Annotated in this window: 52 protein-coding genes and 3 other annotated features (2 of these 55 cut by a window edge); of the genes, 44 read left to right on the top strand and 8 right to left on the bottom strand. The window is 37.7% G+C overall.

What is annotated here, in order from left to right:
• From accD to Q5760_RS19975, 5 genes are all read left to right on the top strand, one after another.
• Nucleotides 1–547, top strand: the 3' portion of a protein-coding gene (accD, locus tag Q5760_RS19995) for an acetyl-CoA carboxylase, carboxyltransferase subunit beta (RefSeq protein ID WP_428909364.1). The gene continues 320 nt to the left of window position 1, outside the view; only the last 547 of its 867 coding nucleotides appear in the window; the start codon falls outside the window, past its left edge; it ends in the stop codon at nt 545–547.
• A complete protein-coding gene (gene accA / locus Q5760_RS19990; RefSeq protein ID WP_428909363.1) occupies nt 541–1518 on the top strand; it encodes an acetyl-CoA carboxylase carboxyl transferase subunit alpha in 978 nt (325 codons plus the stop codon). The genes accD and accA overlap by 7 nt, the downstream gene beginning before the upstream one ends.
• A 267-nt stretch (nt 1519–1785) precedes the next feature.
• Nucleotides 1786–2745 carry a 6-phosphofructokinase gene (pfkA, locus tag Q5760_RS19985; RefSeq protein WP_428909362.1) on the top strand — a complete coding sequence of 320 codons (960 nt, stop codon included), beginning with the start codon at nt 1786–1788 and terminating at the stop codon, nt 2743–2745.
• 22 nt (nt 2746–2767) lie between these two features.
• A complete protein-coding gene (gene pyk / locus Q5760_RS19980) occupies nt 2768–4528 on the top strand; it encodes a pyruvate kinase (RefSeq protein WP_428909361.1) in 1761 nt (586 codons plus the stop codon).
• A 184-nt stretch (nt 4529–4712) separates the two neighbouring features.
• Nucleotides 4713–5099 (top strand): FxsA family protein, encoded by a 387-nt coding sequence (locus Q5760_RS19975; RefSeq protein WP_428909360.1) that lies wholly within the window; start codon nt 4713–4715, stop codon nt 5097–5099.
• Nucleotides 5100–5129: 30 nt separating this feature from the next.
• Here Q5760_RS19975 and ytvI read toward each other — a convergent pair whose 3' ends face one another.
• A complete protein-coding gene (gene ytvI, locus Q5760_RS19970) occupies nt 5130–6251 on the bottom strand; it encodes a sporulation integral membrane protein YtvI (protein WP_428909359.1) in 1122 nt (373 codons plus the stop codon).
• A 168-nt stretch (nt 6252–6419) separates the two neighbouring features.
• Between ytvI and Q5760_RS19965 the strand changes: the two genes are divergently transcribed.
• The 22 genes from Q5760_RS19965 to Q5760_RS19860 all read left to right on the top strand — a co-directional run bounded on the left by Q5760_RS19965 (nt 6420) and on the right by Q5760_RS19860 (nt 29776).
• Entirely contained in the window at nt 6420–6878 is a 459-nt protein-coding gene (locus tag Q5760_RS19965) for a DUF441 domain-containing protein (protein ID WP_428909358.1), read from the top strand.
• A 452-nt stretch (nt 6879–7330) separates the two neighbouring features.
• Nucleotides 7331–8449, top strand: a complete 1119-nt coding sequence (gene citZ, locus Q5760_RS19960) for a citrate synthase (protein WP_428909357.1) — start codon at nt 7331–7333, stop codon at nt 8447–8449.
• A gap of 143 nt (nt 8450–8592) precedes the next feature.
• Nucleotides 8593–9858 (top strand): NADP-dependent isocitrate dehydrogenase, encoded by a 1266-nt coding sequence (gene icd / locus Q5760_RS19955; protein WP_428909356.1) that lies wholly within the window; start codon nt 8593–8595, stop codon nt 9856–9858.
• 182 nt (nt 9859–10040) lie between these two features.
• The gene (mdh, locus tag Q5760_RS19950; protein ID WP_428909355.1) at nt 10041–10979 is read left to right on the top strand and encodes a malate dehydrogenase; all 939 of its coding nucleotides are present in this window, start codon (nt 10041–10043) and stop codon (nt 10977–10979) included.
• Between the two features lie 170 nt (nt 10980–11149).
• Nucleotides 11150–11869 carry a winged helix-turn-helix domain-containing protein gene (locus Q5760_RS19945; protein WP_428909354.1) on the top strand — a complete coding sequence of 240 codons (720 nt, stop codon included), beginning with the start codon at nt 11150–11152 and terminating at the stop codon, nt 11867–11869.
• Nucleotides 11866–13632 (top strand): two-component system histidine kinase PnpS, encoded by a 1767-nt coding sequence (gene pnpS / locus Q5760_RS19940; protein WP_428909353.1) that lies wholly within the window; start codon nt 11866–11868, stop codon nt 13630–13632. The genes Q5760_RS19945 and pnpS overlap by 4 nt, the downstream gene beginning before the upstream one ends.
• 521 nt (nt 13633–14153) lie before the next feature.
• Complete coding sequence (gene polA / locus Q5760_RS19935; RefSeq protein ID WP_428909352.1) at nt 14154–16790, top strand: DNA polymerase I; 2637 nt, start codon at nt 14154–14156, stop codon at nt 16788–16790.
• A 25-nt stretch (nt 16791–16815) separates the two neighbouring features.
• Nucleotides 16816–17643, top strand: a complete 828-nt coding sequence (mutM, locus tag Q5760_RS19930) for a DNA-formamidopyrimidine glycosylase (RefSeq protein ID WP_428909351.1) — start codon at nt 16816–16818, stop codon at nt 17641–17643.
• Nucleotides 17644–17718: 75 nt separating this feature from the next.
• The gene (ytaF, locus tag Q5760_RS19925) at nt 17719–18354 is read left to right on the top strand and encodes a sporulation membrane protein YtaF (protein ID WP_428909350.1); all 636 of its coding nucleotides are present in this window, start codon (nt 17719–17721) and stop codon (nt 18352–18354) included.
• A gap of 191 nt (nt 18355–18545) precedes the next feature.
• On the top strand, nt 18546–19142 hold the full coding sequence (gene coaE, locus Q5760_RS19920) for a dephospho-CoA kinase (protein WP_428909349.1): 597 nt from the start codon (nt 18546–18548) through the stop codon (nt 19140–19142).
• A 195-nt stretch (nt 19143–19337) separates the two neighbouring features.
• On the top strand, nt 19338–20363 hold the full coding sequence (locus tag Q5760_RS19915) for a glyceraldehyde-3-phosphate dehydrogenase (protein WP_428909348.1): 1026 nt from the start codon (nt 19338–19340) through the stop codon (nt 20361–20363).
• 182 nt (nt 20364–20545) lie between these two features.
• A complete protein-coding gene (nrdR, locus tag Q5760_RS19910; RefSeq protein ID WP_428909347.1) occupies nt 20546–21007 on the top strand; it encodes a transcriptional regulator NrdR in 462 nt (153 codons plus the stop codon).
• A gap of 274 nt (nt 21008–21281) precedes the next feature.
• Nucleotides 21282–22682 carry a replication initiation and membrane attachment family protein gene (locus tag Q5760_RS19905; protein ID WP_428912642.1) on the top strand — a complete coding sequence of 467 codons (1401 nt, stop codon included), beginning with the start codon at nt 21282–21284 and terminating at the stop codon, nt 22680–22682.
• Nucleotides 22683–22697: 15 nt separating this feature from the next.
• Nucleotides 22698–23627, top strand: coding sequence for a primosomal protein DnaI (dnaI, locus tag Q5760_RS19900; protein ID WP_428909346.1), 930 nt, complete (start codon nt 22698–22700; stop codon nt 23625–23627).
• 154 nt (nt 23628–23781) lie between these two features.
• On the top strand, nt 23782–24672 hold the full coding sequence (gene ytxC, locus Q5760_RS19895) for a putative sporulation protein YtxC (RefSeq protein ID WP_428909345.1): 891 nt from the start codon (nt 23782–23784) through the stop codon (nt 24670–24672).
• A 236-nt stretch (nt 24673–24908) separates the two neighbouring features.
• Nucleotides 24909–25148: a binding site (T-box leader), on the top strand.
• A gap of 53 nt (nt 25149–25201) precedes the next feature.
• Nucleotides 25202–27133 (top strand): threonine--tRNA ligase, encoded by a 1932-nt coding sequence (thrS, locus tag Q5760_RS19890; RefSeq protein WP_428909344.1) that lies wholly within the window; start codon nt 25202–25204, stop codon nt 27131–27133.
• A 154-nt stretch (nt 27134–27287) separates the two neighbouring features.
• Nucleotides 27288–27417: a sequence feature (ribosomal protein L20 leader region), on the top strand.
• A 96-nt stretch (nt 27418–27513) separates the two neighbouring features.
• Nucleotides 27514–28017 (top strand): translation initiation factor IF-3, encoded by a 504-nt coding sequence (infC, locus tag Q5760_RS19885; RefSeq protein ID WP_428909343.1) that lies wholly within the window; start codon nt 27514–27516, stop codon nt 28015–28017.
• 15 nt (nt 28018–28032) lie between these two features.
• A complete protein-coding gene (gene rpmI / locus Q5760_RS19880) occupies nt 28033–28233 on the top strand; it encodes a 50S ribosomal protein L35 (RefSeq protein ID WP_428909342.1) in 201 nt (66 codons plus the stop codon).
• A gap of 67 nt (nt 28234–28300) precedes the next feature.
• Nucleotides 28301–28660 (top strand): 50S ribosomal protein L20, encoded by a 360-nt coding sequence (rplT, locus tag Q5760_RS19875; protein WP_428909341.1) that lies wholly within the window; start codon nt 28301–28303, stop codon nt 28658–28660.
• Nucleotides 28661–28704: 44 nt separating this feature from the next.
• Nucleotides 28705–28845 (top strand): hypothetical protein, encoded by a 141-nt coding sequence (locus Q5760_RS19870; protein ID WP_428909340.1) that lies wholly within the window; start codon nt 28705–28707, stop codon nt 28843–28845.
• A 14-nt stretch (nt 28846–28859) separates the two neighbouring features.
• Entirely contained in the window at nt 28860–29120 is a 261-nt protein-coding gene (locus Q5760_RS19865; RefSeq protein WP_428909339.1) for a DUF1294 domain-containing protein, read from the top strand.
• Nucleotides 29121–29191: 71 nt separating this feature from the next.
• Complete coding sequence (locus Q5760_RS19860) at nt 29192–29776, top strand: TVP38/TMEM64 family protein (RefSeq protein ID WP_428909338.1); 585 nt, start codon at nt 29192–29194, stop codon at nt 29774–29776.
• 21 nt (nt 29777–29797) lie between these two features.
• Here Q5760_RS19860 and Q5760_RS19855 read toward each other — a convergent pair whose 3' ends face one another.
• The gene (locus Q5760_RS19855; RefSeq protein ID WP_428909337.1) at nt 29798–30184 is read right to left on the bottom strand and encodes a sigma-w pathway protein ysdB; all 387 of its coding nucleotides are present in this window, start codon (nt 30182–30184) and stop codon (nt 29798–29800) included.
• Nucleotides 30185–30352: 168 nt separating this feature from the next.
• Between Q5760_RS19855 and Q5760_RS19850 the strand changes: the two genes are divergently transcribed.
• Nucleotides 30353–31438: a M42 family metallopeptidase gene (locus tag Q5760_RS19850; protein WP_428909336.1), complete on the top strand. Its 1086-nt coding sequence runs from the start codon at nt 30353–30355 to the stop codon at nt 31436–31438.
• Between the two features lie 292 nt (nt 31439–31730).
• Nucleotides 31731–31871, top strand: coding sequence for a hypothetical protein (locus tag Q5760_RS19845; RefSeq protein WP_428909335.1), 141 nt, complete (start codon nt 31731–31733; stop codon nt 31869–31871).
• Nucleotides 31872–31896: 25 nt separating this feature from the next.
• Here Q5760_RS19845 and Q5760_RS19840 read toward each other — a convergent pair whose 3' ends face one another.
• The 3 genes from Q5760_RS19840 to sspI all read right to left on the bottom strand — a co-directional run bounded on the left by Q5760_RS19840 (nt 31897) and on the right by sspI (nt 34063).
• Nucleotides 31897–32166, bottom strand: a complete 270-nt coding sequence (locus Q5760_RS19840) for a hypothetical protein (protein ID WP_428909334.1) — start codon at nt 32164–32166, stop codon at nt 31897–31899.
• Between the two features lie 200 nt (nt 32167–32366).
• On the bottom strand, nt 32367–33617 hold the full coding sequence (locus Q5760_RS19835; RefSeq protein WP_428909333.1) for an erythromycin esterase family protein: 1251 nt from the start codon (nt 33615–33617) through the stop codon (nt 32367–32369).
• A gap of 239 nt (nt 33618–33856) precedes the next feature.
• Nucleotides 33857–34063 carry a small acid-soluble spore protein SspI gene (sspI, locus tag Q5760_RS19830; protein WP_428909332.1) on the bottom strand — a complete coding sequence of 69 codons (207 nt, stop codon included), beginning with the start codon at nt 34061–34063 and terminating at the stop codon, nt 33857–33859.
• Nucleotides 34064–34184: 121 nt separating this feature from the next.
• Between sspI and Q5760_RS19825 the strand changes: the two genes are divergently transcribed.
• The 3 genes from Q5760_RS19825 (at nt 34185) to pheT (ending at nt 38976) form a co-directional block, all read left to right on the top strand.
• Entirely contained in the window at nt 34185–34928 is a 744-nt protein-coding gene (locus tag Q5760_RS19825) for a TrmH family RNA methyltransferase (protein ID WP_428909331.1), read from the top strand.
• Nucleotides 34929–35165: 237 nt separating this feature from the next.
• Nucleotides 35166–35408 (top strand) — a binding site (T-box leader).
• 57 nt (nt 35409–35465) lie between these two features.
• Nucleotides 35466–36503 (top strand): phenylalanine--tRNA ligase subunit alpha, encoded by a 1038-nt coding sequence (gene pheS / locus Q5760_RS19820; protein ID WP_428909330.1) that lies wholly within the window; start codon nt 35466–35468, stop codon nt 36501–36503.
• A gap of 58 nt (nt 36504–36561) precedes the next feature.
• Complete coding sequence (gene pheT / locus Q5760_RS19815) at nt 36562–38976, top strand: phenylalanine--tRNA ligase subunit beta (protein WP_428909329.1); 2415 nt, start codon at nt 36562–36564, stop codon at nt 38974–38976.
• 412 nt (nt 38977–39388) lie between these two features.
• Here pheT and rnhC read toward each other — a convergent pair whose 3' ends face one another.
• The gene (rnhC, locus tag Q5760_RS19810) at nt 39389–40312 is read right to left on the bottom strand and encodes a ribonuclease HIII (protein WP_428909328.1); all 924 of its coding nucleotides are present in this window, start codon (nt 40310–40312) and stop codon (nt 39389–39391) included.
• A 92-nt stretch (nt 40313–40404) separates the two neighbouring features.
• On the opposite strand from rnhC, the gene zapA reads away from it, so the two are divergent.
• From zapA to uvrC, 7 genes are all read left to right on the top strand, one after another.
• Entirely contained in the window at nt 40405–40656 is a 252-nt protein-coding gene (zapA, locus tag Q5760_RS19805; protein WP_428909327.1) for a cell division protein ZapA, read from the top strand.
• Between the two features lie 13 nt (nt 40657–40669).
• Nucleotides 40670–41200: a CvpA family protein gene (locus tag Q5760_RS19800; RefSeq protein ID WP_428909326.1), complete on the top strand. Its 531-nt coding sequence runs from the start codon at nt 40670–40672 to the stop codon at nt 41198–41200.
• Nucleotides 41201–41485: 285 nt separating this feature from the next.
• On the top strand, nt 41486–43195 hold the full coding sequence (polX, locus tag Q5760_RS19795; RefSeq protein ID WP_428909325.1) for a DNA polymerase/3'-5' exonuclease PolX: 1710 nt from the start codon (nt 41486–41488) through the stop codon (nt 43193–43195).
• 275 nt (nt 43196–43470) lie between these two features.
• A complete protein-coding gene (locus Q5760_RS19790; RefSeq protein ID WP_428909324.1) occupies nt 43471–45828 on the top strand; it encodes an endonuclease MutS2 in 2358 nt (785 codons plus the stop codon).
• Nucleotides 45829–46292: 464 nt separating this feature from the next.
• A complete protein-coding gene (locus Q5760_RS19785; RefSeq protein ID WP_428909323.1) occupies nt 46293–47990 on the top strand; it encodes an AMP-binding protein in 1698 nt (565 codons plus the stop codon).
• A 259-nt stretch (nt 47991–48249) separates the two neighbouring features.
• Entirely contained in the window at nt 48250–48564 is a 315-nt protein-coding gene (gene trxA, locus Q5760_RS19780) for a thioredoxin (RefSeq protein WP_428909322.1), read from the top strand.
• Between the two features lie 125 nt (nt 48565–48689).
• On the top strand, nt 48690–50462 hold the full coding sequence (gene uvrC, locus Q5760_RS19775) for an excinuclease ABC subunit UvrC (protein WP_428909321.1): 1773 nt from the start codon (nt 48690–48692) through the stop codon (nt 50460–50462).
• A gap of 119 nt (nt 50463–50581) precedes the next feature.
• Here the strand turns inward: uvrC and Q5760_RS19770 are convergent, their stop codons facing one another.
• Entirely contained in the window at nt 50582–51055 is a 474-nt protein-coding gene (locus Q5760_RS19770) for a YslB family protein (protein ID WP_428909320.1), read from the bottom strand.
• A gap of 361 nt (nt 51056–51416) precedes the next feature.
• Between Q5760_RS19770 and Q5760_RS19765 the strand changes: the two genes are divergently transcribed.
• The 3 genes from Q5760_RS19765 to sdhB all read left to right on the top strand — a co-directional run bounded on the left by Q5760_RS19765 (nt 51417) and on the right by sdhB (nt 54684).
• Nucleotides 51417–52025, top strand: coding sequence for a succinate dehydrogenase cytochrome b558 subunit (locus Q5760_RS19765; protein WP_428909319.1), 609 nt, complete (start codon nt 51417–51419; stop codon nt 52023–52025).
• A gap of 78 nt (nt 52026–52103) precedes the next feature.
• Complete coding sequence (gene sdhA / locus Q5760_RS19760; RefSeq protein WP_428909318.1) at nt 52104–53861, top strand: succinate dehydrogenase flavoprotein subunit; 1758 nt, start codon at nt 52104–52106, stop codon at nt 53859–53861.
• A gap of 64 nt (nt 53862–53925) precedes the next feature.
• On the top strand, nt 53926–54684 hold the full coding sequence (gene sdhB / locus Q5760_RS19755; RefSeq protein WP_428909317.1) for a succinate dehydrogenase iron-sulfur subunit: 759 nt from the start codon (nt 53926–53928) through the stop codon (nt 54682–54684).
• Between the two features lie 50 nt (nt 54685–54734).
• On the opposite strand, the gene recQ is transcribed toward sdhB, so the two are convergent.
• Complete coding sequence (gene recQ / locus Q5760_RS19750; RefSeq protein ID WP_428909316.1) at nt 54735–56879, bottom strand: DNA helicase RecQ; 2145 nt, start codon at nt 56877–56879, stop codon at nt 54735–54737.
• Between the two features lie 221 nt (nt 56880–57100).
• Between recQ and Q5760_RS19745 the strand changes: the two genes are divergently transcribed.
• Both Q5760_RS19745 and racE read left to right on the top strand, forming a co-directional pair.
• The gene (locus Q5760_RS19745) at nt 57101–57325 is read left to right on the top strand and encodes a helix-turn-helix domain-containing protein (protein WP_071395962.1); all 225 of its coding nucleotides are present in this window, start codon (nt 57101–57103) and stop codon (nt 57323–57325) included.
• A gap of 162 nt (nt 57326–57487) precedes the next feature.
• Nucleotides 57488–57671 carry the 5' end (the start) of a glutamate racemase gene (gene racE, locus Q5760_RS19740; protein WP_428909315.1) on the top strand. Its footprint extends 638 nt past the window's final position, so 184 of the gene's 822 nt are visible here — the first part of the coding sequence; its start codon is at nt 57488–57490; the stop codon falls past the right edge of the window.

Below are 57671 nucleotides of genomic sequence, written 5' to 3'. Positions count from 1 at the left end.
CAATGAGGCCATTGTAACGGGGATTGGAAACGTAAATGGAATGAAAGTCGTTGTGGCTGTCATGGATTCTCATTTTCGCATGGCGAGTATGGGGTCTGTTGTTGGTGAGAAAATTACTTTAGCCGTTGAAAAAGCGGACGAACTATCTGTACCGTTTATTATTTTTACCGCATCTGGCGGAGCAAGAATGCAAGAAGGAATCTTGAGTTTAATGCAAATGGCAAAAACAAGTGTTGCTCTGAAACGATTTAGTGATCATGGCGGCTTGTTTATCTCTTTTATGACACATCCTACAACAGGCGGTGTTTCAGCAAGCTTTGCTTCCCTAGGTGATTATAATTTCGCAGAACCAGGGGCATTAATCGGGTTTGCTGGAAAGAGAGTGATCGAGCAGACCATTCGTGAAGAGCTACCAGAAGACTTCCAGACTGCTGAATTTCAATTGAAACATGGTCAATTGGATGCAGTGATTCCAAGATTAGAATTAAAAGATCAAATGACCACGATATTGGATATTCACCAACAGAAGGAGGTGCCAGAGTGGTAGGAGAATTAGAATTTGAAAAGCCAATTATGGAGCTAAGGCAAAAAATTACCGATCTTAAGGAATTTACACAGAAATCCGATGTTGATTTAACTTCTGAAATCACACGGCTTGAAGAACGACTTGTAAGATTGGAAAAGGAAATTTATGAGAATATAAAACCGTGGGATCGTGTGCAGATCGCTCGTCATCCGAATCGCCCGACAACCCTAGATTATGTTTCCCTTATCTTTACTGATTTCTTTGAATGCCATGGGGATCGTTTATTTGGTGATGATGAAGCCATTGTTGGGGGAATTGCTAAATTCCATGGATTACCGGTAACGGTGATTGGGCAACAACGGGGTAAGGATACAAAAGAAAATATTCGTCGTAATTTTGGGATGCCCCATCCTGAAGGTTATCGTAAAGCCCTTCGTTTAATGAAACAGGCGGATAAATTTAAGCGTCCAATCATTTGTTTTATTGATACAAAAGGAGCATATCCTGGAAAAGCTGCTGAAGAGCGTGGCCAAAGTGAAGCGATTGCTCGTAACTTATTTGAAATGGGCGGTTTAACGGTTCCTGTCATTTGTGTGGTGATTGGTGAAGGAGGAAGCGGTGGAGCACTCGCTTTAGGTGTTGGTAATCATTTATTGATGCTAGAGAACTCAACTTATTCGGTTATTTCACCAGAGGGTGCAGCATCCATTTTATGGAAGGACTCATCTCTTGCTAAGCAAGCGGCAGAAACAATGAAAATTACAGCTCCTGACTTAAAAAAACTAGGCGTTGTCGATGAGGTTATTCCAGAAGTCAAAGGTGGAGCCCATAAAGATGTTAAATCCCAAGCGGCTACTATTGAAAATATGCTAAAGGGATCTTTAAAGGAATTATTAAAGATGGATTCTGAGCAATTAGTGGACCATCGTTATAATAAATTTAAACAAATTGGTGAAATATCATTATTAAAAGATATTATCGGGGTAAATTAAAAACGTACTGTTTAAAGTACGTTTTTTCTCTATTTTAGGAAACCTATTCTACCTATTTTCTCTTCGTAGTTATTTAGTTATTTCACCAAGTTCTTCAGTTTGAATTAGCGTAGGAAAACGATTGCATTTTAATGACAATTGCGTCTATTAGCGTCAAATGATAGAACCTGTTGAGATAAAAAATTCTTCATGATATTTTATAGATATTACTATATTTTTTGTGTTTTAGTACATAATGTTTGGCAAAATATTAATGGAGGAAATGCGATGAAAAAAATAGGAGTTTTAACTAGTGGTGGCGATGCCCCTGGAATGAATGCTGTGGTAAGGGCAGTTGTTCGTAAAGCAATCTATCATGATGTAGAGGTATATGGAATTTATGGGGGATATGCTGGTCTAGTTAGTGGGAATATTCAACAACTTAATTTAGGGTCTGTGGGCGATATTATTCATCGTGGCGGTACGATGCTGCTTTCAGCACGACTTCCGGAATTTAAAGAGGAAGAAGTTCAGTTACAAGCGGTTGAACAATTAAAAAAAGCAGGTATTGAAGGTTTAGTGGTTATCGGTGGAGATGGTTCTTACCGTGGAGCAAAAGCGTTAACCGCACATGGTATTCCTTGTATCGGCGTACCTGGAACCATTGATAATGATATTAGTGGAACTCAATTCACCATTGGTTTTGATACAGCTTTAAATACCGTGATTGATGCCATCGATAAAATCAGAGACACGGCTACATCTCATGAAAGAACTTTTATTATTGAGGTAATGGGTAGAGATGCTGGGGATCTCGCTTTATGGGCAGGACTTGCTGGAGGAGCCGAAACCATTATCATCCCAGAAGAAAATTATGACATCCATGAGATTTGCGACCGTTTAAAGAAAGGTCAAGAACGAGGTAAAAAACACAGTATTATTATTGTGGCAGAAGGTGTTGCAAGCGGTACTGAAATTGGTAAACAAATTAAAGAAATCGGTGGAATGGATACCCGGGTTTCCATTCTAGGTCATATCCAACGTGGTGGATCTCCATCGGCATATGACCGTGTACTAGCAAGCCGTCTAGGTGCTCGTGCCGTTGAATTGTTATTGGAAAATAGAGGTGGCAGAGCGGTAGGGATTCTTAACAATGTAGTGGTTGATAGTGATATTACAAAGGTATTAGCTGAATCACATATCATCGATTTAGATCTCTTACGATTATCAAAACAACTCTCTATTTAAATGGACAACAGGAGGAAAAGGAATGCGTAAAACGAAGATAGTTTGTACAATCGGACCTGCAAGTGAAAGTGTAGAAAAATTGGTTGCCCTAATGGAAGCCGGAATGAATGTGGCTCGTCTAAACTTTTCACATGGAGATCATGAGGAACATGGTCAAAGAATTAAAAATATCCGTGAAGCAGCGAAAAGAACGGGTAAAAATATTGCGATTCTTCTAGACACAAAAGGACCTGAGATTCGTACAAATAATATGTTGAATGGTTCCATTGAATTAACAGCAGGAGATTCTACAATCATCTCAATGTCTGAAGTAGAAGGAACACCAGAAATGTTTTCAGTTACATATGAAGGGTTAATTGATGACATAACAATCGGTTCAAGAATTCTTTTAGATGACGGTCTCATCGGTCTTGAAGTTGAAAAAATCGATAAAGAGAAAGGTCATATCCATGTTAGAATTTTAAACAGTGGAACATTAAAAAATAAAAAAGGTGTTAACGTACCTGGTGTATCAGTAAAATTACCTGGGATTACAGAAAAGGATGCAAATGATATTCTATTTGGGATCGAACAAAAAGTAGATTTTATCGCTGCTTCATTTGTCCGCAGAGCTTCTGATGTACTTGAAATCAGACGTTTACTAGAAGAAAATAATGCAGAGTATATTAATATTATTCCTAAGATCGAAAACCAAGAAGGGGTAGACAATATTGATGAAATCCTTGAAGTATCTGAAGGATTAATGGTTGCACGTGGGGATCTAGGTGTTGAAATCCCTGCTGAAGAAGTACCTCTTGTACAAAAGAACTTAATTAAAAAATGTAATAAATTTGGTAAACCAGTTATTACAGCAACACAAATGCTTGATTCCATGCAGCGTAATCCTCGCCCTACTCGTGCAGAGGCAAGTGACGTAGCGAATGCGATTTTTGATGGAACAGACGCGATTATGCTTTCTGGAGAAACTGCTGCAGGAAGTTATCCAGTCGAAGCTGTTCAAACGATGCATAACATCGCTTCTCGTGCAGAATCCGCATTGGATCATAAAAAATTATTATCTTCTCATAGTAAAGATAATGAATGCACAATTACGGATGCAATTGGTCAATCGGTTGCTCATACTGCATTAAACTTAGATGCAAAGTCGATTATCACTGCAACAGAGAGCGGATTTACGGCTCGAATGATTTCTAAATACCGTCCAAAGTCACCGATTGTTGCCGTAACTGCGAATGATCATGTATTAAGAAGATTAGCTTTAGTATGGGGAGTCTATGCGATATTAGGACAAAAATCGGGCACTACAGATGAAATGCTTGATAATGCAGTAGATGAAAGTTTAAATAGCGGTTATGTGAACTATGGAGATTTAGTCGTGATTTCGGCTGGAGTCCCTGTTAGTGAATCAGGAACTACTAATTTAATGAAAATTCACGTTGTAGGAGATATTTTAGCAAAAGCTCAAGGAATTGGACGTAAATCTGCTTACGGAAAAGTAGTCATTGCTAAGAATGCAGAAGAAGCTCTTGCAAAGGTGACGGAAGGTTCTATCCTTGTTACAAAGGGAACACATAAGGATATGGTTCCGGCTATTGAAAAATGTGCAGCGATTATCACTGAAGAAGGCGGACTTACATGTCATGCTGCTGTCGTTGGATTGAATTTAGGAATCCCAGTATTAGTTGGGGTTGAAGATGCCGTAAACATCTTAAAAGACGGTCAAGAGATTACAGTAGATGCTCAAAGAGGAGTTATCTATAATGGTCATGCAAGTGTGATCTAAACCTGTATATGCTATAATCTAAAGGAGGCATTCTAGCCTCCTTTTATTTTTTGGGCTGTGTTAATGGGAAATGTTGATGGAAAGCACGAAGACTCCTGTGGCTACCAAATAAAGCCATAAAGCGAGTGCCTAAAACAGAGATCAACAACTAAGCGAAGCCTATTTTTCAAAATGGAGTGGTCTTATGAGAATCGCCATTTTATTATTTATTTTAATCCCTGCGTTGGAAATAACGGTGCTCCTATTGTCAGGAAAAACAATTGGAATCTGGCCTACTTTTTTATTAATTGTTTTGACAGGAGTGTTTGGTGCGTATTTAGCTAAAAAACAAGGGTTAAATACGATGAGAAACCTTCAAAGACAATTTCAAAATGGAATCTTTCCAAATGAAGAGATTGTAAATGGTGTCTGTATATTAATCGGTGGGATTATGCTACTGTCACCAGGTTTCATTACAGATTTAATAGGGTTAATTCTTTTAATTCCGTTTACACGAACCATTGTCAAACCATTTTTAATGAAAATGCTGCAAAAATGGGTAAATAGAAGATCCATAACGATTATTAGATAGGAGGGCTGTCCTTTGTGGACAGCCCTCCTATTATGCTTGAATATCCTCGCCCTTAATAAAAATCCACAAATCGCGAAATACATTGGCTTTATGTAAAGTGGTAAGGATAACAAGGATGACAGGACCAATAATCAATCCTAAGAACCCAATGAGTTTAAAGCCTACAAATAGGGAAATTAGAGTCGCAAGCGGGTCCATACCGATATTAGAGGATAGAATCTTTGGTTCCATCACTTGGCGTTGAACCAGAACAACAAGATATAAAACCCCAAGTCCAATCGCCATCATCGTATCCCCTGTAATGAATTCATAAATAATCCAAGGAACAAAGATTAATCCCGTCCCCAAATAAGGAAGAACATCGACTAAACCCGTAATGAGAGCAATGGTGATGGCGTAGTCTACGCGCAAGATGATTAACCCAATTAAAATAATGACCGTAGTAATTGAAATAAGTGTTAATTGCGCTTTTAAAAATCCGAATAGCGCTTTTTTTAGGTCAACAAAGACGGTTCTCCCACTTTTTTTCATTTGTTTGGGTACAAACTTTTTCCCTAATTGCGATAATCGGTCCCAATCCTTACTTATAAAAAAAGTAGCAAGTAACGAAAAAACTAACACTGTTGCTGCATTTGGAAACCATGAAAGCATGGTCGGAATCCATTCAAAAAACTTCTGAATGAAGCTTCCAATTGAACTTCCAATCGTGCCACCGACATTTTGAATGTTATTAACAAGGGTTTCCTGACTGCCGCTCCCTAAGTCATTTACTAAGCTTGCTAACTGATTATATAGGGGGAGAATCTGTGAAACAAATAAAAATTCTAAATGAGAGATAAGTGTTTCTAATTGATGAGGAACGACTTTTGCCAAATACTCTGCACCAGAAACGATCTCGGCGATTAATAAAGTAATCAAACCAGCAAAAAGAGCAAACACAATAATTAAAACGAGGATAACCGATAAGGCTCGCGGTATACGGCATGTTCTTTGGAAAAAATTCACAAGCGGATTAATAAAAAAAGCAATTGCCAATCCAATAATAAATGGATAGGTCACCTTCGTTAGGTAAAAAATACATATGATAGAAACGATTGTTATTCCAAGGATGAATAAGAATCTAAACATCCGATTGATATAAAGACGGTTCAAATGAAGTCACCTCTCTTTTCTTAATATAAATTTACTACTTTGACCATAATGCAAGTTACCCATATTGTAAATAAAGTTATCAGAAACTTATAAGTTTTATTCAAAACACTTTTATGAACATAAAAAGGTATGATAAAATAATAAAGACGTATGAAGGGAGGCACATTTGTGTTCTCACAAGCTACACTATTTTTGTTATTATTATTAGGAATTGGTTTGATTGCCAAAAACCAATCGCTCATTATTGCTGTTGCTATATTAATACTTATAAAATTATTTAATGTTGATTCGAAAGTTTTTTCAGTATTACAGTCCAAAGGTATTAATTGGGGAGTGACTGTCATCACCATTGCTGTCTTGGCTCCAATTGCAAGTGGAGATATCGGCTTTAAAGATTTGCTAGGAGCTTTTAAATCTTCTTTTGCTTGGATTGCCTTAATATCTGGAATAGCTGTTGCATTATTAGCAAAAGGTGGAGTGATCTTACTCGCAAAGGATCCACATATTACGACAGCCCTTGTTCTGGGAACGATTATTTCGGTGGCACTTTTTAAAGGCGTAGCGGTTGGTCCATTAATTGGCGCCGGAATCGCGTATTTAGCCATGAAAATCGTTCAATTAATATAAGATTTTATCATTTTTTATGACGAATTTAAATTTTAAAATTGTGTAAAGTCAGATAATTGTATATAATAAAAAATGTATATTCAACTTGTTTACCTTTTTTGAAAGCAGTTTCTTTATTGCGTTATATTGAACATCCGCTCAATATCCTATAGAAGAGCGGTGTTCAACAATCATCATCAACGAATAATAAGACTAATAGAATGCTTTCTGGTAATTATTTCTGATAATTCTTATTTAACTGAATAAAATGATAATGTAATTCGTGTAGGGGATTCTGTTTAAACGCTGTGCTTTTTAGGATCATGTTGATTTCAGACTATTGTTGATTGTAGTGGAAGGTGCGGTAGGCTCAAGCGTTTCCCGCTGTAAGCGAAGTGCTGAAAACGGATATCAACAACCGAGTTTCACAGAGTCTATTTAAGAGGAATTTTATTTAAAAGGAGAGGATTTATATGACAGTTACACGTGGCCTTGAAGGTGTTGTTGCGGCTACATCCTCAGTTAGTTCGATCATTAATGATACATTAACATATGTAGGCTATAATATTGACGATTTAACAGAGAATGCTAGTTTTGAAGAGGTAATCTATTTATTATGGCATCGAAAATTACCTACAAATGAACAATTAATCGAACTCAAACAACAACTTGCCAAAAGTGCTGAACTTCCTCAAGGTGTTCTTGATGGATTTAAGTCATATCCTATAGACCAAGTGCACCCGATGGCAGCCCTTAGAACTGCCGTTTCTCAATTAGCACTCTTTGATCCTGAAGCAGATCAAATGGACCCAGAGGCCAATTATCGAAAAGCGATTCGCTTACAAGCTAAAATGCCAACCATCGTTGCAGCATTTGCCCGTATCCGTAAAGGATTAGAGCCGGTTGAACCAAGAGAGGATTTAAGCTTTGCAGCTAATTTCTTATATATGTTGTCAGGGGAAAAGCCTGCTCCAATTGCTGAAGAAGCGATGAATAAGGCTTTAATTTTACATGCTGATCATGAGTTGAATGCTTCTACTTTTACAGCTAGGGTATGTGTAGCGACGTTATCCGATGTTTATTCTGGTATTACAGCTGCGATTGGTGCTTTAAAAGGTCCTTTACACGGCGGTGCAAACGAAGCGGTTATGAAAATGCTTACAGAAATAGGAACGCCTGATAATGTAGAATCATATATTCGTGAAAAACTAATCAGGAAAGAGAAAATTATGGGCTTTGGACATCGTGTATATAAATATGGAGATCCCCGTGCAAAACATTTGAGGCTAATGTCTCAAAAGTTGACTACTCTTACAGGTCAGCCTGAGTATTATGATATGTCAGTTAAAATTGAAAATATTGTAACTTCTGAAAAGAAATTGCCGCCAAATGTGGACTTTTACTCAGCATCTGTATATCATAGTTTAGGGATTGACCATGATTTATTTACACCAATCTTTGCTGTTAGTCGTGTTTCTGGCTGGTTGGCTCATATTTTAGAACAATATGAAAATAACCGATTAATACGTCCAAGAGCTGAGTACGTTGGACCTGGAATGCAAGAATACGTTCCTATTGAAAAACGGATCTAATTTTTTTTAAGATTAAGTAATCCTATGATTTACAATGATTACTTCTAATTTTATGGTTAAATTAGAGGCTGTATAGTTTCCACATCATATGCAGTCTCTAATTACTACATATTTTTTAGACAGACTTGGAGGAGAGATAAGACATGACTGGAGAAAAAATTACAGTAACTAACGGAGTATTAAATGTACCAAACAACCCAATCGTTCCATTTATCGAAGGGGATGGAACTGGTCCTGATATTTGGGCATCAGCTTCACGTGTATTAGATGCAGCAGTTGAAAAAGCATATAACGGTGAGCGCAAGATTCAATGGAAAGAAGTTTTAGCGGGGGAAAAAGCATTTAACCAAACAGGTGAATGGCTGCCTAAAGAAACATTGGATGTAATCAATGAGTATTTAATCGCGATTAAAGGTCCTTTAACAACACCAGTTGGCGGGGGAATTCGTTCTCTAAACGTTGCTCTTCGTCAAGAATTGGATCTATATGTATGTTTACGTCCAGTTCGTTGGTTTGAAGGAGTTCCTTCACCAGTAAAACGTCCTCAAGATACAAACATGGCTATTTTCCGTGAAAATACAGAAGATATCTATGCTGGTATTGAATACGAAATGGGTTCAGATGAAGCCAAAAAATTAATCAGCATTCTTCAGAATGAGTTCGGTGTAAATAAAATTCGTTTCCCTGAAACTTCAGGTATCGGTATTAAACCTGTATCTCAAGAAGGGACAAGCCGTTTAGTTCGTGCAGCGATTGATTATGCGATTAAAGAAGGCAGAAAATCTGTAACATTGGTTCATAAAGGTAATATTATGAAGTTTACAGAAGGTGGATTTAAAAAGTGGGGTTATGAAGTTGCAGAAAAAGAATACGCAGATAAAGTATTCACTTGGAACCAATATGACCGCATTAAAGAAGAGCAAGGTGTAGAAGCTGCAAACAAAGCACAAGCTGAAGCAGAAGCAGCAGGGAAAATTATTGTAAAAGATTCGATTGCGGATATCTTCCTACAACAAATTTTAACTCGCCCAAGTGAGTTTGAAGTGGTTGCAACAATGAACTTAAACGGTGACTATATCTCTGATGCACTTGCAGCACAGGTAGGCGGTATCGGAATAGCGCCAGGAGCAAACATTAACTATGTAACTGGACATGCTATTTTCGAAGCTACACATGGTACAGCACCTAAGTACGCTGGATTAGATAAGGTTAACCCATCTTCTGTTATCCTTTCAGGTGTGTTACTGTTACAACACCTTGGCTGGAATGAAGCGGCTGACTTAATCACAAAATCAATGGAAAAAACCATTGCTTCAAAAGTTGTAACTTATGACTTTGCCCGTCTAATGGAAGGTGCAACAGAAGTAAAATGCTCTGAATTTGGTACTGAATTAATTAAGAACATGTAATGATATTGTAGTATTTAAAAAGGATGGTCTAATATTGTCATTAGACCATTCTTATTATCGTAAAAAGACTTAATATTCAAATTGTTATTAAAATAATTTGAATTCGAACATCAATGAGTTTTTTTGTCAAAGGGACAAGGGGTTGCTTGAACGCATATTTTAAAAATAGGGGAGAGATGAACATGGCCATCAAACGTAAAAAGATTTCCATTATCGGTAGCGGATTTACAGGAGCAACAACTGCTCTTTTTATCGCACAAAAGGAATTAGGGGACGTTGTATTAGTAGATATTCCACAAATGGAAAACCCTACAAAAGGGAAAGCACTAGATATGTTAGAGGCAAGTCCTGTACAAGGGTTTGACGCCAATATCATTGGAACTTCAAACTACGAGGATACGCAAGACTCTGATATTGTCATCATTACAGCAGGAATTGCCCGTAAGCCTGGTATGAGCCGTGATGATTTGGTTCAAACCAACCAAAGTATTATGAAATCTGTTACAAAAGAAATCGTCAAATATTCTCCGAATAGCTATATCATAGTATTAACGAATCCGGTTGATGCCATGACGTATACTGTATTTAAAGAATCTGGATTTCCAAAGAATCGTGTAATTGGACAATCAGGAGTTTTGGATACAGCTCGCTTCCGTACATTTATCGCACAAGAATTAAATTTATCTGTTAAGGACATTACAGGCTTCGTTTTAGGTGGTCATGGAGATGACATGGTTCCACTTGTACGCTATTCCTATGCAGGAGGAATTCCATTGGAGACATTAATTCCTGAGGAACGACTAGAAGCAATTGTAGAACGTACACGTAAAGGCGGAGGAGAAATCGTTAATCTTCTTGGAAACGGCAGTGCCTATTATGCGCCTGCAGCTGCTTTAACGGAAATGGTTGAGGCGATTGTGAAAGATCAACGACGTGTATTGCCAACAATCGCTTATCTTGAAGGGGAATATGGGTATCAAGGGATTTATCTAGGAGTTCCAACAATTATTGGTGGAAATGGAATCGAAAAAGTCATTCAACTTCAGTTAACAGACGATGAAAAGGCAGCATTAGACCGTTCAGCTAATGCCGTGAAAAATGTCATGTCTGTGTTAGCATAACAAAAAATTCGAGGAGAACTTCCTCGGATTTTTTGTTTTCTACAAAGTTTTATGAATAAATTGTGAATTTTTGTCGTGTACAACCTTTAAAAATATGTGTATAGTATAAAATAAGGGACTTTGGATGTTTCGTACGGGGTGAATATTATCTTTTTCAAATGGAGGCTAATATGAGTAAAAAAGTACTTGTTGTTGATGATGAAAAATCAATTGTAACATTACTTCAGTATAATTTAAAACAGGCTGGATATGAGGTATTAACCGAAATGGATGGAGAAGATGGGAAAAATACAGCCCTAAGAGAGAACCCAGATTTGATTATTCTTGATTTAATGCTGCCTACCATGGATGGTTTAGAAGTTTGCAAACAACTGCGACAGCAGAAAAACTTCACTCCTATTTTAATGTTGACGGCGAAAGATGATGAGTTTGATAAGGTGCTTGGACTTGAGCTGGGTGCTGATGATTATATGACCAAGCCTTTCAGCCCTCGGGAAGTAGTTGCACGGGTAAAGGCGATTTTAAGAAGGTCTCAAATACAAGATGAGGCAACCGATCAAACAGGGCAAAATGATTCGGAAGTCTTGAAGATAAGCTCTTTAACGATATATCCAGATCAATATGAAGCTTACTATGATGAATCCATACTTGAATTAACTCCAAAGGAGTTTGAATTATTGTTGTACCTTGCCAAAAACAAAGGCAGAGTATTAACACGGGATCAATTATTAAGTGCTGTCTGGAATTATGATTTTGCTGGAGATACAAGAATTGTTGATGTTCATATTAGTCATTTACGTGAGAAGATTGAACAAAATACAAAGAAGCCAGTTTATATTAAAACGATTAGAGGATTGGGGTATAAGCTCGAGGAGCCTAAGTTCGAATGATTAAGTTTCGTTCGAAAATTCTTTTTACACTCCTCGCATTACTCATCGTTGTTCTGGTTGGAATAGGACTTGTATTAGGTCAACTCTTTAAAACGTATTATCTAAAGAATTTTGACGAACATCTACTGAAAGAAACCAGTTTAGTATCTGATTATATTGAAGGATCCGGTGGAATCGATTCAATTAATAAAACTAAAATTCAAGATTTCAGCAAGACATTAGATGCTAGAATTACCCTTTTTGATAGTGACGGAAATAAGATTTTTGAAACTGGCGAGATTATTGAAGAAGATCCAGAACAATATAAAAAAGTGTTAATGGATATGATGGGGCACAAACCTTCACGAGTACCCGATTTCAGATGGATCACTGAAGTGAATGTTCAATATTTCTGGGAACCGATTGAATGGAACGGTTCGGAACAAGGTTTTGTTTTGCTTAGTTCGAAGATGGACGAGCTTAGGCAAGCGAACTCGCAAATTTGGTGGCTGTTAGGGATCAGTTTTAGTTTTGCCTTTATTGTAATTTTAATACTCGGTCGCAATATTATGAATCGTTATACAAAGCCAATCGAAAGAGCAACCAATTTTGCTTTTGAATTAGCAAAGGGCAATTACCAAGCCCGGACGTTTGAGGATCAGAATGGTGAAATAGGGATGCTGAATTCCTCACTCAATATTCTTGCGCGGAATTTGCAGGATATGATGAAAGCCCATGAGATGCAAAAAGACCGCTTAAGTACCTTGATTGAAAACATGGGGAGTGGCCTTATCTTAATTGATAGTCATGGGTATATTAATTTGATTAATCGTACCTACAAAGAAATATTTAATGTAAAGTCATCAGAATACTTATACAAGCTCTATCATGAGGTTATTAAGCATAAAGAAATTATTAAAATCATCGAAGATATTTTTATGACTGAACAAAAAATTCGCAAACAGCTTGTCATTCCATTTAAAATTGAACGGAGACACTTTGAAGTCTATGGGGTGCCGATTATTGGGACCAATGATGTCTGGAAAGGGATTCTTCTCGTTTTTCACGATATCACAGAGCTAAAAAAGTTAGAACAAACGCGTAAAGACTTTGTTGCAAATGTATCTCACGAATTAAGAACACCTGTTACTTCGATTAAAGGTTTTGCTGAAACTTTACTAGATGGTGCGATGAAAGATCAGGAAACATTGGAATACTTTTTATCTATAATTTTAAAAGAGAGTGATCGATTACAGTCACTTATTTATGATTTACTAGAACTTTCGAAGATTGAAAAAGAAGGCTTTAGTTTATCGATTGCGACGATCGATTTGATGCAAATCCTTCAAGAATCGATTAGTATTGTTGAAGGAAAAGCAGCTGAAAAAGATATTTCAATTCTATTTGAAAAACCTAACGATGATTTAATGATTGAAGGGGACAACTATCGTCTTAAGCAAGTCTTTATCAATATTATATCGAATGCTGTTTCATACACACCTAATGGTGGAAATGTTTCGATTGAGATAGAAGATACACCTAAAAAGGTAACCATTCATGTGGTGGATACGGGAATGGGAATTGAGAAGGAAGAAATTCCGCGTATTTTCGAACGTTTTTACCGTGTAAATAAGGCGAGGGATCGTAATACGGGTGGAACTGGACTTGGACTGGCAATTGTCAAGCACTTGTTAGAAGCCCATAAAGGGAAAGTAACTGTTAAAAGTAAAGTTGGGAAGGGAACTACTTTTAGTATTGAGCTTTCTAAAAAGTTTCCGATTTAAAGTAAATGTCTGATGAAGAGGGTTTTACATTAGATTAACATTTGGTTTATAGTGGATTAACATTCTATTGTTACAATCAATAGTGAAATACCCCTTCATCCAAGGAGCCAAATAAAAAGACGGATTGCCTCACGGCTTTCCGTCTTTTTATTTGGCTTGATTTAATTCGGAGAGACTTTTTGAAGTTTTTTTTAGTGTCAGGCTCTAATGTCTTTCCGTGTCGAAATTTTCCTTTCACACTTTAATCATGATAAACTTAGGAAAGGAAAAAATGATAAAGAAAAGTTATTGGAAGTTAGATGGATGTCTAGACCTGAGTCCCCGAATAGTCGCCTAACACTTCTTACAATCCGTCAAGAAGATTAAAATACAATCTTCATGCCGGCTCGTCTTGAGCTTGGCCGTACCGGCATAAGTGCAACTACTCGTCTGTCTTCGCCTAAAGGCTTGACAGTCGGAGAGTTTTCTTTATCGGGGGTGGGCAAGGCGCTTCCGCTTTTCTTATGAATGGGGTGTTATGTTTGACGAAAAAGTTAGTTCTTATTGATGGAAATAGTATTGCCTATCGAGCTTTCTTTGCTTTACCACTGTTAAATAATGATAAAGGAATACATACGAATGCCGTCTACGGTTTTACCATGATGTTAATGAAAATTCTTGAAGATGAAAAACCAAGCCATATTTTAGTGGCATTTGATGCGGGCAAAACGACTTTTCGCCACAAAACGTTTAGCGAATATAAAGGTGGGAGACAAAAGACACCTCCAGAATTATCTGAGCAATTTCCTTATATTCGCGAATTGTTAAAGGCTTTTCAAATTTCGTCCTATGAGCTTGAAAATTATGAAGCAGACGATATTATCGGAACCCTTTCTTTAAAGGCTGAACAAGACGGCTTTGAAATCAAGGTGATTTCAGGTGATAAAGATTTAACCCAACTTAGTTCTCCTAAAACGACAGTAGGGATCACTCGAAAAGGGATAACCGATATTGAGGAATATACGCCTGAACATATTCAAGAAAAGTATGGATTAAATGTAGATCAGATCATTGATATGAAAGGTCTGATGGGGGATAACTCTGATAATATCCCGGGTGTTCCAGGGGTTGGTGAAAAAACAGCCATAAAGCTACTAAAGCAATTCCCAACTGTTGAAGAATTATTATCGTCCATTGATCAAGTCAGCGGTGCGAAATTAAAGGAAAAACTAGAAACGTATAAAGATCAGGCGATTATGAGCAAACAACTAGCAACCATTATGCGTGATGCACCAGTAGAAGTTCAATTAGATGGGATCGAATATCCTGGTTATGCTCCCGATAAAGTAATTGATCTCTTTAAGGATTTAGGATTTCAATCATTATTGGAAAAAGTCGGTGGAGATGTCCAAACGAATGACGAACCGGAAGTTTTTGATGACATTGAATTTAAAATCGTCGAAGAAGTTGAGGAGTCGATTTTTTCAAACAAAAATGCTTTCTATGTAGAAGTGCTAGATGCAAACTATCATTATAGTGATATTATTGGTTTTTCTATTGTAAACAATAAAGGTCACTTTTATATCCCAACCGATACGGCACTTAAATCTTCTATTTTTAAAGCATGGGCTGAGGATGAAAGCAAGAAAAAGACCGTTTATGATGCGAAGCGCACAGAGGTTTCATTAAGACATCATGGTATTCACTTAAATGGGGTTGTCTTTGATTTATTAATTGCTTCCTATTTAGCTAATCCGTCGGAAACGATTGATGATATTGCCTCTATTGCTAAAAGATATGATTTTTCTTCCATACAATCAGATGATGCCTTTTATGGAAAAGGAGCAAAAAGAAAGATTCCTGATGGGAAGGAGCTTGCTGAGCATCTTGTACGGAAGGCACTCGTACTGGAAGATTTAGAGGACAAGCTAGAGTCTGAGCTTGAAGAAAACCAACAACTGGAGTTATACCATGATCTTGAAATGCCACTTTCCTTCATCCTAGCTGATATGGAATCCCAAGGGGTAAAAGTAGATAAAGATCGTTTACTTGCGATGGGAGATGAATTAAAGGGGCGCTTAGCGAATCTTGAAGAAAAGATTTATGAGTTGGCTGGTGAAACGTTTAATATTAATTCACCAAAGCAGCTGGGCGTTATTCTATTTGATAAATTGGGATTGCCTGCTATTAAGAAAACAAAGACCGGTTATTCGACTTCTGCTGATGTTTTAGAAAAACTTGAAAGCAGTCATGAAATCATTGAACATATTCTTTTGTATCGCCAATTAGGTAAATTACAATCAACCTATATTGAAGGGTTAATCAAATTTATTCATCCGAAAACAAGCAAGGTTCATACAATATTTAATCAAGCTTTAACCCAAACAGGTAGATTAAGTTCGATTGATCCAAATCTGCAAAATATCCCGATTCGTTTGGAAGAAGGAAGAAAAATTCGCCAAGCTTTTGTTCCTTCCCAAGAAGGCTGGTTGATTTTTGCAGCGGATTACTCTCAAATTGAATTGCGCGTACTAGCCCATATTTCTAGTGACGAGAAGCTGATCGAAGCCTTTAATGAAGGAATGGATATTCATACGAAAACAGCAATGGACGTCTTTCATGTGACAAGAGAGGAAGTAACATCGAATATGCGCCGACATGCCAAGGCTGTTAACTTCGGTATTGTCTATGGAATTAGTGATTATGGACTGAGTCAAAGTTTAAAGATATCCCGAAAAGAAGCGAGTCAGTTTATTGAACGGTATTTGGAGAGTTACCCAGGGGTTAAAGATTATATGGATGACATTGTTAAAGACGCTAAATTAAAGGGGTTTGTTTCCACTTTAATGCACCGACGCAGATATCTTCCGGAGATCACAAGTCGCAACTTTAACTTACGGAGCTTTGCGGAACGAACAGCGATGAACACCCCAATTCAAGGCAGTGCAGCAGATATCATAAAAAAAGCGATGATTGATATGGCAGCACGCCTGAAGAAAGAAGGGTTACAAGCGAAGTTATTATTGCAGGTTCATGACGAATTAATCTTTGAAGCACCGCCGGAAGAGATTGAGGTTTTAAAGGAAATCGTTCCAGATGTAATGGAACATGCTGCTGACCTAAAGGTACCACTGAAGGTGGATTATTCGTATGGACCGACTTGGTTTGATGCGAAATAGAAAGAGTTGAAAGAAGGGTTAACGCTTGCCTGAACTACCAGAGGTTGAAACGATTAGAAGAACGTTAAAGACATTAGTTTTAAATAAAAAGATTAGATCCGTTTCTGTATTCTGGCCTAAAATGATCAAAAAGCCAGCAGAAATTGAACAATTTAAAGATGCATTAAAGGGCGAGAGTATTATAGACATTGAGCGAAGAGGTAAATTTCTTCTTTTTTATACAGAAGTTTATGCCCTTATCTCCCATTTACGAATGGAGGGACGTTATGCTCTTTATCAAGCGGACGAGCCAGTTGAAAAACACACTCATGTGATTTTTCATTTTACAGATGGAACTGAATTAAGATATCGAGATGTTCGTAAATTTGGGACGATGCATCTTTTTAAAAAAGGAGAAGAGTTTTCCACTCTTCCCCTTTCACACCTAGGGCCTGAACCATTAGGAAATCAATTTGATGTAGACGAGTTTGCGTCAAAGCTTTCCAAAACAACAAGAAATATTAAATCAACCCTATTAGATCAAACGGTTGTCGTAGGTTTAGGGAATATTTATGTGGATGAAGCTCTCTTCAAAGCTCGGATTCATCCAGAAAGGCCTGCTCATTCGCTTGCACCTGAAGAAATCCATGTTTTGTATGAGAAAATCATTGAAACGCTAACAGAAGCAGTAAAGATGGGTGGGAGTACCGTAAGGACCTATGTGAATTCCCAGGGCGACATGGGGATGTTTCAGCTTGAACACAATGTATATGGCCGAAAGGGTGAAGATTGTAAGGTTTGTGGTACCCCGCTTGTCAAAACAGTTGTTGGTGGGCGCGGTACCATGTACTGTCCCGACTGTCAAAAAATTTAAAGAAAATCAGTTAACATTGGATGTGCCTTCCTCATAAACTATCGTAGTTGTGATGAGGAAGGAGTTGCAGATCTTATGGGTCAATTATTCTCACTTCTTTTATTGGCATTCGCTGTAAGCTTAGATAGCTTTAGTGTAGGATTTACTTATGGACTGAGGAAGATGCGAATTCCTTTAAAGTCCATTCTCATCATTGTATGTTGTTCAGCAGCGACTTTATTGGCAGCCATGTTAATGGGGCATTTATTCCAACAATTTATGTCCCCTGTATTTGCGGAAAAAATTGGCGGCATCATCCTGATTGCACTTGGTTGCTGGGTGATTTATCAATTTTTCCATTCTGATAAAGAAAAAGAGGATCTGCCACATGAAAAGGTCATCTTAAATTTTGAAATTAAGTCGCTTGGAATTGTGATTAATATTTTGAAAAAGCCCATGGTGGCAGACTTTGACCGGTCAGGAACGATTACTGGAGTGGAAGCCTTTATGTTAGGACTTGCACTTTCTCTTGATTCCTTTGGGGCTGGGATTGGGGCGTCCATGCTTGGCTTTTCTCCATTGTACTTAGCTTTAGCTGTTTCTTTATTGAGTTCAGGACTTGTCTTGCTAGGAATGAAATTAGGAACGGTATTATCAAAGAATTCTTGGCTTCAAAAACTTTCCTTTTTGCCAGGAATTGTACTTATTGTCATTGGGATTTGGAAATTTTAATATCATTGTGCTGAAGTTACCAATTTCTATAGTGGTTAGATGAATACTTGGTTTAACCCCCAGCAGAATGAAGTTAAAACCTCCGGCGGATGCCGCAGATTTTTATAAAAAAGAAATACCTGAGTAAGCTTGAAAAATCTGGGTGCAAATACGCCAAGGCACATTTGATATTGTAAGGAAGGAAAATAATCATGGCAACGATCGTAGGACTAACCGGTGGGATTGCGAGTGGAAAAAGCACGATATCCAATATGCTTAAAAATCGTGGAATCACGGTCATTGATGCCGATATTGAAGCAAGATTGGCTGTGGAACCAGGGCAGGAGGCCTACAACCAAATTGTCGAACATTTTGGAAGAGAAATCCTGCTTCGTGATGGCTCCATTGACCGGGCAAAACTAGGAGAAATTGTTTTTAATCATGAAAATGAGCGACACGTTCTAAATGGAATCGTTCATCCCGCTGTTAGGAAACAAATGAATGACAAAAAAGAGGAAGCCATCAAGCGTGGAGATTCCATTGCTGTTCTCGATATTCCGCTTTTGTTTGAAAGTCATTTAACAGAATTAGTAAAAACAATTATTTTAGTATATGTGGATGCAGAAGTTCAATTAGAAAGATTAATGACAAGAAATCATTACTCAGAGCAAGAGGCGTTAGCGAGAATTCGATCACAAATGCCTCTAATGGAAAAAAAGAAGCTTTCTGACTTTATTATAGATAATAATGGCACGATTGAAGAGTCGGAAGAGCAATTAAATCATATTTTAATAAAATTAGGACTTTAAAGAGGTGTTTAAAAACATCTCTTTTTTTTGTATATTCCTATAGCAACATTAATAAGTATTTAAAAAGTGATAAATATTGAAAAAAATTTAAAAATTTATGTATTTGCTATCTTACATTATTGGATAAATGTGTTATACTATTGCCATATGAATTAACTCATCAGTATAACATTATTTTGGGGAGGGGCCGGATTAATGAAGGCGAAAATTGCAATTAATGGTTTTGGAAGAATTGGGCGGATGGTATTTCGAAAAGCAATTCTTGATGATAGTCTTGATATAGTAGCGGTTAATGCAAGTTATCCAACGGAAACACTTGCACATCTGATTAAATATGATACGATTCACGGTAAATTTGATGGTGAAGTGCGAGCAGAAGAAGATGCGATGATCGTGAATGGAAAAAGGGTACAATTACTAAGCAATCGCAATCCTGAAGAATTACCTTGGAAAGAACTTGGCATTGATATTGTGATTGAAGCAACTGGTAAATTTAATTCCCGTGAGAAGGCTGCCCTGCACCTTAATGCAGGTGCTAAGAAAGTCATTTTAACGGCTCCTGGGAAAAATGAAGATGTGACGATTGTTATGGGGGTAAATGAAAGTGCTTTAAATGTGGAACAACACAATGTGATTTCAAATGCATCTTGTACAACGAATTGTCTAGCGCCAGTAGCAAAAGTATTAGAAGAAAAGTTTGGAATTGAGAATGGTCTTATGACGACTGTGCATGCGTATACTAATGACCAAAAAAATATCGATAATCCACATAAAGATTTAAGAAGAGCTCGTGCATGTGGTCAATCCATTATCCCAACTTCTACAGGTGCAGCAAAAGCATTATCTCTCGTTTTACCGCAATTAAAAGGAAAACTACATGGGATGTCATTGCGTGTCCCAACACCAAACGTATCTTTAGTTGATTTAGTTGTGGATTTAAAGCGTGATGTAACGATTGACGAAGTGAATGAAGCCTTTGCTCAAGCTGCGGAAGGTGAACTTAAAGGATACTTAGATATTACAGACGAGCCATTAGTTTCCATTGATTTTACAACAAATGAGCATTCTGCAATTATTGATGGATTATCGACAATGGTAATCGGCTCAAATAAAGTGAAAGTACTAGCTTGGTATGATAATGAGTGGGGCTATTCTTGCCGAGTGGTTGATTTAACAAAATATGTAGTTCAAGAAATGAAAAAATCAATGGTGAACGCATAATTGTTATCTATTAATCTATGATTAACAGGTTACCAGCTTCTGGTAGCCTTTTTGTTGCGAAATGAACCGAACTGCTTATTCTATACAGGGAATTCTAAGATAAAATATTTCAATAATAACTTGTATCGATTGAGTCTTTCTAATAAGATAGAAGATAGGAAATAAAAGTCGGAGCTGATTGTATGAAATGCCCTTCATGTCAAGATAATAATTCTCGTGTCATTGATTCCCGTCAAGTTGACGAAGGTCGTTCGATTCGTCGTAGAAGAGAATGCGAGGAATGCGGATATCGGTTTACGACCTTTGAAAAGGTGGAAGAATCTCCTTTAGTTGTTGTAAAGAAGGAAGGAACAAGAGAAGAGTTTAGTCGTGAAAAATTATTGCGCGGGATCCTTAGGGCTTGCGAAAAAAGGCCAGTAGCCTTAAAAGAATTAGAGGATATTACAGCAAGTATCGAAAAGGAAATGCGAAGTCAAGGTATTTCCGAAATTAAAAGTGAAGACATTGGTGAAATGGTCATGGACAGACTTGCCAAACTAGATGAAGTCGCCTATGTTCGTTTCGCATCTGTCTATCGACAATTTAAGGATATTAATGTATTTATCGATGAATTGAAAGAGTTAATAAAAAAAGAACAAGGATAAGAGCTAGGGAGCATTTCTTTGGCTCTTTTTTCAACGGGTTTAACCGGTACAATCGTTGATTTGCTTTTCGAATTTAGATAAGGTTTAACGACAGTACCTAGCGTCTAGTGGACTTCCCATTCTTTTGCAAATATTGCTCAACATCGATTCACGCTACGTGTTCATCGTGGTTTCTTTATTTCAAGGGGTGAACTCGATGTCTGTGCATTCTGGGCAAATCGGTCCCTACTCAGCTTTAGCAAGGCGCTTTAGTATAGAAAGGAATGAAATTTTCATGGCTCAACATTGGCAAGAGTTATTACCAATTGATCATTACGTCGTCACTGCCAATGGTCTTTTACATGATTATGATCGAAAAATCCTTACATTTTTGTATCAACCTCTCATTGGTGCAGGGTGTTTGAGTTTATATATGACCCTTTGGGCAGAGTTAGAAGAAAATCGACTCTGGTCCCATTCTCATTCGCACCATAGTTTAATGAATTTCATGGATGTGAATTTAAAGGAAATCTATGAAAAACGGTTAAAGCTTGAAGCAATTGGTCTTCTTAAGACGTTTGTCAAACAAGAGGAGGAGGGGCATCGGCTTTTTATCTATGAAATGCAGCCACCGCTGTCAGCACAGCAGTTTTTATCAGATGGCATGTTAAATATTTATTTATATCGAAAAATTGGTCGAGCCCAATTTGCAAGAGTCAAGCGGTTTTTCAGTGATAAATCACTAGACACAACGGAATTCGAAGATGTTACACGTGCCTTTCAAGATGTCTTTTCATCTGGACACACGAATCTTTTGGCGTACGATGAGGAAACGAAGCAAGAACTTGAAGTAGCAGATGGGGAGCAATTTATCGGTCGAAACGAAGGAACCCCCGTTAAAGTCAAAGATGATTTTAATTTTGACTTACTCTTTGCAGGATTACATGAAAGTTTAATTTCAAAAGAAGCCTTTACGAAAAAAGTCTTGGAGGCAATCAGCAGCTTATCCTTTTTGTATGGAATAGATGCTATGCAAATGAAGAACATTGTCATAAGCGCTATACAAGAGGATAATAAAATTGATATTGAAGAGTTAAGAAAATCTGCTCGTGATTGGTATCAATTAGAGCATTATGATAACTTACCTGCACTTATCGAAAATACCCAACCTGTCATCTATCAAACGATCAATAAAGAACCCCAAACACAGGAAGAAAAGCTGATTCATTATTTTGAAACGACGTCACCATTGCAATATTTAAAAGACATTGGTGGCGGTGCAGAGCCATCGAAAGCAGATGTTAAGATTATTGAAGATGTTATGTTTGGGCAGAAATTAAATCCAGGGGTTTTGAATGTGTTGATTGATAATGTCATGCGCAAGACGGATATGAAGCTAACAAAAAGTTATGTCGAGAAGATCGCAAGTCATTGGGCAAGAAAGAATATTAAAACTGTTAAAGAGGCTATGGACCTTGCGAAAAAGGAGCATCGCCAATATTTGGAATGGGCGGAAGGAAAGAAAAATCCAAAACAAGGTAACTCTACTAAAAAACCGATTAGAACGGAAATATTGCCGGATTGGTTTGATGATGACGGCAAGCGAACTGATAAGAAAGAACCAGCAAAAGCAGATGGAGATTTGGAACGCAAAAAACAGGAATTAGAAGAAATGATGAAAAAGCTGCGTTCATAGGAGGTGGAGGTCTAGATGGAAAGGATTAACGAAACATTAAAACGGTTTGCAGGAAATGAAGGTTTTCAAAAACGGTATCAAGAAATGAGAGAAGCGATCTTAAATCATCCAGAAATTCAAGCTTTTCTAATGGAACATCAAGAGGATTTAAGTTCGGATGTCATCGAAAAAAATCTTTCTAAGCTCTATGAATTTACAAATCAAAGTAAGGAATGTGATAAATGTTCCTCTTTAGATGGGTGTATCAATATGATGCAGGGGTATCATCCACAACTTGTTTTTTCAAGGGGCTCAATCGAAGTTCACTATGACAAATGTCCACGTAAAGTCATGGATGATGAAAAACGCAAGAATGAAAAGCTAATTCAGAGTCTTTATGTGCCAAAGGATATTTTAAGAGCCTCTTTTGCTACTATGGACCAAGATGGCGAACGAATGGATGCGATTCAAAAAGCGGTTGAATTTGTCTTAAAGTATCGAGAAGGACAGCTAACGAAAGGATTATATTTCTATGGTCAATTTGGTGTGGGGAAATCCTACATACTTGGGGCCATTGCAAATGAGTTAGCAAAGAATAAGATTTCATCGATGATTGTTTATGTGCCTGAATTGTTTCGCGAATTAAAAGGTTCGATTGGGGATTCAACCTTAAATGAAAAATTGGATGCGATTAAGAAAGAGCCAATCTTGATGCTGGATGATATCGGTGCAGAATCAATGTCTAGTTGGGTGCGGGATGAAATCTTAGGGCCGATTTTGCAATATCGGATGCTCGATAATTTGCCAACCTTCTTTACATCCAATATGGACTTTGCGATGCTTGAACATCATCTAACCTATAGTCAACGTGGTGAAGAGGAAAAAATCAAAGCACGACGAATCATGGAGCGAATTAAATATTTGGCAGAACCTGTTAAGGTAACAGGAATAAATCGCAGAAATTAACTGGCTGACTCATTTTCAGCCAGTTTTTTTCTTGTTAGCTAGCTTAGAGTATGGCAACCATTTTTCCATAGAAAAAAACCTTTTTTTAGGACTTACTTCTAATTTGGTCAAGTCCCCCATATATATTACTAGAGAATTGTAAGGGGGGATTTGGTTGCTTGAAATCCAATTCCAGCATAAACACGATGCAAGAAAGTTACATGTCTTTTTAAATCAATTACTAGAACGAGAGTCTAGTCCAATATATATTCTTCAAAATGAAGATTCTCATATTGTTAAATGTAATGGTGCAGTTCATCAGGAGAAAGAACGGTTCATTCATTGGGCAAAAGAGGCATTATGTCAATTCATCATGAAGGTAAAATTGAACGATTGGTTAAGAGAAATCTTAAGGGATAAATACCATTATCGTGACGAAGAAGAGCAACAACAAATTATGGATATCATCCATTCTGTGTTAGAAGGAAGACATGAAGAGTTAGCAACATTTTTACCAAAATTTAGTATGAAGGAATACTTAATGGACCATATCAATCAATGGTTTCATGAACATAAGACATTTTCTTTCGATGCATTCGTGACGTTTAGACTTCGTTCTTTGTTAAAGGAGCTGCGGAAATATGTAGAGTTATCTTTGGATGAGTATCGGATGGAGCAAGAATATCAGATGTTTATCCAAATGTTACGAGAATTTCTTCTAGGGCGAGAACCGAAAATCGAACAAATTCATTTAATTTGTATAGAGGAAACTATCACCTTCTTTGATCAGGGTTTTAATGAAATTAAAAAAGCAGAATTGACTAAAATGGTCGATCGAAAACTTTTAATTAATCATCCGATCTATATTGACTCAAGTACGATCGCACCACTGCTATCAATTGCGCCACTGAAAATCAATATTTATACTTCAGAACCGGACAAACCAATCCTTAGAACGATTCGGAATATCTTTGAAGAAAGACTGATAATCGAAGAAACCAATTCATTTGAAAAACGAAAAAAAGAGTACACTTCATTATTAAATGAAAAATACAATACTCCTTGATTTCTAAATCATAAATTACTATAATAACGTACATAAGCTAAACTTCATTCAGCAGAAGTCTTCCTGATTTTAGATGGAAGATGACTGCAAAAAGACTTTCAAATTCAGTGGGGTTCAAACTCCGGCTGAATGAAGTTAAGCCTCCGGCGAGCCATGCGATTTTTACGGTATTTTATCGAGCGAGCTCAGGTATTATATCCGGGCGCAAATTCGACGGGCGAATTTGATTATATGCTAGAACAGTAATGATGAGGACAAGGGTATTCTTTTTACGGTTCATAGAGAGGGAAGGCTAGGCTGGAACCTTCCTAACACGAATAGATTACTTACCACCTCTGAACTTCAACCGGGAACAAACAGTGAATGTTTTAGTATCGGAAGACGGCCCAAGACCGTTATCTTTCTACAAAGTTATTTTTGCTATGGTAAAAATAAGAAGTAGGGTGGAACCACGTGTGTAATAGCTCGTCCCTTTTTTGGGAGGAGCTTTTTATTTTGTACAAAATGCATTAATGGAGGATTGAGTAATATGTCAGAAGCAGTCAAAATTACGTTTCCTGATGGAGCCATCAAGGAGTTCCCTTCAGGCACAACAACCGAAGATATTGCGGCGTCTATTAGCTCTGGCTTAAAAAAGAAGGCGTTAGCGGGAAAATTGAATGGTGAGATGTATGATTTAAGAAGACCGATTGAGGAAGATGGATCGATTGAAATCATTACGCAAGACCAACCCGAATCACTAGAAATTTTGCGTCATAGCTCAGCACACTTAATGGCACAAGCGATTAAACGCTTATTTAATGATGTGAAGCTAGGTGTAGGACCGGTAATTGAAAGTGGATTTTATTACGATATTGATATGCCAGAGTCATTAACACCAGAAGATTTACCAAAAATCGAAAAAGAAATGAAAAAAATCATTAACGAAAATCTGCCAGTCGTTCGTAAAGAGGTGAGCCGCGAGGAAGCGATTCAAATTTATAAAGAAATTGGCGATGAATACAAGCTTGAGTTGATTGAAGCCATTCCAGAAAATGAAACAGTCACCATCTATGAACAAGGTGAGTTCTTTGATTTATGTCGTGGCGTTCATGTTCCGTCAACAGGAAAACTTCGCGAGTTCAAACTCCTAAGTATTGCGGGTGCCTACTGGCGCGGTGATAGCAACAACAAAATGTTACAGCGTATTTACGGAACTGCCTTTTTCAAAAAAGAAGATTTAGACGAGCACTTACGTCTTCTGGAAGAAGCAAAAGAACGCGATCATCGTAAAATCGGGAAGGAATTAAATTTATTTACTCATTCCCAACAAGTTGGACAAGGATTACCGTTATGGCTTCCAAAAGGTGCAACAATTCGCCGCATTATTGAGCGTTATATTGTTGATAAAGAAGTTAGCCTAGGCTATGACCATGTGTATACACCGATTATGGCCAATGTTGAGCTTTACAAAACATCTGGTCACTGGGATCACTATCAAGAAGACATGTTCCCTGTGATGGATATGGATAATGAACAACTCGTTCTCCGCCCAATGAACTGTCCGCACCATATGATGATTTACAAAAACGGCATCCATAGCTATCGTGAATTGCCAATTCGAATTGCGGAACTTGGAACGATGCACCGCTATGAAATGTCAGGTGCGCTTTCGGGATTACAACGTGTACGTGGTATGACTTTAAATGATGCTCATATTTTCGTGCGCCCTGATCAAATTAAAGAAGAATTTAAACGAGTTGTGGAATTAATTCTTGAGGTTTATAAAGACTTTAATTTTGAAAATTATTCCTTCCGTTTATCATACCGTGATCCTGAAAACACAGAGAAATATTACGATGATGATGAAATGTGGGAAAAAGCGCAAGGCATGCTGAAGGAAGTTATTGATGAAATGGGTGTTGAATACTACGAATCAGAAGGCGAAGCGGCATTCTATGGTCCTAAGCTTGATGTTCAAGTAAAAACAGCTCTTGGCAAGGACGAAACGCTTTCAACCGTTCAATTAGACTTCTTGCTTCCTGAACGCTTTGATTTATCCTATGTAGGGGAAGATGGAAAACCACATCGTCCAGTCGTTATTCACCGTGGCGTTGTTTCAACGATGGAACGTTTTGTTGCATTCTTAATTGAAGAATATAAAGGGGCTTTCCCAGCATGGTTGGCACCTGTACAAGTTCAAGTGATCCCTGTTTCACCAGATGTTCACTTTGACTATGCTAAACAAGTTCAAGAGCAATTAAAAGCAAAAGGATTCCGTGTTGAACTAGATAGCCGTAATGAAAAAATTGGGTATAAAATTCGTGAAGCTCAAATGCAAAAAATTCCTTATATGCTAGTGGTAGGGGACCAAGAAGTGTCTTCAGAATCAGTGAATGTCCGTAAATATGGGGAACAAAAATCAGAGTCCATTCCATTCTCACAATTTGTGGAAAAATTAACAAACGAAGTGAAAAAATAAGGGAAAAGATGAGTTCCTAAAAAAAGTGGTTGCGTAAATGCAGATTCTTTGATATTATTTATCTCGTTGCGATAAAACAAACTAACTTTTTTTGACATAACAACATAGATTGTGATATAGTTAAACAGTTGAAAAATTGAATACGAGTATTTTTAGGATAAAGAAGAAGCACCCGCTTCTCACCTGCTTGACGCAAGTAACGCTGTTGACAGGTTAACGAAAAATTTTTAACTTTGAAATGTTTCGTAAAGTGTGGGTGTATTCACTCACACTTTTTTAGTGCGGTAAGATGCCAGTTAACAGTGACCAGGTGATTCTTTCCCTAAATGATATTCGGATCATTGGAAAATTTTTGGAGGTGTTTTGCTATTAGCAAAGATGTGTTGTTAAATGAAGGGATTCGTGCCCGCGAAGTACGTTTGATTGATCAAAACGGCGAACAATTAGGAATTAAAACAAAGAATGAGGCGCTTGAGATAGCAGCTCGTGTCAATCTTGATCTTGTACTTGTTGCTCCGAACGCTAAGCCTCCTGTAGCTCGTATTATGGACTACGGAAAGTTTAAGTTCGAACAACAAAAGAAAGACAAAGAAGCTCGTAAAAATCAAAAGGTCATTACAACGAAAGAAGTTCGTTTAAGCCCAACGATTGATGAGCATGATTTTAATACTAAACTTCGTAATGCAATCAAATTCCTTGAAAAAGGTGACAAAGTGAAGGCGTCGATCCGATTTAAAGGACGTGCCATCACACATAAAGAAATCGGTCAACGCGTTTTAGATCGTTTCGCAGAAGCAACGAAAGACATTGCAACTGTTGAAGCTCACCCTAAAATGGACGGAAGAAGTATGTTTATGGTGTTAGCACCTAAAATTGAAAAGTAAGAGGAGGAATACCCAATGCCAAAAATGAAAACTCACCGCGGCGCTGCAAAGCGTTTCAAAAAAACTGGATCAGGTAAATTAAAACGTGATCACGCATATACAAGTCACTTATTCGCAAACAAATCTACAAAGCAAAAACGTAAGCTTCGTAAAGGCGCAATGGTTTCTAGCGGAGACTACAAACGCATTCGTCACTTACTAGACAACATTAAATAATTATTTTTACAGAAATATTATGGTGCACAAGGCACCTCGAGAAGTAGATATTTAGGAGGGAAACCATATGCCACGTGTTAAAGGCGGTACAGTTACGCGCAAACGTCGTAAAAAAGTATTAAAATTAGCTAAAGGTTATTTCGGTTCAAAACATACATTATATAAAGTTGCCAATCAACAAGTAATGAAATCATTACAATATGCTTACAGAGATCGTCGTCAAAAGAAACGTGATTTCCGTAAACTTTGGATTGCTCGTATTAACGCAGCAGCACGCATCAACGGTCTTTCTTATAGCCGTTTAATGCACGGATTAAAGCTAGCTGGTATCGAAGTAAACCGCAAAATGCTTGCTGACTTAGCAGTTAACGATGAAAAAGCATTTGCAGAATTAGCTTCAGTAGCAAAATCAAACTTAAGCAAATAATGTTAGCATAATAGCCATTCTCTAATTGGAGGATGGCTTTTTATATGGAAAAAATAGAGATTGGTTCAATTAATGGTGAGATTGGTTCAATTATAGTCGGAATTGGTTCGATAATAACCGAATTTGGTTCAATTCCCACCAAGTTTGGATCAATTTTCCCAAAATCCCTTTATCACAAAAAATAACTGGAGGTGCAACAATGCCTGAATATTTGGCACTGTATTTTATTATTATCAATATCATTGGTCTCATCATGATGAAAATCGATAAACAAAGGGCGCAGAAACATCAATATCGAATCAGTGAAAATACATTATGGACGATTGCCGTGATCGGCGGGGCCTTGGGTACAACAATAGGAATGAACCTTTTCCGTCATAAAACGAAACATCTTTCTTTCAAGATTGGTTTTCCTATTTTAGCGATTTTGGATATCTTTCTGATCATCTATTTTTTGTAAATAGGCATATCCTTACGTTATTTTCGATATGCTTTAAAGACAACAAGAAATTGCAGAGAGAAGGTGAACAAGTGGAGGATGGACTTTCGCTCTTATTTGTTTTAGTAGGAACAGGTGGGATCATCGCGCCGATTGCCTTTATTTTGTTTCATGTTTTCCGACAGTTTTTATTTATTCCGGTCACCCTTGTTTGTATGGCAGGGGGAATTCTCTTTGGATCCGTACTTGGGACGTTGTATTCGTTAGTTGGCTTAGTCTTATGTTCATTGGGATTTTATTTTGTAATAGGAAAACTTCCGAAAACGCATGAAAAGCTTTCTCGTTTAAAAAGAAAATGGTTTGGCGAATATCGGAATCTAACCGTCACCCAAACCGCCATTTTACGTTTAATCCCATTCGTTCATTTTCATTTACTAAACTTTTGTTTAATCGAAAAAAATAAAAGTTATCAAACCTACTTCAAAAATAGTATTTTAACCAACCTACCTCTAGCCTTTTTTTATTCCGTTTTTGGTGAATTTATAAGTGGTTTTACTCCTGAACTTATTGCTATCATTTTATTTTCATTATTAATTTTAACTTATTTATTTAGAGAAAAAATGTCGATCATTAAATGGGCTGATTTCTTTAAAACAAAAGAAATAAAAAGAGGCTAACGACATTTGTTAGCCTCTTCCTCATTTCGCCGAATAAAGAAATTCTTTTACTGGACTTTTCCAATCGATTATTGCTTTTGGATAATGTTCGTGGATTTTTTGTTCAATTTCTTGAAAGTCTTCCCGAACAAATCCTTTTAATGACATCACATGCTGCGGACCAATTGAAATCGTCACAACGTCGAATGTATCCTTTGTTGCTCCTAAATACTTTTCCCCTTCAAAAATAACGCCTTTATGAGTGAGTAGAAAATTTTTTCTAACATTATCTGCATCATCATAAAAATAAAACTTCTGTTGTTCACGGGCAAGCTCTAATTTGCGTCTTGGATGGAAAAGAAATACCAAGATTCGATAAATAATGAAAATGATCAGGACCAGTAAAACCAACCGAATGACCCATATCATTAGAAACCCACCTCACAATAGTTGTTGTCCCCTATCATACGAATCTGTTATAAAAAAGTTTCATTTGGAGGTAAAAAAATGAAACAGTTTGTGGACTCGTTTATTTTTTGTATATTACCACCTCCCTTCTGTATAATAGAAAAGAGAACGAGTAAAGGAGACGAAAAAATGGCGAATTTAGATGAAACGCTAACCATGTTAAAGGATTTAACGGATGCCAAGGGAATCCCTGGGAATGAACGAGAACCCCGTGAAGTCATGAAGAAATACATAGCTCCTTATGCAGATGAAATTACATATGATAACCTGGGTAGTTTAATTGCCAAAAAATCAGGTGATGAAAATGGTCCAAAAATCGTTATAACTGGGCACTTAGATGAAATTGGAATGATGATTACGCAAATCGATAAAAAGGGATTTTTAAAATTCCAAACCGTTGGTGGCTGGTGGGGGCAAGTTATGTTGGCTCAACGTGTTACCATTGTTACGCGAAAAGGCGATATCACAGGAGTTATCGGGTCGAAGCCACCCCATATCTTATCACCTGAAGCTCGTAAAAAACCATTTGAAATTAAGGATATGTTTATTGACATCGGTGCTTCAAGCAAAGAGGAAGCAGAAGAATGGGGCGTTCGCCCAGGTGATATGGTCGTGCCATATTTTGAATTTACCGTTATGAATAACGATAAAATGCTTCTAGCTAAGGCTTGGGACAACCGAATTGGCTGTGGTATTGCCATTAATGTCTTAAAAGAATTACAAGGCATTCAACATCCAAACGTCGTTTACGGGGTTGGGGCTGTACAAGAGGAAGTTGGTCTAAGAGGATCGAAAACTTCTACTTTTAAAGTTGAGCCAGATATCGGCTTTGCTGTTGATGTAGGGATTGCCGGTGATACACCAGGGATTAGTGAAAATGATGCTATGAGTAAAATGGGAGACGGTCCTCAAATCGTACTCTACGATGCTTCCATGGTCTCCCATAAAGGTTTACGTGAATTAGTCGTTGATACAGCCGAAGAATTGAATATTCCTTACCAATACGCCTCCATGCCAGGTGGTGGGACGGATGCAGGTTCGATTCATTTAACTGCAAAAGGAGTACCTGCACTATCAATTGGAATTGCCACTCGCTACATCCATTCCCATGCTGCGATGCTTCATCGTGATGATTTTGAAAATGCAGTGAAGCTAGTGGTAGAGGTGATTAAAAAATTAGACCGTGAAACGGTTGATACCATTACGTATGATTAAATAAAAAGGAAAAGTACTCTCATCTGTTTAATTACAGTCGAGGTAATCCAAAGTTTTGCCACGATACTATATTTAATGTTTCGTTAGTTGAAGGAGAAACGTGACGCTTCTTCAACAATCTATCTTTTCAATATGTTTTGTTGTTAAACTTAAGTTAGGTAATTGAGTATAAACAAGATTATTTATTTTTTTCTATGTTCTTTATCTCCCAACTATTGTTATGGATGAAGATAAGTGGACGAGGTAACCATATAACTAACACAGAAATAAGTACACTTCTGGAGGTAACTTTATGGTTAGAAAGAAGAAATCCAAGGACAGAATGGCTCGTCATGGATCTAATTCAATCAAACATAGTCTAAAAGAGGAAGATTCTAAGGAGAACCCAAATATAAAAGATTTTGATCGAGCGTGGGAAGATGACCGTCTCTAAAGCGGGCATCTTCTTTTTTCATTGGTTAAATCCTATTCCCTTGAAAATGTGAATATTTTTTTATTTCATTAATAATCTCTTCCATTTCTTTCACATATTGATCAAATTTATTTTCATTTTCAGCTTCACTAAAGTTCTTTTTATCAATGGAATTTAGCAAAGCAATAATTCCCTTGAACTTCAGATCATCATGAAATGGAATATCACTTTCTCCATTTAATTGTCCTTTCACGATTAACTCCCCTTTGTTGTTTTCCATATGAAAATTAACGGTTTTTATTTGATCTATTTTCAATGTCGCAACCCCTTTTCTTTATAAATAATCTAAAGCCCATTTATTTTAAAAGGAAACCATGTTGTTTCATTCATTTTTTATGTCGTTTTCTTCAACCTGATTTTCATCGTAAAAGATATTTACTTTACACAACATCCATATCTACAACTGATCTGACAATTTGCATTAAAAAGTTTCTTTATAATCCTGGCACTTTATGTTTAAAAAGGAGATATAGCTTTTGTTGTATCAACATGAATAAACGCATTATATCGTTCAGAAAGTCGTGATGGAACATAATTTCCGTATTGTTCATAATCAGGATGATAGACAACTCCAATGGCTCGGTGCTCAACGATATCGCGAAATACAACACTATTTTCTTCTGTAAATAATAAATATTGATTACCTAAACCTGTGTGGTGTAAGGCATCTTCCCAGCTCCCTACAGTACCTTTTGGGACAGTTATGACTTCAGGAGAATCGCCCCATTTTTTTGCTGCTATTACGTTTCCTTGATATGTACCAAATCCAATCGCATAGATTTGATGATCGCCATACTTTTCACGAGTTAATTGTCCTACATTTACCATTCCCTCATTAGCCATATCCGTTGCGCGAGCATCCCCAATATGTGTGTTATGCTCCCAAATAATCCCTTTTGCGCTAGTTCCATAAAATTCTCCAATATGATGGAGAGCCTCCACCATATGGCGATCTCGAATATTCCATGATTCATTATCATCTGTTATCATTGTCCGATAATAATGCTCGGCATTGCTTGCTACGATCCCATTGATTTTCATATTTAATAAAGATTCCTGATCATCATAGTCCACTTTTTTGTTTATAGTAAAAGTTTTGAGGAGTTCTAGTACTTCATCCATACAATCTTCACCGTAAAAAGCTGCTGCAACACCGTACTTTTCAGGTCTGCGATTATGTGGATCAAAACATTCGATAGCATTTAGAGCCTTTGCTAGTGCTGGAGACTTTGTTTTTTCTAAATAGTGAACAATGGCATCCAATGACTCCCATAAACTGTATACATCTAGCCCATAAAAACCAATTTTTTTCCCTGACTGTGATTGATTATAGTTATACAGCCAGTTAACTAGTTCTACGATTTCTGTATTTGCCCACATCCAAGTAGGCCAGCGATTAAAAGCCTTTTTTAAGATATCTTGAGCAGAAGTATATTCAGGTGCCATTCCTTTAATATATCGATTGACCTCATAACAGGCCGGCCAGTCACCCTCAACAGCCACAAATGAAAAACCATGCTCTTGAATGAGTTGTTTTGTTAAATCACTACGAATACTATAAAATTCACTCGTTCCATGACTTGCCTCACCAAGTAAAACATATTTTGCCTCACTAGCATTTTTTACTAAAGGCTTTAGCTCATTTGCTGATAAAAAGGGAACAGCATATTTTTTTATTTGATCTACTAATTGATCTGTTTTAAGCATTATCATTCACCTCTTTTCTAGTATGAACAGAAAAAGAATAAACGAAGCAATATCCAAAAACTGGATATTGCTTCGTTTATGATAATTACATTTAACATAAATTAGGGAGAATAAGCTACTAGGATTTGACCAAGATTGCTTGCAAAACTTATTTTTATAAAATATAAAGTTCAATAGAAAAGACAGCTTTTTGCACAATCACTTGTCTTACATTTATAAAGTAGGAACTTTTTCAGACCTTACTTTAAACCTTTTTCTAAAGATTGTAGCATTTCCTTTTTATCTTGTTCGGAAGAATTTTTCCAAATGACTTCAAAAAGAACTCCTAGACCAGGAAGCATTTTTTCTTCACCTGTACTAATCGCATCGACGATTGTATCTTCAAGCTGATCTTGCGTGTTACCAGTCACATTGTGAATAATCGCATTACGCAAATTCAAATTCATTGAGAACACTCCTATCTTAATTTCATTTCATCTATATCTTTTCTTAATTTGATTTTCTTATGCTTCTTACTTACGATATAATTATAAAAATGGAAAATTTGTAGAAGGGAAGACCCTTATTTTGAAACACATTACCTCTGTAAAAAATGGACAAGTGAAAGAATGGAAAAAGTTACATACCAAAAAAGGTAGAGATCAATCGGGTTTATTTTTAATAGAAGGCTATCATCTAGTGGAAGAGGCATTAAAGGAGAATTTTATCCAACAGCTGATCCTTCATGAAAATACCGATATTCCGCATACATGGAATTATGATGGTATTCCTGTAACGGTCGTTACCAATGAAGTGATGAAGGCATTGAGTGATACCGAAACCCCGCAAGGAATTATGGCGATTTGTCAGATCCCTAAAGTAGATCTGACGGCGATTGCAGGAAAGAAATTCTTATTAATTGATTCTGTACAGGATCCAGGAAATATTGGAACGATGATCCGAACAGCTGATGCAGCTGGTATGGACGCTGTGATTTTAGGAGATGGGTGTGCAGACCCTTATAACCCAAAAGTGGTTCGTTCTACACAAGGAAGTTTATTTCATTTGCCTATTATAAAAGCAAATTTAGAAGAATTTATGAATGAAATGAATATACCTGTTTATGGTACGGCATTAGAAGGCGGAATTCCTTACAACCAAGTTGAGCCAATGCACGAATTTGCCTTACTTGTTGGAAATGAGGGTCAAGGAGTTTCAAAAAATCTTTTGGCAAAAACGACTAAAAATCTTTATATTCCGATATTCGGGAAAAGTGAATCGTTAAATGTAGCGATTGCGGCAGGAATCTTAATGTATTATTTACGGAAATGAATTTGAAAACACTCCGTATTTGTACTATAATAAAACAGAATTTAATTCATTCAGCAGAAGTCTTCCATTAGTTTTATTGGGAGATGAATGCAATAAGTTTCTCTAATTCAGTGGGGGTTCAACTCCGGCTGAATGAAGTTAAGCCTCCGGCGGATGCCACGGATTTTTTAAAGGTATTTTATCGAGCGAGCTCAGGTATTATATCCGGGCGCAAATTCGGCGGGCGAATTTGAATAATGAAAGACAGGGATAGAGCCTAGTAGCTAGAATCAGCGTCCATTAGTAGGGAATAAATGCCTTGACTGAAAGCATTTTATGGAAGCCTCTAGTGAATTCACCTCTTGAGTCGACATTGGGAGGATCATTTGATCCGAAAAATGTTCCGGTTAAAAAACCGTTATCTATGAATGAAGTGAGTGGAGATTTTTATAATCAAAACTAATAAGGGTGGTACCGCGATACATAAACCTCGTCCCTTTATATGGGATTGGGTTTTTTTTGTTTTTTTATAAAGTAAAAATTAGGAGGAAATTTTTCATGCAAGAGCGTTTAGAAGAATTGCAAAATGAAGCGTTGCAAAAGATTGAAGCTGCAACAAACTTAAAAGAACTGAATGATGTTCGTGTAGCGTATTTAGGGAAAAAAGGACCGATTACAGAAGTGCTTCGTGGAATGGGGAAATTATCTCCAGAAGAACGCCCAAAAATGGGGGCTTTAGTAAACGTTGTTCGTGAAAAGATTCAATCTGAAATCGAGCAAAAACAAGCAGTTCTAGAAGAGGAAGCTGTCAATCAACAATTAGCATCAGAGTCTATTGATGTCACATTGCCAGCAAGACCGGTTAACAGAGGAAACCATCATCCATTAACACGTATCATTGAGGAAATGGAAGATATTTTCATTGGTCTTGGCTATGCAGTGGCTGAAGGTCCTGAAGTAGAAACCGACAATTATAACTTTGAAAAATTAAATTTACCAAAAGGTCACCCAGCTCGTGATATGCAAGATTCATTTTACATAACAGAAGAAATTTTGCTTCGCACCCATACTTCACCGGTTCAAGCAAGAACCATGGAAAAGCATGAAGGAAAAGGACCTGTTAAAATCATTTGTCCAGGAAAAGTATATCGCCGTGATAATGACGATGCGACACACTCTCATCAATTCATGCAAATTGAAGGTTTAGTCGTGGATGAAAATATTTCAATGAGTGATTTAAAAGGAACGCTAGAAGTATTTGTTAAGAAAATTTTTGGTCAAGATCGTGAAATCCGTCTTCGTCCAAGTTTCTTCCCATTCACAGAGCCATCCGTTGAAGTTGATTTATCTTGTAAAATTTGTCATGGCGAAGGCTGTCATGTTTGTAAGCAAACCGGCTGGATTGAAATCCTTGGCGGCGGGATCGTACATCCACGCGTATTAGAAATGTCAGGGTTCGACTCTAAGAAATACTCAGGGTTTGCCTTTGGTATCGGCGTAGAACGAATCGCGATGCTGAAATACGGCGTAGACGATATCCGTCATTTCTACACAAATGATGTTCGTTTCCTAAAACAATTTGACCATTTTGAATGAAAAGCGGAAGCAGTTTATAGATGAAAATTAAGTTTTTACCATATAAGGAGGACCAAAGATGTTTGTTTCATATAAATGGCTGCAAGAATATGTAGATCTTTCTGGGATCAGTGCGGCAGAACTTGCAGATAAAATCACGTTAAGTGGGATTGAAGTAGAAGGCGTTGAAAAGAAAAGTGAAGGATTAAAGGGTGTCGTGATCGGGCATGTATTGGAATGTGAACAACATCCAAATGCCGATAAGCTTAATAAATGTTTGGTAGATATCGGTCTGGAAGAACCCGTTCAAATTATTTGTGGCGCACCGAACGTAGGAAAAGGACAAAAAGTTGCTGTTGCAACCGTTGGAGCAGTGTTACCAGGTAATTTTAAAATCAAAAAAGCAAAACTTCGCGGTGAACAATCAAACGGAATGATTTGTTCTCTTCAAGAACTTGGCATTGAATCAAAATTAGTGGCTAAAGAATATTCAACTGGAATCTTTAATTTCCCACAAGACGCTAAAGTGGGTGAAGATGCACTAGAAGTGCTTGGCTTAGATGATGAAATTCTTGAGTTAAGCTTAACGCCAAACCGTGCAGATGCAATGAGCATGCTAGGAGTAGCTTATGAAGTGGCTGCGATTCTTGGTCGTGAGGTAAAATGGCCAGAAATTAGTGCTTCTGGGTCTTCCGAGAAAGCCTCTGATTATATTAGCGTAAAAGTAGATGCACCTGAAGATAATCCATTATATATTGCTAAAGTCGTAAAAGATGTAAAAATAGGTCCGTCTCCACTTTGGATGCAAACTCGTCTGATGAATGCAGGAATTCGTCCGCATAATAATGTGGTAGATATCACGAACTACATTTTACTTGAGTATGGTCAACCGTTACATGCTTTTGATTATGATCGTCTTGACTCAAAAGAACTTGTTATTCGTCGTGCCAAAGACGCTGAAAAAATCACGACTCTAGATGGCACAGAGCGTACATTGTCTTCTGACCACCTAGTGATTACGAATGGAAAAGAACCTGTTGCGATGGCGGGTGTTATGGGTGGTGCCAATTCAGAAGTAGTTGAAAGTACAACTACGGTTGTGATTGAAGCGGCTTATTTTAAAGGAGCGATTGTTAGAAAAGCATCAAAAGAACATGGCTTACGAAGTGAATCAAGCTCTCGTTTTGAAAAAGGTGTGGATCCAGAACGAACTCGTCTTGCAGGAGAACGTGCGGCTGAATTGATGGCTACATATGCAGGTGGAACTATTCTAGAAGGCTCTGTTGAATTCGATGATCTAAAAATGGAACCTGCTGTCGTATCGATTACTCTTGATAAAATTAATACCGCAATTGGTGCCAATATTAGCAGCCAAGAAGTTGTAGATATTTTCAACGCTTTACAATTTGATGTAAAAGTTGAAGGAGATACCTTTATTGTTACTGTACCGACTCGTCGTGGAGATATTACGATTGAAGCGGATTTAGTCGAGGAAGTGGCAAGACTTTATGGCTATGACAATATTCCATCCACATTGCCTGTTGGAACACCAACTGTAGGGGCTTTAACAGATTATCAACAAAAACGTCGTGTTGTTCGCCGTACGTTAGAAGGAGCAGGGCTTTACCAAGCCACAACGTATTCGTTGACAAGCCCAGAAAAGGCAGCTCAATTTACGCGCGAAAAACGTGATTCCATTACACTGGCAATGCCGATGAGTGAAGAGCGAAGCGAACTTCGTTTAAGTATTATTCCACAGCTATTAGAAGTGGTGAAGTACAATAACGCTCGTCAAATGGACTCAGTAGCTCTATATGAAATTGGATCTGTATTCTTCAAAGAGGCGGATCATGTACTTCCTGATGAAAAGGAATATGTAGCAGGTGCGATTACCGGACTTTGGGAAGCGAATCTTTGGCAAGGAGAGAAGAAGCCAGTTGATTTCTATGTAGCAAAAGGAATCATTGAAGCTGTATTTGAATCACTTGGAGTTTTGGATGGGGTAGAATATCGTAAAGCGACGATTCCAAATATGCATCCAGGACGTACAGCAGAAGTGTTATTAAATGGGGATGTGATTGGATTTGTTGGTCAAGTTCACCCATCAACACAAAAAGCCTATGATGTTAAAGAAACGTATGTATTTGAATTATCATTCAAGTCGTTGGCTGAAGCTACAGTAGCTCCAATTGCTTATCAGACGATTCCACGATACCCATCGATTACTCGTGATATTGCGTTAGTGGTTGAAAAGGACATCGCAGCAGGGCAATTACAACAAATCATTGTTGAAGCCGGTGGGGACTTGTTAAAAGAAGTTCATTTATTTGACCTTTACGAAGGGGAGCATATGGAAGAAGGCAAGAAGTCATTAGCGTTCTCCTTAAAATACTTTGACCCTGAACGTACGTTAGTAGAGGAAGATGTATCAAAAGCGCATGATAAAGTATTAGAAGCTGTTAAAGAAAAAGCTGGAGCCGTATTACGCGGTTAATTAAAAAAGCAGATGTGAGGGTATGAGTCCTTGCATCTGTTTTTTTATGATAGGGACTATTGGGAATAAGTTAAAGTAGAAGTTTGGTGAAATGGATAAAAATTGCCAGTACCAGTAAAAATTGGTACACACGGCAGAAATCAGGAGCAAGCGGAAGAACTGCCGAGTAAAAAATAAACACATAGCAGGAATGAGGAGCAAGCGGAAAAACTGCTGTGTAAAATAAAAATACACAGCAGATCAGGAGCAACACAAAAAACTGCTGTGTATAATAAACACACAGCAGAAATCAGGAGCAAGTCGAAAAACTGCTGTGTAAAAAAGAAACACACAGCTGAAACTCCGAAAAACATCCGTGCTTAAATCAAGCAATCATAGCCCTGAAGGATACTCCAACTCCACATAAGAATCCCTATCCTCGTTTCAATAACCGCATGGCCTTCCCCGTATTCGCAAAATGAAGCTTTACAAACGAAGGCAGAACCTCTTTTCCCTTTTCTTTAATTAATCTAGCGGCCGCAACATCAACCTGGGCTCCAGCCCCTTTTGGAATTTTGAAACCGGCTTGTTTACTCAGCTTTTCAAAGTACTGCACAAAGGAATAGCGTGCGATAATCGATGCAGCAGCAACGGCGACATGAATTCCTTCTGCTTTTGTACTAAAATAAACACTTTCTCGATGAATACGATCCTGACCGCGCAAGTGACTATAATAAATTTCTTTTTTAGCAAATTCATCAATCAAAATCGCTTCAGGCTTTTCAGGAGAGATCTTTGTTAAAACATGCCCAATCGCTTGATTATGTAAGAGGGCTTTCATTTTTCCTTGTGACATTCCTGATTGCTGAAGGGTATTATATTTATCATTTTTTAAAATTAACAAGCTATAAGGAATAAAGGTAATTAATTGTTTGGCAATCTCAGAAATTTTATAGTCATTGAGGTTTTTAGAATCTTGGACTCCTATTTCTTTTAACAGTTGGATTTGATCCTTCCGAACATAGGCTGCACAAACGGTAATCGGTCCAAAAAAGTCCCCCGTTCCCACCTCATCTGAACCAATGATCGAGAGCTTACTAAAGCCATCAGGCAGGGCAGAAACTTTTGCTTCTTTTTTCGGTTTTGAAGGCAAGGCATTCCCCCATTTACTTGCTTCAGCATCACAGCCGCCCCCTTGAAAAAGGACCTTGCCAGATTTATATGCCGTAATGGTACAGTTTGCTGTTTTAGCAGAAAATAAACCACCAGGAGGCGTTTTGTCTGTTAACTTTGCTTCATAATACTGTTTCATTTTAAGCACTGCATCCATGCTTACTTTTAAAACCACTTGGCCCATAGGTTCACTCCTCATTATCGTTTGATCTTTTAGCTTTTTCTGTTTCATGGTATTATAGGGAGTAGGATTCACTCGAATGGAGGCAGAAAATCTTGTCACAACCCAGTAAAAACCGGATTACAATAGACATATACGGTGTTGAATATACAATCGTCGGAACAGAAAGCACTCGTCATATTCGACAAGTTGCTTCAATCGTAGATGAAAAAATGCGCGAAATTCATGCTATGAATCCTTCACTCGATACACATAAGTTAGCTGTCTTAACAGCCATTAATACTGTTAATGATTATCTCAAATTACAAGACAGATTGGAACAACTTGAAAAGGAAATTAAAGAGTAAAGGATTGAAATGAATGTTAGACCTTATTCTACTCATTATATTAATTTTTGGATTTTTAATAGGTTTGAAGAGAGGCTTTATTCTTCAAGTGATACACCTTACAGGCTTTATCATTGCATTTATTGTTGCTTATCTTTATTATGACAAGTTAGCGCCGAAATTAACACTTTGGATCCCGTTTCCAAACTTCAGTTCAGACTCGGCACTTTCCCTTGTATTGGACGGTGTAAATTTAGAGGATGCCTATTATCGCGCCATCGCCTTTGTCGTGATCTTTTTTGCTGTAAAAATCCTCCTTCAAATAATTGGAAGTATGCTAGATTTCATTGCGCAAATTCCGATATTAAAACAATTAAATGTTTGGGCTGGAGGAATTTTAGGTTTTATCGAAGTCTATTTAATTATGTTTATCGTATTATTCATTGCAGCAATCCTGCCAATCGAAGGGATTCAATCTGCATTAACCGATTCGTTTCTTTCTAATTTAATCACTTATCATACCCCTATTCTTTCTAATTTAATCCAGGATTGGTGGATTAAATAAATCAGTGATAAAATAACTTCTCTTTCGTAAGAGAAGTTTTATTTTTAGGGGATACTGAAAAAACAATCTATAACTTCATTGGGCAAATGTTTTTGTACAGAAAGCTTGCGACAGCTACAGAACTCCTCTACAACTGTAAGTAGGAGTTCAATTATAAGCTGAATGAAGTTAAGCCTCCGGCGGATGTCTCGGATTTTTAAAGGATTTATCGAGTGAGCTCAGGTATTATATCCGGGCGCAAATTCACGGAGCGAATTTGAACGTGAGAGGGTGGAATTTGTAACAATGGATCGCAAAGATGTTGTTCGGTTATTAGAAACCATTGCCATTTATATGGAAATTAAGGGTGAAAATACATTTAAAGTGTCTGCGTTTCGCAAAGCGGCACAATCGCTTGAAACCAGCCCATATACATTAGAAGAAATAACCGATTTTACGAGCTTGCCAGGAATCGGTAAAGGGACAGCCGCTGTGATTGAAGAGTATATCAATGAAGGACGCTCCACGGTTTTAAATGAATTAAAAGAAGAAGTCCCAAAAGGGTTAATTCCACTTCTACAATTGCAGGGGCTTGGTGGGAAGAAGATTGCTAAACTTTATAAAGAACTCCAAATTGAAAATGCAGCTGATTTAGAGCTGGCTTGTCGAGAACATAAAGTACAAGCATTAAAGGGATTTGGAAAGAAAACAGAAGAAAAAATTCTTGAAGCATTATCAAAAGCAGGGGGAAAACCCGATCGTCTCCCGATAGCTTATATGCTGCCAATTGCTGAAAAAATCGAAGCGGTATTAGCTCAAATGGAGCATGTGCTTCAATACTCAAGAGCAGGTAGTATTCGAAGAGTACGAGAAACGATCAAGGATTTAGACTTTATCATTGCAACGGATGAACCTGCACTCGTGAAGGAACAATTATTAAAAGTAGAGGGCATTCAGGATGTCATTTCTTCAGGTGATACAAAAGTTTCCATTGTGTTGGGTCTTGGATATGAAGTATCGATCGACTTTCGCCTTGTTACACAAAAGGAATTTGCGACAACGCTGCATCATTTTACCGGTTCAAAGGATCATAATGTACGAATGAGGCAACTGGCGAAAAAGCGGGGCGAGAAAATTAGTGAATACGGTGTGGAAAACACTGAAACGGGTGAAGTCACAACCTTCGATTCAGAAAAAGAGTTCTATGCCCACTTTGGACTGCCACTTTTTCCTCCAGAGATGCGTGAAGATGGAACAGAGGTTGAGGAATATCATGAAGAGCTAGAAATTATTACTCTAGAGGATATAAAAGGTGACCTACATATGCACACCACGTGGAGTGATGGAGCTCATTCGATTGAAGAAATGGCTGAAGCCTGCCGAGCAAAAGGCTATCAGTATATGGCGATTACCGATCATTCTCAATATTTGAAAGTAGCAAATGGACTGACACCCGAAAGATTAAGGCAACAACGAGAAGAAATTAGAAAGATCAACGAAAAATATGATGATTTTACCATTTTAGCAGGGGTTGAGATGGATATTCTGCCAGATGGTACACTGGATTTTGATGATGAATTGTTGGAATCCATGGATTTTGTCATTGCGTCCATTCATTCTGCTTTTTCCCAACCGAAAGAGAAAATAATGGAACGATTAAAAACAGCCTTGTATAATGCAAATGTAGATTTAATTGCCCACCCAACCGGAAGAAAGATTGGAAGACGGGATGGTTACGATGTTGATATGGATTTATTAATTCAGTTGGCCAAAGAAACGAACACAGCTTTAGAGCTAAATGCCAATCCAAATCGTCTGGATCTATCCGCTGAAAACATTCGAAAAGCTCAAGAGGCTGGCGTTAAGATTATGATCAATACAGATGCTCATAAAAAGGAAACTCTTGATCATATGAAAATTGGTGTTTCAACCGCTAAAAAGGGTTGGATCAAAAAGTCGACTGTATTAAATACATTAACGAAACAAGAACTGCTGGCTTTTTTACATGATCGTTAAAATGTAAAAACTAGTTAATAAGTAAATGAAGTTAAAACAATTATAGTGGTCTAGCTCCAGCGCCTACCCCCAGCGCCTACCCCCTCGAGGTCACAAGCCAATCCTCTCAGAAAGGTAAAGAACACCTTTCTGAGAGGATTGGCTTGTGCTTGGCCGTACCGGCATAAGGGCAACTACTCCTCTGTCTACGCCTATCGGCTTGACAGTCGGAGAGTTTTCTTTATCGGGGGTGGGCAAGGCGCTTCCGCTTTTCTGAAAAGGGAGGAATAATCTCCGTGCATAAACGCGTTTTAAAAGTATTGGAATTTGATAAAGTAAAGGAACAGCTGCTCCAGCATGTTTCATCCTCATTAGGAAGAGAGCTTGCAGAAAAATTAGAGCCATCAAATGATTTTGATGAAGTTGTAAAAAGACAAGAAGAAACAGACGAAGCAGCAAAAATATTACGGATTAAAGCGAATATCCCTTTAGGTGGAATTTTCGACGTTCGTCCACATATGAAGCGAGCGGTTATTGGTGGAATGCTTAGCGCACAAGAACTCATGCAAGTAGCAAGCACCGTTCATGCGAGCAGACAAATTAAACGATTTGTTGAAGAGTTTGCAGAAGAAGATGAATCGATTCCTCATTTACTTTCACAAGTAGACCAAATTGTCGTGCTTGCAGAGTTGGAAGAGGCAATCAAAAAGGCGGTCGACGATAACGGAGAAGTGTTAGATAGTGCCAGTGACACTCTAAGACACCTAAGAAATCAGCATCGCGCGAAAGAAAGTCGTGTCAGAGAGCGACTTGAAAGCATGATACGCTCCTCAAGTGCGCAGAAAATGCTATCGGATGCAATTGTGACAATCCGAAATGATCGATTTGTTATTCCGGTTAAACAAGAATACCGAGCTCACTATGGCGGGATTATTCATGACCAAAGTTCATCAGGGCAAACTCTGTTTATTGAACCGCAAGCGATTGTTGAATTGAACAACGAGCTGTCCAGCATCCGGATTAAAGAGCAACAGGAAATTGAACGGATTCTTATCATGTTATCCGCGAAAACCGCTGAATACAGTTCTGAAATGGAAGGCATTGTAAAAGTGTTAGCAAATATTGATTTTATGTTTGCAAAAGCTCGTTATGGCAGAACCATTAAGGGTTCTAAGCCAATCATGAATCAAGAAGGACGAATTTCTCTTGTAAAAGCTCGTCACCCGTTTATTCCTATTGATGATGTCGTTGCCAACGACATCACATTGGGTAAGGATTATACAGCGATTGTAATCACGGGTCCAAACACAGGGGGAAAAACCGTAACCATTAAAACAGTCGGACTTTGTACGATAATGGCGCAAGCAGGGTTACAGATTCCAGCGTTAGATGGATCAGAAATGGCTGTATTTGGTTCTGTTTTTGCTGATATTGGGGATGAACAATCAATTGAGCAAAGTTTAAGTACGTTCTCATCTCATATGGTCAATATTGTAGATATATTGGATTCATTAAGTTTTGATAGTCTTGTTTTATTTGATGAATTAGGAGCAGGTACAGACCCACAGGAAGGTGCTGCACTTGCGATTGCGATTTTGGACGAGGTTAACCGCCGCGGTGCAAGGGTCATTGCTACGACCCATTATCCAGAGCTAAAAGCATACGGTTATAATCGTGAAGAGGTAGTCAATGCAAGTGTTGAATTCGATGTTGAAACCTTGAGCCCAACGTATCGTTTATTAATTGGTGTTCCGGGACGAAGCAATGCCTTTGAAATTTCAAAACGATTGGGATTAGATGAGCGTGTAATCGATACGGCCCGTTCCTTTGTTGGTGCCGACACGCATCAAGTTGAAAATATGATTGCTGCACTTGAAGAAAGCAAAAGAGAGGCCGAGAGAGAGTTAGATGAGGCTCATGAACTGTTGCGAAATGCGGAAAGAATGCATAAAGATTTACAACAGCAGATGATGCAATACTATGAAAAGAAAGACACTCTCTATGAAAAAGCGACGAAAGAAGCCCAATCTATCATCGAAAAGGCGAAAAGAGAATCGGAAACGGTCATTCATGATTTACGAAAGATGCAGCAAGAGAAGCACGCAGAAATCAAGGAACATGAATTAATTGACGCACAAAAACGATTAACAGAAGCTGCACCAAAAGAGCTTAAAACAAAACATCCTTCTATAAAGAAAAAAGAAAAGCATGTCTTCCATCCTGGCGATGAAGTAAAAGTACTAAGTTTTGATCAAAAAGGTATTTTGGTTGAAAAAGTAGGTGGAGATGCATGGCAAGTCCAAATGGGTATTTTAAAAATGAAGGTAGATGAAAAAGATTTAGAATTCATCAAAACACCAAAAATGCCTGAAACGAAAGTGATAGCAAGCGTTAAAGGAAAGGACTTTCATGTTAGCCCTGAGCTTGATTTACGTGGTGAACGATATGAAAATGCTCTTATAAGAGTCGAAAAATACATTGATGATGCTTTATTAGCTGGGTATCCACATGTATCGATTATCCACGGAAAAGGCACAGGGGCACTAAGACAAGGGGTACAAGAATATTTACGTAACCACCGATTCGTCAAACACATTCGCTTTGGAAACCAAGCGGAAGGTGGAAGCGGTGTGACAATCGCTGAACTGAAGTAATTGACCCGATAAGAATAAGGGGAGAAATCAAATGGAGAAACTGGCAAAAATACTGATGGTTTGTTGTGTTGTCTTTTTGATTGTTGGGATTATTTATATGGCTTTGTAAAAGAATTGAGGTTACAAAATCCTTCATCATAGTTGATGAAGGATTTTTTTTTATAATAAACACCAAATAAAAGGGAACGAAAGTAAGGAATGAATCTCATAAGGATGGATGAAGACCAAAATTGGGGAAGGACGGATGAGGAAAGGTCTTCATAAGGGTGACGAAGACCAAAATCAAAGAATAGAATATTAGAAATGGTCTTCCTCATGCAACGAAGTCCATTCCTAAGAAAGTCCCCATCAAAAGTGTACAATAACATCAACATCATCATGGTTAATATTTCAGTTCTACTTGAACAAAACGTCACCATATAATATTAGCAATAGGTTTTTCCATGCTAAGGGAGGGTTACCTTATGGATAGTCAGAAACCATGGCTTCAATTTTACCCTGAAGAAATCCCATCACATTTACAATATATTGAAAAACCATTACATGAATACCTGATTAAATCCGCTACTGAGTTCCCTGATAAAATCGCGGTTCATTTTTTAGGAAAAGAATTCACTTTCCAATATATCTACAAGAAAGCAGAACTTCTTGCAGCTTATTTGCAAGGAATTGGACTCGAAAAAGGGGATCGCGTAGCAATCATGCTGCCAAACACGCCCCAAGCCGTTATTAGTTTCTATGGGGTGCTCATTGCCGGTGGAACTGTGGTTCAAACGAATCCCCTTTATACCGAGCGAGAGTTACAATACCAAATGAATGATTGCAGTGCCAAGTTCATCATCACATTAGATATTTTATTTCCTAGAGTGTCAAGAATTAAATCGAAAACAAGCCTTCAACACATTATTGTAACCGCTATCAAAGACTTTCTCCCCTTCCCCAAAAATCTTATCTATCCGTTTATCCAGAAAAAACAATATGGCATTGTTGTTAAAGTGAAGCATGAAGGGCATAATCACTTGCTTACCGAAATATTAAAAATGGAAAAAAGGCCATTATTAAATCATCCTATCGACTTTGAAGAAGATGTTGCCCTTATTCAATATACAGGTGGAACAACAGGTTGGCCCAAAGGAGCGATGCTAACCCATAAAAATCTCGTTGCAAATGGAACAATGTGTTCTTCCTGGTTGTATAAATGTAAAAAAGGAGAAGAAATTATATTAGGGGTCATTCCATTTTTTCACGTTTATGGCGTAACAACCCTTATGGTAATCTCGATTATGCAAGCCTATAAGATGGTCCTACTTCCAAAGTTTGATGCAGAAACCACTTTAAAAACCATTCATAAACAAAAGCCTACATTATTTCCTGGTGCCCCTACAATCTATATCGCACTCCTGAATCATCCTGATCTAAGAAAGTATGATATTTCTTCCATCGACTCCTGTCTTAGTGGCTCAGCCGCTCTCCCCGTTGAAATCCAACAAAAGTTTGAAGACATAACAGGTGGAAAACTAGTAGAAGGATATGGTTTAACCGAAGCATCCCCTGTCACCCATGCGAATTTTCTGTGGGGTCAAAGAGTGAAAGGAAGCATCGGAGTTCCGTGGCCAGATACCGATGCGGTCATATTATCCCTTGAAAACGGCGCCCCCCTTCCTCCTAGAGAAATTGGCGAAATTGCAGTAAAAGGTCCACAAATCATGAAAGGATACTGGAATAACCCGCAGGAAACCGAGCATATTTTTCGTGAAGAGTGGCTGTTAACCGGTGACTTGGGGTATATGGATGAAAAAGGTTACTTTTATGTTGTCGATCGGAAAAAAGATATGATTATAGCAGGTGGGTTTAATATTTATCCCCGTGAAGTGGAAGAAATCTTGTATGTACATCCTGCTATTCAAGAAGTGGTAGTTGCTGGAGTTCCAGATCCGTATCGAGGTGAAACCGTTAAGGCCTATATTGTTTTAAAAGAAGGATTCCAGGTAACCGAAGAGGAATTAGACCAATTCTCAAGGCGCCAGTTAGCCTCTTATAAAGTTCCAAGAATTTATGAATTTCGAAGTGAATTACCGAAAACCGTTATTGGAAAAATACTGCGAAGAGTCTTAATTGATGAAGAGAAAGCCAAAATAGAAAATGAAAATCATAAAGAGTAAAGTCTCTAATAAATGAATGTGTTAAGATTCAAGTTGATTTTGGACGCTTTTGATTGTAGTGGAAGGAAAAAAGACTCCGAGTTGTCTACAGAAAGCAAGGTGCTTAAAAAGGAAGTCCACAATCAAATTAGGACTATGTATAGAAAGAATAAATATAGACGATAAATGGGTATATTACATGTGAAGCTTTTTATTAGCACAATACAGGAATCAGTGTTATACTTTTTCTGAATTCTTAAGTAGCAAGGAGGAGTAAAGAATGGCCATTACACATGCAACAGACCAGACTTTTTCAAATGAAACTGGCTCTGGTTTAGTATTAGTAGACTTTTGGGCACCATGGTGTGGACCTTGTAAGATGATTGCACCTGTTCTAGAAGATCTAGACGCAGAAATCGGCGATAAAGTTAAAATTGTTAAAGTAGATGTTGACGAAAATCCAGAATCTGCTGGTAAATTCGGAATTATGAGCATCCCAACACTTCTAGTTCTTAAAGATGGAGAAGTGGTTGATAAAGTTGTTGGTTTCCAACCAAAAGAAGCGCTTGCTGAGCGTTTACAACAACAATTTTAATTAGAAACAACGGTTTCTAAAATATGGATCCCATAGCTAAAATTTGGCTATGGGATTTTCGTATGTATTTCTTGCTATATGGTCATTGAAGCCTCTAAAATAGATGGATAGGGAGGCTGGTATTTATGAACGATACAATCAAGAATAAACTAACTCTTTTACCTGATCAGCCTGGTTGTTATTTAATGAAGGATCGGCAAGGAACCATTATTTATGTAGGAAAAGCCAAAATTCTTAAGAACCGAGTGCGGTCTTATTTTACAGGATCCCATGATGGTAAAACCTTAAGACTCGTAAATGAAATCGAGGATTTTGAATACATTGTGACCTCGTCTGAGATTGAAGCTCTTATCTTAGAAATTAATTTAATTAAAAAACATGACCCCAAATATAATGTCATGTTAAAAGATGATAAAACGTACCCGTTTATCAAATTAACGGCGGAACGACATCCAAGATTGATTACAACTCGAAAGGTAAAAAAGGACAAGGGGAAATACTTCGGTCCTTACCCCAATGTTCATTCAGCCAACGAAACCAAAAAATTATTAGACCGAATTTATCCTTTACGAAAATGTTCAACCTTACCTGATCGAGTTTGCTTATATTATCATTTAGATCAATGTTTGGCACCCTGTGTCAATGAAGTTAAACAAGAAGAATATGATCGAATGGTTGATGAAATCACCCGTTTTTTAAATGGTGGCTATAAAGAAATTAAAGACGAATTACAAAAAAGAATGACCGCAGCAGCGGAGGAGCTTGATTTTGAACGGGCGAAGGAGTATCGTGATCGAATCGCTCATATCGAAGCCACCATGGAAAAACAAAAAATGACAGCAACTGATTTTACAGACCGAGATGTTTTTGGCTACGCGTATGACAAGGGATGGATGTGTGTACAAGTCTTTTTCATCAGACAGGGCAAGTTGATTGAACGGGATGTTTCGATGTTCCCGCTCTATAAAGAACCGGAAGAAGAAATGCTGACGTTTTTAGGTCAATTTTACACAAAAGAGAATCACTTTAAACCAAAGGAAATCCTTGTTCCTGACCCGATTTCTGTAGAGCTTGCAGAACAACTGTTACAAGTGAAAATATTAAATCCTAAGCGCGGACAAAAAAAGGAGCTTGTCAAATTAGCTGAAAAAAATGCGAGCATTGCGTTAAAAGAGAAGTTCTCCCTCATTGAACGGGATGAAGAGCGGACCATTAAAGCCGTTGAACGTCTTGGGGAAGAAATGGGCATTTATACCCCACACAGGATTGAAGCCTATGATAACTCCAATATTCAAGGAACAGATCCCGTATCAGCGATGATTGTCTTTATTGATGGAAAACCAGCGAAGAAAGAATATCGTAAGTATAAAATTAAAACTGTTAAAGGACCTGATGACTACGAATCCATGCGAGAAGTAGTGAGAAGAAGGTATACTCGAGTGTTAAAAGAAGAGTTACCACTCGCTGATTTAATCATTGTCGATGGTGGGAAGGGTCATATTGAGGCGGTCAGAGATGTATTGGAAAATGAATTAGGGCTAGATGTTCCGATCGCTGGACTTGCAAAAGATGAGAAGCATCGAACCTCTCAATTATTGTTTGGCGTTCCGCTAGATACCGTTCCTCTTGCACGGAATAGTCAAGAATTTTATTTACTGCAAAGAATTCAAGATGAGGTTCACCGCTTTGCCATCACGTTCCATCGTCAATTAAGAGGAAAGTCAGCCTTTCAATCGATTCTTGATGATGTCCCTGGAATTGGAGAAAAACGAAAGAAAATGCTTTTAAAGCATTTTGGTTCCGTTAAAAAGTTAAAAGAAGCGACCTTGGAAGAAATAATTGATGCGGGGCTGCCAAAACCAGTGGCTGAGGAATTAATCAATAAATTGCAGGAATAATATAAAGAAAAAGCTCTAGAGAATTTCTAGAGCTTTACGTTTTTTAACGGTTCTACGGGCAGTTAGACCTGAAAAAGACGAACACAGACTAAATACGCCTACCGTAACGACTCACTGTATTAAGCAAAATCCTTCATGTCCCATTTAACCGTGATTTGTACTTTACCTGAGCGTTTTCTAGGATGTTCGAAAGCCTCGGTAATCGCTTGTTTTTGATTTTCAACTTGCTGGGCTAAAAATCCTGCTTCTAACTGGAAAGTACTCTTGCCATTTTCTTTGATTCGCTTTGTAATCATTTCACTTGACAGCTCCAAGACCAGTTCGCTTTTTGATTCCTTAATAACCTGAAGGTCTCCCCAGCCAGCCTGTTTAAAAAATGGGATAATATCCGAAAGGGACTCTAATGGATATTTACGCGCTACGTTTTTTCCTGCCCAATATAATATTTTAGGAGTTTCCTCTCCTAAAATATCTGGAATCAATACCTCTCTTATTAACTCATATCCAAAGGCTGGAACCACAAACTTTTCTTCTAATACTTCTTCAACTTTAATTTCTTCTTTATCTTCAATTACTTCAATCGTTTGACTCATTGTACTCCCCACTTTCAATAAGTCTATTATATACAATTTTAAACGTGTTACGCACAAAAGTTATTGGAAAGCGGTGGAAAGGGATTTTTTACCTATTTTTAAATAATAATTTAATGATAGATATGATAGAATGCTAATAACAAATATATTTTTTATATTTTGAAAAAATTCACTTAATATTGATAATTAATTGATTCCGTTTTCTTGACGCTCCAAATAGATGAGGGTAAAATGAAATTGTCACATTATTGTAAGAAAAGAGAAAAGTTTTATTTTCTGAAAGTGAGCGGTTGTTCAACTATTATAGGGAGAATGAATTTTTTGCCGGTTTCACTTAAAAAACTAAGGGGGTTTAATGGTAATGGCAGCAAATCGTGAGTATTTTAATCGCAGATTGCATTCATTACTAGGTGTGATTCCAGTAGGGGTATACCTTGTTGTCCATCTAGTCGTGAACCATTTTGCAACACAAGGAGAGGAGGCCTACAATCGGGCAGTTGAATTTATGGGCAATCTTCCATTCCTCATCTTTTTGGAAATTTTTATTATTTATTTGCCAATCTTATATCATGCTATTTATGGTTTTTATATTGCGTTTACTGCGAAAAACAATGTAAGCAGATATGGTACTTTCAGAAATTGGATGTTTGTCATTCAACGCGTAACTGGTGTTATTACATTTATCTTTCTTGTATGGCATGTATGGGAAACAAGAGTTGCCGCCGCTTTTGGAGCAGAAGTGAACTTTGATATGATGGCGAACATTGTGGATAATCCTTTTATTCTTGGATTCTATATCGTTGGGATTGTATCTGCAGTATTCCACTTTGCTAATGGATTATGGTCTTTCTGTGTAAGCTGGGGAATTACAATTACGCCAAGATCGCAACAAATTTCTACTTATGTGACACTAGGTATTTTTGTAATTGTATCTATTATTGGAGTTCGCGCAATTTTAGCATTTGTTTAATGAATAGGTTAGAATAAAAATAGATTATATGACTAGTAGATGCACTATGGATTGAAGACTTAAGGAGTGAGTCACAAAATGGCAAAAGGAAAAGTAATAGTAGTTGGCGGAGGCCTTGCAGGGCTAGCTGCGACAATGAAAATGGCAGAATCGGGTACATCGGTTGATCTTTTTTCACTGGTACCGGTAAAACGTTCTCACTCTGTTTGCGCACAGGGTGGAATTAATGGAGCAGTAAATACAAAAGGTGAAGGTGACTCTCCATGGGAGCACTTTGATGATACGGTATACGGTGGAGACTTCTTAGCGAACCAGCCACCAGTTAAAGCAATGTGTGAAGCAGCACCAGGAATTATTCACTTATTTGACCGTATGGGTGTTATGTTTAATAGAACGCCTGAAGGTTTACTGGACTTCCGTCGTTTTGGTGGAACCCAACACCACAGAACGGCATTTGCAGGAGCAACAACAGGTCAGCAATTGCTTTATGCGTTAGATGAGCAGGTTAGAAGACATGAAGTAGACGGTCTCGTAACGAAATATGAGGGCTGGGAGCTTCTGGGTATTGTTAAAGATGATGATGGAGTATGCCGTGGAATTGTAGCACAAAACCTACAAACGATGGAAATTAAGTCATTTGCATCAGATGCGGTTATTATTGCTTCAGGAGGTCCTGGAATTATCTTTGGAAAGTCTACAAACTCTGTTATTAATACGGGTTCTGCTGCATCGATCGTTTATCAGCAAGGTGCCATTTACGCAAATGGAGAATTTATTCAAATTCACCCGACAGCTATTCCTGGAGATGATAAGCTACGCTTAATGAGTGAATCTGCACGTGGTGAAGGTGGAAGAGTCTGGACTTATAAAGATGGTAAGCCTTGGTATTTCTTAGAAGAAAAATATCCGGCATATGGAAACCTAGTTCCAAGGGATATTGCAACACGTGAAATTTTTGATGTTTGTGTAAACCAAAAGCTAGGGATTAATGGTGAAAACATGGTTTACCTTGATCTTTCTCACAAAGATCCACATGAATTAGACATTAAATTAGGTGGAATTATTGAGATTTATGAGAAGTTCATGGGGGATGATCCTCGCAAGCTTCCAATGAAAATATTCCCTGCGGTTCATTATTCAATGGGTGGATTATGGGTAGATTATGACCAAATGACAAATATTCCTGGACTATTTGCAGCGGGTGAATGTGATTATTCCATGCACGGAGCAAACCGTTTAGGAGCAAACTCCTTACTATCTGCTATTTACGGTGGTATGGTTGCAGGTCCAAGTGCAGTTCGTTACATTAACGGATTAGAAAAGAGTTCGGATGCAATCGCTTCTTCTGTATTTGATCGACAAGTTAAACAAGAAGAAGAGAAATGGAATAACATTATGTCATTGGATGGAACAGAAAATGCTTATGTTCTACATAAAGAACTTGGCGAATGGATGACAGACAATGTGACGGTTGTTCGTTACAACGATAAACTATTAAAAACAGATGAAAAGATTCAAGAATTACTAGAACGCTATCAAAATATTAATATCAATGATACGGCTAAATGGAGTAACCAAGGGGCAACATTTACTCGTCAACTTGAAAATATGCTTCAATTAGCACGTGTAATTACGATAGGCGCTTACAACCGTAATGAAAGCCGTGGAGCACATTACAAACCAGATTTTCCAGATCGTAATGATGAAGAGTTCTTAAAAACAACAATGGCTAAATTTACTGGCAGCAATTCCGCTCCAGAATTCCATTACGAAGATGTTGATGTTTCACTTATCAAGCCTCGTAAACGTGACTATACGAAGAGTAAAGCCAATTAATCGTTAGATTAGGGCCTGGCATTTGCGTTTAGACAAAAACAAAGTTAAAAGAGGGGAAATAGGGATGGCTGATCAAAAGACCGTAACATTTATTATAACCCGGCAAGATGATATGAACTCAGCGCCTTATCAAGAGGAGTTTGAGGTTCCATATCGTCCGAATCTTAATGTTATAGCAGCATTAATGGAAATTCGCCGTAATCCAGTAAATAAAAAAGGGGAAAAGACAACACCGGTTGTATGGGAAATGAACTGTCTTGAGGAAGTTTGTGGTGCATGCTCAATGGTTATCAACGGCAAACCACGTCAATCTTGTTCAGCGATTGTTGACCAACTGGAACAACCAATTCGCCTTGAACCAATGAAGACATTCCCAGTTGTCCGTGACTTACTGATCGATAGAAGTCGTATGTTTGATTCATTGAAGAAAGTTAAAGCGTGGATTCCAATTGATGGTTCATACGATTTAGGTCCTGGACCACGTATGCCTGAGAGAAAACGTCAATGGGCATATGAACTTTCAAAATGTATGACTTGTGGTGTTTGTTTAGAAGCCTGTCCAAATGTAAATAGTAAATCGGATTTCATTGGACCTGCTCCATTATCACAAGTTCGTTTATTTAACGCACATCCAACAGGTGAAATGAATAAAGAAGAACGCCTTGAAGCGATTATGGGGGATGGCGGACTTGCTAACTGTGGTAACTCACAAAACTGTGTTCAAGCATGTCCGAAAGGAATTCCATTAACGACTTCAATTGCTGCATTAAATCGCGATGCAACTATACAATCATTCAAGAATTTCTTTGGTAGTGATCATTAAAACGCACATCAAAAAACCTGCACATCGTCGTGCAGGTTTTCTTGTTCGCTTTACACTTTGGATTCTATTTGGTTTTTACAAATAATCGCTTGAATGACAAAATAGTCTACTTCTCCATTCAACGCTTCCCAAATTGGTTTGAGTCGATCACTATTAATCACTAAAATGGTCTCCAAAACTCTTTTTTCAGTATTCTCATCAAAGAGCTCCTGCCACTTAATCTCGTGACCTTCTTCAGCGCTTCGAATAATATGTTTTTGAACGGTTATTTTCGATAGCTTTCGATCTTTCGCAATGTCATCGATCGGTTTCCCTTGAGAATACATTTCGTATGAAATCAGGTGGCTTGGATGTTCATTTTTTTCCTCGGTTTCTTGCTTACTAGGAATCTGGTTGTCAGAAACACGAATATCATGTCTCGATACAAACTCTCTGATTTTCTCGATAAAGGTCTGTCCATATTTTGTAAACTTTGCTTGACCTATTCCTTTTATCCTAAGCATAGAGTCTTCATCAATCGGAAAATAACGACTCATTTCTTTCAAGGTTGTATCCGAAAAAATGATAAAAGGTGGCACACCTTCATTTGCAGCAATTTCTTTTCGAAGCACCCGGAGCTCTTCAAATAAGTCTTGATTTTCCGCGTCTGATTTTGATTCGAAAACCGGTGTGATTGATTTTTTCATCAGAACGGTCTCTTCCCCTTTTAAAACTGGGACTGCCTTAGGTGTTACTTTAACAACAGGATATTTTCCATCTGTTAATAGCAAATAATCTTCCGTTAGTAAGTAATTAATGGTATCAACAATGTCTTTTTCTTTTTGTGATTTCAATAATCCATAGGTTGTTAATTCATGAAAACCTAGCTCCTTGATTCTCTTTTGGCTAGATCCTTTTAAAACTTGCGCAATTAAGGTAACACCAAAGCGTTCTCCCATACGTTTGTAGCAAGAGAAGATCATTTGGGCTTCACGAGTAATGTCTACTTTCTCTCGTTGATCTTGACAACTACTGCACTTTTCACATTTCATTTCATGGCTGTTTGAGTCAAAATAGCGAATAATATAAGATTGCAGACATTCCTCCGTATGACAGTACATGACCATTTGGTTTAACTTATGATACTCCTGTTCTCGCTTCTCGTAATCTAGATGACTTTCTTCGATCAAAAACTTTTGTAACACAATATCTTGTTTCGAAAACAGTAAATAACATTCGCTTTCTTCTCCATCCCGACCAGCACGACCCGCTTCTTGATAATAGGCTTCAATATTTCTTGGCAAATTATAGTGAATCACAAATCGGACATTGGACTTATCAATTCCCATTCCGAAGGCATTGGTAGCAATCATAATTTCTTTTTCATCATAAACAAATTCATCCTGTGCTTGTTTACGCTCCATTTCTCGGAGACCGGCATGATATTTCGCCACTGAAAAGCCTTGGAGTGATAAGAAGTTATAAAGCCCATCTGTTTCTTTTCGGCTTGACGTATAAATGATTCCTGATTGTTTCGGATGTTGTTGTAGATAGTTCAAAATGAAATCTCGCTTATTTACCCCTTTAATCACATGAAAGGATAGATTTTCACGGGCAAACCCTGTTTTGAATGAATCATCCGCATCAATATCCAATAATGAGCGAATATCTCCAGCCACATTTGCTGTTGCTGTGGCTGTTAGAGCGACAATGACAGGTTGCTGATGTAATTTCTGTAAAGAAGTAACGATTGAGCGGTAGCTTGGTCTAAAGTCATGACCCCATTGTGAAATACAATGTGCTTCATCAAATGCGATTAACGGAATATCAATCGAATTTAAGACATCGACAAAATAATCGGATTCAAATCGTTCGGGTGCTACATACACTAGTTTGTAGGCACCTTGACGAATCAACGATATTCGCTCATTGAATTCTGTTTGTGTGATCGAGCTATTAATAAAAGTAGCTGGAATGTCAGATGCAGAGAGTGCATCCACTTGGTCTTTCATGAGTGATATTAGAGGTGAAATGACGATCGTAGTTCCGGGGAATAGAAGAGCTGGTATTTGAAAGCAAAGCGATTTCCCACCACCTGTTGGCAAAATTCCAAGGGTATTTTTTCTGTTAAGAATGTTTCCGATGATTTCCTCCTGTCCTTTTCTAAAATCGGTAAAGCCATAATACTGTTGTAAGACTTTTTTTGCCTCGTTCAACAAATGAATCACACCTCTCTAGAATTAGTTCTAGTTTATCATTGATGGTGCATCTTGATAAGGTCCATATTTAAATGAATCTCTTTTTGGGCCAGGTAACCATTTTTAATCCAAACCTCTCCAATATAGTCACTATAACGGCTTACCTTACATAAGATATCGTGACTAAATATATACCCATCCCGCAGTTTATCGGCAGAAGGCAAGGAGGGTTACAATACTTGAAGGAGAATGAATATACTCACAAGCCACTACTCACCAAACGTGAAAGAGAAGTTTTTGAACTGTTAGTACAAGATAAGACAACAAAAGAAATCGCGGGTGAACTTTTTATCAGCGAGAAAACAGTTCGAAACCATATTTCTAATGCCATGCAGAAGTTAGGCGTTAAGGGACGCTCTCAAGCAGTGATTGAGCTCCTTCGTATGGGAGAGCTTAAGCTGTAAAATTAACCGGTATCCTATTTTGGGATACCGGTTAAAAACTTTTTAAGACTCCTATAATAATAAATGTCAAATTGTAATACAATTGTATCTTGAATTTTATATAAAAAAGATAGAAAATAGAAATTGCATTTTGTACCAAGTAGCTATAGGAGAAGAAAAACGTTGAAAAGACCAATTGGAGTTATTGATTCGGGTGTTGGTGGGCTAACGGTAGCAAAGGAAATCATGCGTCAACTACCCAATGAGCAAATTATATATATGGGTGACACGGCTCGGTGTCCGTATGGTCCAAGACCGGCAGAAGAAGTTAGAACGTTTACATGGCAGATGACTAAGTTTTTACTAG

It is taken from the genome of Niallia sp. Kr1 (assembly GCF_050389805.1).
Taxonomy (GTDB): domain Bacteria; phylum Bacillota; class Bacilli; order Bacillales; family Cytobacillaceae; genus Bacillus_BD.
Note: the sequence above shows the minus strand (reverse complement) of the source record. Positions and strands in the feature narration are given on the sequence as shown.

Coding starts and splice junctions, on each gene's coding strand:
- pfkA (WP_428909362.1), top strand. CDS start 1,786: ATGAAAAAAATAGGAGTTTTAACTAGTGGTGGCGATGCCCCTGGAATG.
- pyk (WP_428909361.1), top strand. CDS start 2,768: ATGCGTAAAACGAAGATAGTTTGTACAATCGGACCTGCAAGTGAAAGT.
- Q5760_RS19975 (WP_428909360.1), top strand. CDS start 4,713: ATGAGAATCGCCATTTTATTATTTATTTTAATCCCTGCGTTGGAAATA.
- citZ (WP_428909357.1), top strand. CDS start 7,331: ATGACAGTTACACGTGGCCTTGAAGGTGTTGTTGCGGCTACATCCTCA.
- icd (WP_428909356.1), top strand. CDS start 8,593: ATGACTGGAGAAAAAATTACAGTAACTAACGGAGTATTAAATGTACCA.
- mdh (WP_428909355.1), top strand. CDS start 10,041: ATGGCCATCAAACGTAAAAAGATTTCCATTATCGGTAGCGGATTTACA.
- Q5760_RS19945 (WP_428909354.1), top strand. CDS start 11,150: ATGAGTAAAAAAGTACTTGTTGTTGATGATGAAAAATCAATTGTAACA.
- pnpS (WP_428909353.1), top strand. CDS start 11,866: ATGATTAAGTTTCGTTCGAAAATTCTTTTTACACTCCTCGCATTACTC.
- ytaF (WP_428909350.1), top strand. CDS start 17,719: ATGGGTCAATTATTCTCACTTCTTTTATTGGCATTCGCTGTAAGCTTA.
- coaE (WP_428909349.1), top strand. CDS start 18,546: ATGGCAACGATCGTAGGACTAACCGGTGGGATTGCGAGTGGAAAAAGC.
- Q5760_RS19915 (WP_428909348.1), top strand. CDS start 19,338: ATGAAGGCGAAAATTGCAATTAATGGTTTTGGAAGAATTGGGCGGATG.
- nrdR (WP_428909347.1), top strand. CDS start 20,546: ATGAAATGCCCTTCATGTCAAGATAATAATTCTCGTGTCATTGATTCC.
- Q5760_RS19905 (WP_428912642.1), top strand. CDS start 21,282: ATGGCTCAACATTGGCAAGAGTTATTACCAATTGATCATTACGTCGTC.
- dnaI (WP_428909346.1), top strand. CDS start 22,698: ATGGAAAGGATTAACGAAACATTAAAACGGTTTGCAGGAAATGAAGGT.
- thrS (WP_428909344.1), top strand. CDS start 25,202: ATGTCAGAAGCAGTCAAAATTACGTTTCCTGATGGAGCCATCAAGGAG.
- rpmI (WP_428909342.1), top strand. CDS start 28,033: ATGCCAAAAATGAAAACTCACCGCGGCGCTGCAAAGCGTTTCAAAAAA.
- rplT (WP_428909341.1), top strand. CDS start 28,301: ATGCCACGTGTTAAAGGCGGTACAGTTACGCGCAAACGTCGTAAAAAA.
- Q5760_RS19870 (WP_428909340.1), top strand. CDS start 28,705: ATGGAAAAAATAGAGATTGGTTCAATTAATGGTGAGATTGGTTCAATT.
- Q5760_RS19865 (WP_428909339.1), top strand. CDS start 28,860: ATGCCTGAATATTTGGCACTGTATTTTATTATTATCAATATCATTGGT.
- Q5760_RS19855 (WP_428909337.1), bottom strand. CDS start 30,184: ATGATATGGGTCATTCGGTTGGTTTTACTGGTCCTGATCATTTTCATT.
- Q5760_RS19850 (WP_428909336.1), top strand. CDS start 30,353: ATGGCGAATTTAGATGAAACGCTAACCATGTTAAAGGATTTAACGGAT.
- Q5760_RS19845 (WP_428909335.1), top strand. CDS start 31,731: ATGGTTAGAAAGAAGAAATCCAAGGACAGAATGGCTCGTCATGGATCT.
- Q5760_RS19835 (WP_428909333.1), bottom strand. CDS start 33,617: ATGCTTAAAACAGATCAATTAGTAGATCAAATAAAAAAATATGCTGTT.
- sspI (WP_428909332.1), bottom strand. CDS start 34,063: ATGAATTTGAATTTGCGTAATGCGATTATTCACAATGTGACTGGTAAC.
- pheS (WP_428909330.1), top strand. CDS start 35,466: ATGCAAGAGCGTTTAGAAGAATTGCAAAATGAAGCGTTGCAAAAGATT.
- pheT (WP_428909329.1), top strand. CDS start 36,562: ATGTTTGTTTCATATAAATGGCTGCAAGAATATGTAGATCTTTCTGGG.
- rnhC (WP_428909328.1), bottom strand. CDS start 40,312: ATGGGCCAAGTGGTTTTAAAAGTAAGCATGGATGCAGTGCTTAAAATG.
- Q5760_RS19800 (WP_428909326.1), top strand. CDS start 40,670: ATGTTAGACCTTATTCTACTCATTATATTAATTTTTGGATTTTTAATA.
- polX (WP_428909325.1), top strand. CDS start 41,486: ATGGATCGCAAAGATGTTGTTCGGTTATTAGAAACCATTGCCATTTAT.
- Q5760_RS19785 (WP_428909323.1), top strand. CDS start 46,293: ATGGATAGTCAGAAACCATGGCTTCAATTTTACCCTGAAGAAATCCCA.
- trxA (WP_428909322.1), top strand. CDS start 48,250: ATGGCCATTACACATGCAACAGACCAGACTTTTTCAAATGAAACTGGC.
- uvrC (WP_428909321.1), top strand. CDS start 48,690: ATGAACGATACAATCAAGAATAAACTAACTCTTTTACCTGATCAGCCT.
- Q5760_RS19770 (WP_428909320.1), bottom strand. CDS start 51,055: ATGAGTCAAACGATTGAAGTAATTGAAGATAAAGAAGAAATTAAAGTT.
- Q5760_RS19765 (WP_428909319.1), top strand. CDS start 51,417: ATGGCAGCAAATCGTGAGTATTTTAATCGCAGATTGCATTCATTACTA.
- sdhA (WP_428909318.1), top strand. CDS start 52,104: ATGGCAAAAGGAAAAGTAATAGTAGTTGGCGGAGGCCTTGCAGGGCTA.
- sdhB (WP_428909317.1), top strand. CDS start 53,926: ATGGCTGATCAAAAGACCGTAACATTTATTATAACCCGGCAAGATGAT.